A 57,351-nucleotide genomic window follows, 5' to 3' on the forward strand; every position below is an offset into this window, starting at 1 on the left:
CCCGGAGCGTGATCTGGTCCGTGATGGGGATGGAGTTGATTTCCCGCGCGTCGATTTCGCCGAGGTTGTTCACGATGCTCAGCAGGCCCGGATCGGAATCTTCACCAAAGTAGAAGTGCCGCAGCCAGGAAGCGCCCACGGCCTGCCCGTTGGCGATCTTGTCCAGGTCGCCTTCCATGTCCGCGGTGAACTCGTAGTCCACGTAGTCGCTGAAATGCTGCTCCAGCAGGCGGATCACCGAGAAGGCGATCCAGCTGGGCACCAGGGCCGAGCCCTGCTTCCGGACGTAGCCGCGGTCCTGGATGGTGGAGATGGTGGAGGCGTAGGTGGACGGGCGTCCGATGCCCTTCTTCTCCAGCTCCGCGGTCAGCGATGCTTCGGTGTAGCGCGGCGGCGGCGAGGTTTCGTGGCCAACCGCCACGATCTCGGATGCGGCCAGCGAATCACCCTTGGCCACGTTGGGGAGGCGGCGGGCTTCGTCGGAATCGTCGTCGCCGCGGGTCTCGTCCTTGCCTTCCTCATAGGCGGCAAGGAAGCCGGGGAACGTGATCACGGTGCCGGACGCGGAGAACTCAGCGTCACGCCCGTCCGCAGCGACGGCACCCAGGCGGATGGTCGCCGTCGAGCCCTTGGCGTCAGCCATCTGGGAAGCGACGGTGCGCTTCCAGATCAGTTCGTAGAGCCGGAATTCGTCGCCGGAGAGCTGCTTGGCCACCTGGGCCGGGGTGCGGAAGGAGTCGCCGGCGGGACGGATGGCCTCGTGTGCTTCCTGCGCGTTCGCTGCCTTGCCGGTGTACACGCGCGGGGACTGCGGGATGTATTCGGGACCGTACAGCTCCGAAGCCTGGCGGCGGGCGGCCGTGACAGCTTCATCACTCAGGGCCGATGAGTCCGTACGCATATAGGTGATGTAGCCGTTTTCGTACAGCCGCTGGGCCACCTGCATGGTGCTCTTGGAGGAGAAGCGCAGCTTGCGGCCCGCTTCCTGCTGCAGGGTGGAAGTGGTGAACGGCGCGGCGGGACGGCGGGTGTACGGCTTCGTATCAACGGACCGGACGCGGAACTCGGCGTCCTGCAGCCCTGCTGCAAGGGAGGTTGCCAGCTCCTCGTTGAGGTGCGCGACGTTCTTCGAGGTGAGGACGCCGTCGTCGTTGAAGTCCCGCCCGCTGGCCACCTTGGCGCCGTCCACGGCGGCCAGCTTGGCTTTGAAGGACCCGGCGTCTGCGCCGAACTGGCCGGTGAGGTCCCAGTACGAGGCGGCCTTGAACGCCATCCGCTCGCGCTCCCGGTCCACCACCATGCGGGTCACCACGGACTGCACGCGGCCGGCGGACAGGCCGCGGGCCACCTTGCGCCACAGGACCGGGGAAATTTCGTAGCCGTAGAGACGGTCCAGGACGCGGCGGGTCTCCTGGGCATCCACGAGGGCGGAATCGACGTCGCGCAGGTTGCCCATGGCGCGCTGGATGGCTTCCTTGGTGATTTCGCCGAACGTCATCCGGTACACGGGGACCTTGGGCTTGAGCACTTCGAGCAGGTGCCACGCGATGGCTTCGCCCTCGCGGTCCCCATCGGTTGCGAGGTAAAGTTCGTCGGCGTCCTTGAGCGCGGCCTTGAGCTCAGTCACCTTTTTCTTTTTGTCCGGGGACACCACGTAGTACGGCTTGAAGTCGTGGTCAATGTCGACGGCGAACTTGCCTACCGAGGTCTTCTTCAGCTCAGCGGGGAGTTCGGACGGCTGGGGAAGGTCGCGGATGTGACCAATGGAGGCCTCTACGATGAAGCCCTCGCCGAGGTACTTGGCGATGGTCTTGCTCTTGGCCGGAGACTCCACAATCACGAGTTTCTTGCCGGTTTTGGCCTTGCTTGGCACGGTGCTCCTACAGAAAAAGGTTGCTCGGGCAGATGCGCCCATACTGGCCTAGTTCACCATATTTTGCAGAAATGTGCGCATCCATGTTGAAAAGAGGGGGATTGGCCGGACGGCCTTCAGCGCCCGGATCCCCGCCCTATTCCGCTGCCGGGATCAGGAAGCCGTCCCGCACCAGGTTGGCCACCTCGGTGAGCAGCCCGGCCCGGAAGGAGGCGGCGTCGAACCCGTCCCCGCCGCCCAGCAGCGCCTCCAGGGCGCCGGTGATCTGCCCCGCCGTCAGGTCGCCGTCGCAGGCTGAAACAAAGCCGGCGAGCTCAGTGCTGAGCAGGTTGGTCCGGCGCAGCCCTGCGCCCTGGCGCAGCAGGATCACACCGGGGTGTTCGGCGCCCGGCCGCTGGTGGCGCTCCTCCGTGACGTCCTCTGCCACCAGCAGGTGCGCGTCCTCCAGCGCGTGCGCGGCCAGCCAGTCAGCACGTTCGACGGCGGCCCCCAGGTGGGGTCCGATCGGCTGCTCGATGGGGTAAGTGATTTCCTCAAACCGGCTGATGGCGGCCTGCCCGGGTTCAACCGGGCGGCGCAGCCAGACCATGCCGAAGCCGATGCCTTCCACGTTCCTGGACTCGAAGTCTGCAAGATAGGCCGCGTAAGCCTCCCGATAGTGCTGCCGGTCCCGGCCCTCGGAGGCGTCCCGGAGCCATGTTTCCGCGTACTGTTCCGGCCCCACCTGCTCGCGCTGGATGAACCAGGCGTCAATGCCCGGACCGGCCCAGCTTTGCGGCCGTTCCTGCCATGACGTTCCCGCAATGACCTCCCAGTTGCCTAGAAGCTGGGCTGTTCCGGCAGGCGCGAGGACGGACGGCAGTGCCTTGACGAGCGAGGAGACAATCTCATCGCCCGGCAGGCCGCCGTCGCGGTAGGTGAACTGTCCTGCCGCGTCCTCGCCTGCGCTGCGGGGGGTGATCACGAACGGAGGATTGGACACCACCAGCCCGAACTCCTCCCCCGCCACAGGGTCCAGGAGCGATCCGAGGCGTAGGCTCACCCGGTCCCCAAGCCGCGCCGGATCAACAGAAAGCGCCTCGGCATTAAGGAGGATGTTGAAGCGGGTGAAGGCCAGGGCGCGTTCGGAGATGTCCGTTGCGGTGACGTGCCGGCAGTGCTGGAGCAGGTGGAACGCCTGGATGCCGCAGCCCGTGCCGAGGTCCAACGCCCGGTCAGTGCGGCGGCGGACGGTGGTCTGCACCAAGGTGGTGGACGCATGGCCGATGCCCAGGACGTGGTCGTGCCGGAGCACCCCTTCCTGCTGGTGGGCCGCCAGGTCGCTCGCCACCCAGAGTTCCGCGCCCCCGCTGCCGTTCGTGGCGTCCCCCGGGGTGCCGTCCCAGCCGTAGGGCCGCAGGTCCACCTTCGCTGCCAGCAGCCCCGGGCCGGGAACGGGCTCCACCAGCCCCAGCGTGAGCAGGCCTTCAGCACGGATGCCCGGGAGGGCGGGGTCGAGCGTTTCCACCGCCTGCGGCTCGGCGAGGAGCCAGAGGCGGACGACGGCGGCGAGCGCCTTGTTTCCTTCGTCCTGCCGCACGGCCCGGTCGGCGGCGAGCAGGGCGGGGATGGTCTGGTCCCGGTCCAGGGCAGCGGAGGCGGCGGGGCCCAGGAGCCGGGCGACACCGTCGGGCGTGTAGTCCAGCTTGCGCAGGTCTGCGGCGAGGGCCGCGAGGAGCTCCGGCTGGTCGCTGCGGGGCGCGTCCGGTGTGTTGCCGGCGGTGAACTCGTATGGGGATTCAGGCACCGCTCAAGTTTAGTCCGGCGGGCTGCGGGGCCTTGCGGCGGCGTAGACGGGGTAGCGTGGAGCCATGCCTTCCCGTTTTGCCGTCCTTTTGCGCGCCCGGCTGCAGCGTCCGGGGCGCGCCCGCCTTTTCCCGTGGTCCGGAGTAGTGGCAGGCGCGGCCGCCCTTGCCCTGGCCGGCTGCTCCCCGGTGGTGTCGGTCGAGAACGCGGACGTTCCACAGTGGCAGGCAACCGCGCTGCCCTCTGCGCCGGGCGCCGTCGTCGAGGACGCCGGCAAGATCCTCAACCGGAACCGCATTGTTAAGGAAGCCGCGGATGTTCCAGCAGGACGCTACGTCCTGACTGCGACGTGCGATGGCGGCGGAAAGGCGTTCTTCGCCGTGTCGCTTAATGGGGCAATGCTGGCGGACGCGGGAGCCGCGTGCAATGGCAGCCGAGAGACAACCAAAATCGCGCTGCCCCAGGCCGGCAAACTGGAAATCAGCGCTTCGAGCGTGGACGCGCCCCTCATCTACGCGTACCGGCTGGATCCCGCCGGATAACGGTACTTTCGGCTCTGGCCCGCCGGCGGCGGCGGGCATACAGTCTGACTATGCCCAGCGTGCGGATCGCCTCCGCGCCTTGTACCGTGCGGACGCCCCACGTTCGCACACCCCCGGTACCGCCGGCCCGGAAGCCACGCGCCGCCGTCGTCATTGCTGCGCTGGCCGCCTCGATGGTGCTCGGAGGGTGCGAATATACGTACGACGACGGCCGGAACCTGCCCGGGCCCGTCGAGGCAGAGGCAACGCGGCTCCCAGGGCCGGTGTTCACGCGCGACCCGCTGCAGAACGACCCCGTCAGCGAGGCTGAACTTGGTTCGTGGGTGGCCCGGACACTGCCGGACACGGGACAACCGGTGGCCCACGCCAGGTCGGGGCTCATTGCAGCCGGGGAGGTTCGGACCGAGTCGACGCCCGTCCTGGGGACCGGCACGTATGCCCTGGCCCTGGCGTGCCGCAGCCAGCGGCGCGTGACCTTCACTGTCCGCAGCGAGTCACTTACGCTGGTGGACCTGGGGCTTCGGTGCGGGATCAACCGGGAAAACGTCATTTACCTTTCCTCGGAAACAGCCCTCACCATCCGGGTGGAAGCCAGGACGGGCGCGAACTACGCCTACCGGCTGCGGCTTCTCTCAGATCCTGTTCCCTAGGCTGCGCACCCCTCGGGGCAGCGCAGGGTCTCCGGGCTTGACGCGCAGTCGGCACAGTACAGGGTGAGGGTGCGGCAACTCGGGTTTGAGCAGTTCTCGAACTTGCTGGTGGGCGCTGCGCAGCGCGTGCACTTGCCGATGGTCTTGGCTTCTTCGCTGAACTCGAGGTGCATGCGCTTGTCGAAGACGTAGAGCGAGCCTTCCCAGAGTCCTTGGTCCTTGAAGGCCTCGCCGTAGCGGACGATGCCGCCGTCCAGCTGGTAGACCTCCTTGAAGCCCCGGTTCACCATGAGGCTGGAGAGCACCTCGCAGCGGATACCGCCGGTGCAGTAGGTGACTACGGGCTTGTCCTTGAGGTCGTCATACTTGCCGGACTCCAGCTCCGTGATGAAGTCGTGGGTGGTGGCGACGTCGGGGACGATCGCGTCCTTGAAGCGGCCGATCTGGGCTTCGAAGGCATTCCGGCCGTCGAAGAAGACCACGTCCTCCCCGGCCTCCTTCTTGCTGTCCACCAGCTTGTGCAGTTCCTCGGGCTTCAGGTGGATGCCGCCGCCCACCACGCCGTTCCCATCCACCGTGAGTTCCCCGGGCGCGCCGAAGGAGACAATCTCGTCCCGGACCTTGACGCTGAGCCGGGGAAAGTCCTCCGCGCCGCCGTCGGACCATTTCACGTCGATGCCGCGGAAGCCCTTGTACTCCCGGGTGGTCTTCACGTACTGCTTCACGGCGCCGATCTCCCCGCCCACCGTCGCGTTGATGCCGTCCTTGGAGATCAGGATGCGTCCGGTCAGGCCGAGCTTCTCGCACAGCGCGCGCTGCCAGAGGCGTACCGCCTCCGGGTCCGCTATCGGGGTAAAGCCGTAAAAAAGCACGATTCGGTTCAAAGCCACGTATTTAAGGGTACCGGCACGGTCCGCGGGCAGGTGCCTGTGGGTCCGCTCCAGCGTCCGGGACGGTTCCTGGCGGTTTCGGCGCATCACGATTGCATAAGCTCTGTGCCACCCCCTGTTGCTTAAGATCGGGCTGGAATAGTCTCATCCCATGACCCCGGAAACCATGGTTGAAGACATCACTGGCCTTCTTGAGGTGTGGGTGGCAGGCTGGGCAGGTTGCCGCGGCTACAGGACATCCACCGAGGGACGCTTTCCCGCCGTGCTTCGTGCTGACACCAGCGGCGAGTGGGAATTCTTCGCGTCCGAGCCCACGGACGATGAGTTCGCGGCCCTGGCTGCCAGGACCGCGGAAGTTCCGGCCAGGGTCCTCACCATCCTCACCAACGACACAGCCCGCTATTCCGCCCTCGCCGCAAGGCACGGGCTCAATGTCACCTCCGACTCGCAGGCGATGATGATCGTGGACATGGAGACCCAGGACGCCGAGGATCCCTGGCTCTCCGACGACGAACTGACCTGGACCACGTCCGCGCAGAACGGGGTCCACTACGCAGAGGTCCGTTCCGGCGACACCCTGGCCGCCAGCGGACGGGTTTTTGTGGTGGGCGACACTGCAGTGTTCGACAAGATCATCACGGAACCGGCTTTCCAGCGCCGGGGCCTGGGCAGCTTCATCATGCGGGCCCTGGCAGCCAAGGCCTTCGAGCACGACGTGCAGGAAGGGCTTCTGCTGGCCTCCGCGGACGGCCAAAAGCTCTATTCCCACCTCGGCTGGACCACCGTGTCCCGGGTCCTCATGCTGTCCGCTTCCCACGACGGCTCCGACCTCTCCCTGAGCTGAGCCTGTTTACCCCTGTGGCGAACCGGGGCCTTCAAGGCCCCGCCGGGTGAAACAATGTTGGGGTGAACCCCCATGACTCCCTGATTCCTTTGCTGGGCCGCGGCCCGGATCCGGAGCAGCTGCGTCATGTCCGCACTATTCCGGCCCGCGAGGCCGAGCATGAGCCCTGGCCTGCGTGGGTGCATCCGGACCTGGTTGCGGCGTACGGGTCCCTGGGCATCCAGGAGCCCTACCGGCACCAGGTTGAAGCAGCCGGCATTGCCCACGCCGGCGAACACGTTGTGGTGGCCACCGGAACCGCGTCGGGAAAGTCGCTCGCCTATCAGCTCCCGGCCCTGGATGCCATCCACCGTTCCGAACTCCGGGTGCTGGCCGAGCCCGGGAAGATCCACGACGACGGCGCCGTGACGCTCTACCTGTCCCCCACCAAGGCCCTCGCCGCGGACCAGCTCAATGCCATCAGGGCCTTGCAGCTGCCCACCGTGCGGGCGGAAACGTACGACGGCGACACCGACCCCGCGTCGCGCCGCTGGATCAGGGACCACGCCAATTTCATCCTTGCCAACCCGGACATGCTGCACTTCGGGATCCTTCCCAACCACGCCTGGTGGGCCGGATTCTTCCGCCGCCTGCGCTACGTGATCATTGACGAGGCCCACAGCTACCGGGGTGTCTTCGGTTCCCACGTGGCCAACCTGATGCGACGGCTGTGCCGGATCTGCGCGTACTACGGTGCGGGCACGAACTATCCGGAGCCGGTCTTCATCGCGGCCTCTGCCACCGCCTCTGACCCCGAAATCTCCTTCGCCCGGCTGATCGGGGCTCCGGTGAAGGCCGTCTCCAAGGACGGCTCGCCGCACGGCGCCACTACGGTGGCGTTCTGGGAACCCGCCCTGACCGAAGTGCGGGGCGAGAACGGTGCCAAGGAGCGGCGGACGGCGGTGGCTGAAACCGCAGACCTGCTGGCGAACCTGGTGTCGGCCCAAGTGCGCACCATAGCTTTTATCAAATCCCGGCGAGGGGCGGAGACGATCTCCTCCATCACCAAACGCCTCCTGGACGAGGTGGATCCCAGCCTGCCGGAGCGGGTGGCTGCCTACCGTTCCGGGTACCTTCCCGAAGAACGGCGGGCGGTGGAGAAGGCGCTCCGCTCGGGGCGGCTCCTGGGCGTTTCGAGCACTTCCGCTTTGGAACTGGGGATCGACATCTCCGGCCTGGATGCGGTCCTGGTGGCGGGCTGGCCCGGCACCCGCGCGTCCCTGTTCCAGCAGATCGGACGGGCGGGCAGGGCAGGACAGGACGCCATCGCCGCCTTTGTCGCCAGCGATGATCCCCTGGACACCTTCCTGGTGAACCATCCCGAAGCGATTTTCGATGTGTCCGTGGAGGCAACTGTCTTCGACCCCTCGAACCCCTATGTGCTGGGCCCGCACCTGTGCGCCGCGGCGGCGGAACTTCCACTGGGTCCTGCCGAGCTCGGACTCTTCGGCGGCACGGCGGAGTCCCTCCTGGACCGGCTGGTAACCCAAGGGTACCTGCGCCGGAGGCCCGCGGGCTGGTTCTGGACACACTCCCAAAGCGCGGCGGCCATGGTGAACCTGCGGGCCGACGGCGGCGGGCCGGTGAGCATCGTGGATGCCGAGACCGGGTCCCTCCTCGGAACCATGGATTCCCCCCAGACCCACTACCAGGCCCACACCGGTGCGGTTTACATCCACCAGGGTGACAGCTATGTGGTGGAGGACCTGAATGAAGATGACCACTGCGTGATGGTGCGCCGCGCCAATCCCGACTACTACACCACCGCCCGGGACGTCACGCAGATCGAGGTGCTGGAGACGCAGCGCACGGTGCAATGGGGCGACGTTTCCGTGCACTTCGGTGATGTCAAGGTCACTACGCAAGTGGTCTCCTTCCAGCGCAAGGCCCTGATCTCCAATGAGATCCTTGGCGAGGAACCGCTGGAACTGGGTGCCCGCGATCTCTTTACCAAGGCCGTCTGGTTCGTGGTGGACAACCGCTCCCTCACCGGGGCGGGGCTGATCGAGGCGCAGTTTCCCGGCGCTTTGCATGCCGCGGAGCACGCGGCCATTGGCCTGTTGCCCTTGGTAGCGTCCAGCGACCGGTGGGACATCGGCGGCGTGTCCACGGCCCTGCACGCGGACACCGGGGTGCCCACCATTTTTGTGTATGACGGGCATCCCGGCGGCGCGGGCTTCGCCGAACGGGGTTTCGACAAGGCGAAGGTGTGGCTCACGGCCACCCGGGACGCCATCAAGGCCTGCGAGTGCGATTCCGGATGCCCGTCCTGCGTCCAGTCACCGAAATGCGGGAACAAGAACAACCCGCTGGACAAGGCCGCCGCGGTGTCCCTCCTCGACGTCCTGCTCAAAGACGCCACCGAGGCCAGCTCCCTGAGGATGGAAGCCCAGCGCTGATGGGGCATGCTCAGGGCAAGTAACCGAGGGTCAGGGCGGCGGACCCGCACGGGAACGCCCGGTTGCTGTCCCGAACACGGTCCGCTCCACCAATTCCGTCCTGACCTCGACCGTCTGCCCTGCACCCTCGGCGCAGCCAAGGACCGTGGCCCCATGCCGGGCGGCAACCTGGGACGCAACGGTGCAGGGTTCCCCGTCAGTAACGCCCCGGAGGGCATCGGCCGCCGCAAGCGCCGCGAGGTCGGCAGCGGACGCGGCCCTGCTCGCCAGGACGGCCGACTCGGCCAGCAGCAGCATCAGCGCCATGGCCATCATCACCACCAGGGCGAGGCCGGACGCCAAAACTGTCCCGGAACCGCGCTCCCGGCCGCCGGCCTGGGCCCGCCGATGCAAGCCTGAATCCTCCAGCCCCGCCCGACGCGAGTAGAGCAACACCCGGTAGGAGCGGCGACCAGGTGCCCACCCCGACGGCGCAGCACGCATCATCCGGCCGTCTCGGTGCGGGTGGAGGCCCTGGCAGTGAGCAACCAGGGGATGGACGATCCCAGGGGGCCGCCCACGCGGCCGCTGACGGTGACGTTGAGCCACTCCCCGTCGGCCGATACCGCCGCCGACGCGGACCCGCCCGTCAGGGTATGGACGATTTTTTCCACAGTGGCTGAATCATCACCCCGGGCCAGGGCCCGGGCACCGGCGCGTGCTCCCTCCTCCAGCCGCAACTGGGTGACCCCGGCGGAGGCACCTGAGAGCAGCATGGCCAACAGCAGCAGGACCGCAGGCAGCGTGACGGCGAACTCGGCCGTCACGGCACCGCGCGACTCCTCCCGTCCGGGACCGAACGGGAACCTGCGTGATCTTTGGGGCCGCGGGCGGCCCGGCGCGGTGGCGCACGGACCAACAGGCGGGAGTACGGCCGGCACGACGGTCATGGCAGGGCCAGCGCCGTGCGGATCAGGGTCAGCAGGAAGCCGCGGACCTCCTCGCTGCGGAGGATGAAGACCAGCAGCCCCGCAAAGCCCACGGCAGCGAGAGTGGCTATGGCGTATTCGGCCGTTGCCATTCCCGCCTCCGATCCCAGGAGCCGCGTACCCCGATTGGGGCTGGATGGAGCCTTCAGGCCCGGGTACAGTTCCACCAGGTTGGCTGGCAGGGTGCTGGTTCGGTGCTCCCGTGCGGCAGAACGGCCAGCGGCGAGCGCGGCGGACCCGTCGGCGTAGTGGCGGCGGTAATGAGTGGACATGTAGTTTTTCCTTCCGTTGAGCCGGTGGTGTTGCCGGCTGCCTCGACTCTTCCCGGCCTTGCCGGAAGCGGTAAGTGCCGCGGACTCCTAAGTGGAAAAGCCGGTGGTTCAGTGGTGTGGATCCCCGCTGTGGAGGAGAAGAGCCAAGAAAAGGCAAAAGCTGCCTTAGCCCGAAGGCACCAGCGCAAGCAGCACCGGGACTACGCCCAGGCAGATGAAGGCCGGCAGGGAACACAGGCCCAGCGGAACCACCAGCTTCACGCCGAGCGACGCGGCGCGTTTTTCTGCCGCCCGGAACCGCTCGCGGCGGAGCCGGGCAGCTTGGGCGTAAAGGATCGCCGACGACGGCGCACCGGTCAGGGCCGCGAACCCCAGCGCATCCCGCAGTTCCAGGACCTCCGGCAGGCGGACGGCGCTGCTGCGCCAGGCGGTTTCCCAGTCGGCCCCGATCGCCAGGGCCGCCACCACCGGCCTGAGCGCATCGCCGTACCTGGCGGAAGCGGAGGCTGACACCAGGTCCAGTGCACGGCCGATGCCCGATCCAGCATCCAGCATGGCGGCCACGAGTTCCAGCATCATGGCGGTATCCCTCAGGCCCTCCGGTGCCCCGCGCGGCAGCGGTCCTCCGGAGCCGGCCGGCGCGTCCCTCATCGAGGGGTTGCCGGACACCGAACGGAGCCTCTTTCCCGGGCTGCCCCTCCCGGCACACACCAGGGCGGCGGCCGCAGCCAGCATAAGGAAGAGGGCGAGTGCCGAAGGGGCAGGCCAGGTCATGCCAGTCCCGCCCCTGCTGCCGCGGCCACCAGCCTGGCGGACCACAGCCTTCCGGCGACTGTCAGGGCAATTCCGGCGGCGAGCGCTGCGAGTCCCCATGGCGTTCCCAGCAGCATGGCCAGCGGATCCACGCCCAACGCCATTCCCAGGCCCAACCCCAGCAACGGCAGCCAGGTAAGGAGGCTGACCGTGGCTTTGGGTCCTGCCAGGGCGGTCTGCCGGGCGGCGTCGGCGTCGTCCTCCACATCGAGCTGCGCGGCGAACCGGGCGAGCACGTCCGCAAGCGGGCAGCCGCTTGCTTCCGCAATGTCAAAGCAGGCCGCAAGTTCCGACCAAATGCGGGATTCCCGGTCCCGGCGGGGAAAGGCGGAGGGCAGCGACCGGCGGATGGCGTCCGAGACCGGAGTACCGCCGGAGGCCGCAGCGCGTGCCGAGCCGAGCATGGCACTGGAGCCCGCTGAGAGGCCGGCCGCGTGGGAACCGGAGGAGCCGTACACCAACCAGATCTCCTCCCAGAGCCGGGCCGGCGTCCGTCCGCCTTTCAGCAGGGCAGCCAGCTGCTGCACCACGACGGTCATGGGTGCTGCGGACTGCTTGTTTCCCTTCCCCGCACTGCGCCCGGGCGGTAGAAAGAAGCCTGCCCGGACGGCAGCCCGTGCCGGTGCCGGACCGGGGCTTCCTGCACCGCCGGTATTCCCTGCACGTCCGGCGCTCCGTGCACGGCTGGTATTCCCTGCACGGCGCAGCCTGGCAGCAGCGCCACGCGGCGGCCTGACCAGCAGCACCGCGGCCAGCACCAAGACCATAACAAGAAGGAGGATCATTCGACCTCTCCCCGGCCCAGTCCCAGGCGTTCCGCCAGGACCGGCCACGCCGGGCCTTTGCCTGCCGGGCCTTTACCGCTTTCCAGGGCAGGCAGAACCGTCAGGCCGTCAGGCCCGTCTCCCACCACACCCACGCACGCTACTTCCCGGCACCGGGGCGTCCGTTCAACGTGGATCACCACGTCCAGCGCGCTTGCCGCCTGGAGCCGTACGCCGTCGGGGCTCAGTCCCGCCAACGCGCCGAGGGCTGTGAGCCTGGCCGGAACAGCGGTGGCGGTATTGGCATGGATGGTCCCACCCCCGCCGGTGTGGCCGGTGTTCATGGCCGTCAGCAGCTCCCGCACTTCGGCGCCCCGGCATTCACCAACCACCAGCCGGTCCGGACGCATCCGCAAGGCCTGCCGGACAAGATCCCCCAGGTCCACTTCGCCGCCACCCTCCAGGTTTCCGTGGCGGGATTCCAGCGAAACGACGTGCGGGTGGACAGGGTTCAGTTCGGACGCATCCTCGATCAAGACCAACCGCTCTGAGGGAGAGCACAGCCCCAGCAGGGTGGAAAGCAGGGTGGTCTTGCCGGACCCGGTGGCACCGCTGATCAGGAAGCTCAACCTGCGCTCCACCACCCGTTCCAGGACATGCTGCAGTCCGGAACTGAACATCCCGCCCGCCCGGAGCTCATCCATGGTGAACACCCGTTCCCGCCGGATCCTGATGCTCAGCAGCGTTCCCGCCGTAGAGACCGGCGGCAGCACGGCGTGGACCCGGTAACCGCCGGCCAGCCGCACATCAACGCAGGGCGAGCCGTCATCCAGTCTCCTGCCGCCGGCGGCCACCAGCCGGCAGGCCAAGGCCCGCAGCTGGGCTTCATGGTCGAAGGCCAGCGGCACGCGCTCTATCCCGCGACCCCTGTCAACCCAGACAGAGTCCGGGGCGTTCACGAAGATGTCCGTCACCGCGGGGTCGCGGGTGAGGCTTTGGAGAGGGCCCAGCCCGTTCAGCTCGGCGCTGATCCGTTCCACGGCGGCGAGGGATCCCGCGGTGCCCAGCAGTTTGCCGGTGGCCTGCACCGCAGCCGCCACCCGGGAAGGTGTCACGGCTGCCGCGTCAGCCATCATGGACTCGCGCACCGATTCGAGCAGGCCCACGTCCACTCCCTCACGGGTGGCTGCCTCACGGGTGCCTCCCGGCCGGGTGCCTGCCTCACGGATCCCCCCGCGGCGGTCGCGCCGCCGCCACTCGCCCGATCCATAACCCGATCCGGACCCCGATCCGGGACCGGAACCAGAACCGGAACCGGGCTGCTGCCTCACTCGAGGTCCCCGGCGGGCAGGTCGTCTCCCAGCAGATCCAGCACGGAGGCGGCGAAGTGCCTGACGCTCCGCCGTTTGCCCAGCTCAAGGAGGCGGCCTGACTCCATTGCGGCCGGGACACCCCGCAGCTCAGGCACGCGCCCCTGGACGGGAAGGCCGATGGCTTCGGCAATGAGGGCAGCATCCAGTGCCGCCCCGTGCTTGCCACGGACAAGGAGGGAAGCCTCCACCGGTGGAAATTCCTGGAGCAGCCGCACCGCTGCGACAGCAGCCTTCAGCTGCGCCGGAACCACCATGGTGATGCGGTCGCAGTCCCAGGCGAACGTGTTGATCGGCTCCGCTCCCCGGCCGATGTCCACCACCACCAGCTCATAGCCGCGGCGGGCGGCATCAAGGACTCCGGCGGTGGTGGCTGCGGCGACGGGCATCGGCTGCTCACGGCTGGCGGGCCAGGACAGGAACGAGAACCCTCCTGCAACAGGCAGGGAGTCCGCGAGCTGGACGGGATCGATGCTGCCCCTGGCCTCGGAAAGGTCGGGCCAGCGCAGGCCGGGGTCTTCTTCGGCGGCGAGGGCGAGCTCCAGCCCGCCGCCCCAGGGGTCACCGTCCACCAGGAGCACCCGGGCCCCCAGCCCGGCCGCGGCCTGGGCAATCCAGATGGCTGCGGTCGTGGCACCGGCGCCGCCGCAGCCTCCGGTCACGCCGAGGATGAGGCCGCCCGGGCCGGGCGAACGGGACCTGCTGAGATGGTCAGCAAGCCAGGCCGCAGCGTCCGGCAGCACAGCCACGCGTTCGGCTCCAAGGAACGCGGCAAGGTGCCACAGACTGTCCCCTTCACCATCTAGGCCCACCAGAACTGCGGGTCCACGGCGCCGGGGAGGCAGTTCGCGGACGTCGCTTCCCACCAGGACTGCTGCCGCCCCGTCCCAGTACCTGCCTGCCCCAGCGGCGTCGGCAGCAGTGCGCAGCTGTGCTCCCGCCGCTGCAACGATCCGCTCCACCTCCGAACGGAGGACAGCGGACGAGGTCACCAGCAACACCTCATCGCCGCTGTCAGGCAGCCAGGCATCCCGGGCTCCTCCCGCGGCGTTTGCCGGCAGGGCTGGGCGTGTGGGCGGACCGTCCCCTCCTGCAAGGCTAAAGGCAGCGGGAGGGGAAGGTTCAGGGTGGGACGGAATCAGCTGATGCCTGCTCATGGACCCACTCTCCACCGCCGAAAGATGGCCGGTAAGGGCTGCGGCGCCCTATGTGGAAAAGCAGGCCGCGCCACCCGCCCAAAGCGCCGGCTCCAAAGCCGGCATCCCAGAAAACAAGGCAGAATGGGGACCATGTACCTGCTGCTCGCCGCCCACCCCCATGGCGCCGCCCTGCAGGAACTCTCCCAGGCGGGAGACCCCCTGCCGTCCACCCCGGAGCCAAGGCTTATCAGCACAGGCGACCTTGCCGCCGTCGTGCATGACCTGGAACACCGGAGGCCGAACGGGCAGCCGCCCCGCTGGATCTGGCACCGCACCCAGGATTGGTACCCTGCCCTGCTGGCGGCCGGCGTCGAGCTGGAGCGGTGCCACGACCTCAGCCTGTGCGCCAACATCCTGGCCTTTTCCCGCTTCACCGCCCACACGGACTACGCCCGGAACGCGGACAGGGCGGTTGTTGAGGACCCGCTCCTGCCTCCCAAAGCGCTGCAGCCCCCGCCTCCCCCGGCAGACCAGGGCGCCCTGTTCGAGGATCCCTTCACCGACCCCGTCGCCGGCCGTACCCCCGAAGAGCTGCGAGCCGAATACGCTGCCCAGCAGACGGCACTGGCCTCGGTCAGCCAGGCGGAGAACCTGAGGAACCGGCTCCAGCTCCTCCTCGCGGCAGAATCCGCCGGTGCCATGATCGCCGCCGAAATGCAGCATGCCGGTGTGCCGTGGCGGGAAGACCTGCACGAGCAGATCCTCGCCGGGCACCTTGGCCCGCGCCCGGCCGTGGGCCACCGCCCGGCGAAACTTGAGGCGCTGAACCAGGAGCTGCGCGGGCTCCTGAACTCGCCCACCCTCAACCCCGATTCCCCTCAGGACCTGATGCGGGCACTGCACCGCAACGGGATCGAGGTTAAGAGCACCCGCAAATGGGAGCTGCGGGAATCCAGCCATCCCGCCATCGAGCCGCTGCTGGCGTACAAGCAGTTGTCGCGCCTGCACACGGCCAACGGCTGGTCCTGGCTCGACGCCTGGGTGGCCGGCGGCCGGTTCCGGCCCGAATACGTGGTGGGCGGCGTGGTGTCCGGCCGCTGGGCCTCCCGGGGCGGCGGTGCGCTCCAGATTCCGCGCCAGATCCGCGGCGCTGTCCACGCCGATCCGGGCTACAAGCTGATCGTCGCGGATGCCTCACAGCTGGAACCGCGCGTCCTGGCGGCCCTGGCCCGGGACTCCTCCATGGCCGAGGCTGCCCGCGACCAGGACCTCTACGCGGGCATCGCCGCCAAGGGATTCGGCGGGGACCGGGCAAAGGCGAAGATGGCGCTGCTGGGCGCGATGTACGGCGCAACCTCCGGCGAGGCCGGCCGCCTGATGCCGCAGCTGGCGAAGACGTATCCGCGGGCCGTGGACTTTGTGGAGCAGGCCGCGCGTGCGGGCGAGTCCGGCGGGACGGTGACCACAAGGCTGGGCCGGAGCAGCCCTCCGCCGTCCGAGCGGTGGTTCCAGAGCCAGCGCTCGGCCACCGCCGAGGAGCAGCGCCGGGCCGAGTCGATCGCCCGCTCCCGGGGACGCTTCACCCGCAACTTTGTTGTCCAGGGCTCCGCCGCGGACTGGGCGGCGTGCTGGCTGGCGGAATTACGACGCCGGCTGCGCACCCTCCGGAAGGACCGTCGCCTTAACGCTGAGCTTGTCTTCTTCCTGCATGACGAGGTGATGGTCCACGCCCCTGTGGAGGCGGTGGACGCGTGCATGGAAGCCATCGAGGACGCAGCCCGCGCCGCGAAAGAGCTGCTGTTCGGCCGCATCCCCGTTGAGTTCCCGGTCAGCGTTGCGGTGGTTGATTCCTACGACCATGCGAAATAGCCGCCCCTGCCCAGCGGTTGGGGCGTTCCGCGCCGCATCCTGACCTTCGAAGTAACCTACCCGGCGGTAGCTCGACCGGCCCCCGCGACCGGCGTTACTGTTCATAACGGCGACTGAAGCAGATCGGTCACAAGCTGATGCAACGACGCATACAGGGGAGGTCCCGGCACATGGCGGGCAGGTTTGAGATACATCGAGTAGGTGACGAGTCGTACCGGCTGCGGCTGACTGACGCGGAGGGCAACACCGTAGCCGTCTCACCGAACTTCAAGTCCATCAGCACACTGCTTGAGGGCGTCAAGGCGGTCCGGGAGAACGCCGCCACCGCCATCGTGGTGGACCTCCGCCAGCAGCAGGCCTGCAGCTAGGCACCCATGGGATGGAGCCTGCTCCGGTCCCACGGAACAGCCCAGCCGAGCTGTTCAAAAAGCCCGTTCAGGACGATCCCGGTAAACCCCCAGACCACCACCCCGTTCACGGTGAAAGCCGGGCTGTCGAAGCTGCGCCCGGCGCGGTGGACTGTTGCCATCACGCGGTTGTCCGGATCCAGCAGGTCCCGGACGGGGATCCTGAACACCTGCGCTGACTCTGCGTAATCCACCACCCTGACGGGCGACGGCGAACGCCACCAGGCCAGGACCGGGGTCACCAGGAAGTTGCTGTGGGCAAGGCCCAGTTCCTGGAGCGATCCCAGGACCTCCACACCGTCCGCATCAAGCCCCGTTTCCTCTTCGGCTTCGCGCAATGCCGCCTGGACCGGCGTTTCCCTGGCGTCAATGGAGCCGCCGGGGAACGCCACCTGCCCGGGATGGGACCCCAAGGTATGGGCGCGTTCCAGCAGGAGGACGTCCAGATCGGCCGGCGCCAGCGGCTTGCGGGACGCGGCGGGGACGTCGTCAAGTGCCCCGAAGAGCATCAGGACGGCCGCCCTCCGCGCCCGTGACTTGTCCACTGTCAGGGCGGCCCAGAGGGGATCCGGCGCAGCATCGGCACCGGCTTCCGCCCTCTGCACCAGTTTGAGCAGGTCCTCGCGTGCGCTCACGGTGCCCGCTTCTGGGATTCCATCCGGATTTCGGCGGCACGGTGGGTCTCGGCCAACAGCTGCTCCAGCAATGCCTCACTGCCGGGAGCGAGCTCGTACTTCAGCAGCTTCGCCGCCTTCGCGGGATCCGTCTCGCCCAGCCCGTAGCTGGGGCACCACGTGGCCACAGGGCAGGCCCCACACGCCGGCTTCCGGGCGTGGCACACCCGCCGACCGTGGAAGATCACCCGGTGGGACAGCATGGTCCAGTCCTTCCGGTCGAACAGCTCGGCCACATCGTGTTCGATCTGCACGGGGTCGTCGGACTGCGTCCAGCCGAAGCGGTTGGCAAGTCGTGCGAAGTGGGTGTCCACCGAGATTCCGGGGATGCCGAAGCCGTTCCCCAGCACCACGTTTGCCGTTTTGCGACCCACGCCAGGCAGGGTGACCAGGTCCTCCAGCCGCCCCGGCACCACCCCGTTGTATTCGTCCACCAGGCGGGTGCAGAGCGCAATGACGTTCCTGGACTTGGCCCGGAAGAACCCCGTGGGCTTCAGGATCGCCTCAAGGTCCGCAGGATCCGCCTCCGCCATGGCACGCGCATCCGGGTAGCGCGCGAACAGCACCCGCGTGACCTGGTTGACGGTGACGTCCGTGGTCTGGGCGGAAAGGACAGTGGCCACGAGCAGTTCGAACGGGTTGCGGAAATCAAGCTCCGCGTGGGCGTACGGGTACTTCTCGGCCAACGCCCTGTTAATCCGCCGGGCCCGCCGCTTCAGCGCCAGCACGGACTCGGAAGAGACCACCGGCATCCCGGCGGACTGGCGTGCGGTTGCGTTGACGCCGCCGGCCTTCGCGGTTCCGGGCCCGGCCATGGGCGTCAGCCGCGCTCGATGTTGCTGAGGTCCCGCAGGACACCAAGGCGCCCGTCCGTGTGCTGCACCAGGAACTCGTGGCCGCGGTCCTCGAGGGCCAGCACCCAGCCGCCCGGTTCAATCACGAACGCCGGAGCGCCGGTTTGGGGGTCATAGGCAGTACGGTGCTGTGCGACGGCAAACCAGAAGGCCTCGTGGATGGGCTGTTCTTCCGATTCATCGGGACGGCTGGCCGGATCGACCGTGGCCCCGATGGGCTGCTCGATCCGGACCTGCGGGTGCACTGCGGTGGGGTCGTGAACCGGAGCAGGCGCAGCGGAGCTTCCGCCGCCGGCAGCCGGAATTTCGCCCCGCTGGGTTTCCTCAGCGGCAGGGGCGGAAGAAGGACGCACGACGTCGGCGGGCTGGGTTGCCGGGCCCGGGTCGCCTGAGGGAGTCCACTCGGAGACCTCGGGGGCAGTGGAAACGGGCGAAGCTGCGGTAGGGACGGCCGCCGTGGCGGGGGCATGGACTGCAGTGGGCTGCGCGGCGGCACCCGACGGGCGTGCTGACGCTGGCTGCGCGGGTGACCCGTGAGTTTCGGGAGATCCGTGCTGTTCCGGTGAACCGGCTTTGCCGGTTGCACCCGGCCGGACAGCTGACGAACCTGCACCAGCACCGCTGAAGAGCCCGCCGCCCGAGAACACCTTCGCGCCCAGTTTCGACTCTTTCGGCCCGGCTGCGGACTCGTCCTTCGGCTTCTTGGGGGCGCGGGGCTTCTGGACGGGAACAACCGCTTCACGGGCAACCACGTGCGCCGGCACTTCGGCCCTCCCCTGGAAGTCGCCGGAAACATACGGCAGGAAGCGTCCCAGCACCGTGGCGGCGAACAGGACCAGCGAGCCGATCAGGCCCACCAGGAGGCTCGGCACGTAGGCCCCGGCCACAGAGATAAAGAAGAACGCCACGGCAAAGGAGGCAACCACTGACGCGAACTGGTCAATGGACAGGGAACCGATCCGGAGCTTCGTGGCCGGGGCCAGCCTGCGGGCGGCAAAGAGGGCGCTCACGATCAGGGGCAGGACGATGCCCAGCCCCAGGAAGAAAAGGTTGTTGAGGTTCCACAGGTTGTACCGTGCGCCAAAGATCGGCAGCAGGGAGGCGACGAAAAGGATGAGGGTGCCGGCAAACACAGCCAGGTCCCGGATGGTGAACGGACCCAGCACTGCCTCATTGGCGTTTGGAGCCTTGCCTGCCGTGGAGGCCGCGCCCGCGGTGGCCTGGGACCCTGGCCCACCGGCGGTTCCGGCGCCGTGGCCGGAACCTGCCGTGTCGGGGCCGGTCTTCTGGCCGAAGCCTTGCTGGTTCATTCTGCTCTCCTTAGCGTGGCGGCACCGGGGCCTGTATGGTCCCGAAATCGTGCCGTCTTAACAGCGGTTCCGGCGTTGCCAGGCCCTTGCGGTGCCCGGCAACAGCGGCCCAAAGTGAAGTCACAATTCCATCTCAGCCTAGTCAAGAGCCCAGCTGATCACTAGCTGGCCGCCACCCGCGGCGGGCCGGAGGGGGCGCCCCGCAAACCATTCACCGCTTAATAAATGCCGTTCACGGGCTGACGTGTGACACCGCACACATCAGCGGCAGGGCAAGCATTAGGCTTGGTTCCGGAACAGCTCTTTGCGGAATGTCCGCGACCAGCCGGTGCCCGACGTCGTGCAGGCGGCGGAGCCCGGACGGCCGGCGGACATCCCGCCCAGCAAAGATCGATGAATGATGAGGTTCACATGTCCCAGGACACTTCAAGCGCCGTTGCCACCCCTGCCGCAGCTGCAGGGCAGCAGGTGCCCCACGGGAGCGAAGAGCAGGGCGACGCCTTCGAAAACCTGCTGCATGAGACCCGCGCCTTTCCGCCTACGCCGGAGTTTGCCGCGAACGCCGTCGTGACCGCCGCGGAGTATGACGAGGCCGGCGCCGACCGTCCCGCCTTTTGGGCGAAGAAGGCGCGCGAGCTCCTGACCTGGAGCAAGGACTTTGACCAGGCGCTGGACTGGTCCAACCCGCCGTTCGCCAAGTGGTTTGTGGGCGGGGAGGTCAACGCCGCCTACAACGCGCTGGACCGGCACGTTGAGAACGGACTGGGCGACCGGGTGGCCATCTACTTCGAGGGCGAACCCGGAGACACCAGCACCTACACCTACGCGCAGCTCACCGAAGAGGTGAAAAAGGCAGCCAACGCCTTCGAGTCCCTCGGCGTGGGCAAGGGCGACCGGGTGGCCGTCTACCTGCCCATGATCCCCGAAGCCGTCATCACCCTGCTGGCCTGCGCGCGCATCGGTGCCGTGCACTCCGTGGTCTTCGGCGGCTTCTCCGCGGACGCCCTCCGCTCCCGCATCGACGACGCCGAGGCCAAGCTCGTGGTCACGGCGGACGGCACCTACCGCCGCGGCAAGCCCAGCGCGTTGAAGCCTGCGGTGGATGAGGCCCTCGCAAAGGACGGCCACACCGTCCAGAACGTGGTGGTGGTCAAGCGCAACGGCCAGGACGTGGACTGGCACGAGGGCCGGGACCACTGGTGGGCGGACACGGTGGAAGCCGCCTCCAACCAGCACACCGCCGTCGGGCATGACTCCGAGCACCCGCTGTTCATCCTGTACACCTCCGGCACCACCGGGAAGCCTAAGGGCATCCTCCACACCACCGGCGGGTACCTCACCCAGACGGCCTACACGCACAAGGCAGTCTTCGACCTGCACCCGGAGACGGACGTGTACTGGTGCACGGCCGACGTCGGCTGGGTCACCGGCCACTCCTACGTCGCCTACGCACCACTCATCAACGGTGCCACCCAGGTCATGTACGAGGGCACCCCTGATTCTCCGCACCAGGGCCGCTGGTGGGAGATCGTCGAGAAGTACAAGGTCTCCATCCTCTACACCGCCCCCACCGCGATCCGCACGTTCATGAAGTGGGGCCGGGAGATCCCGGACAAGTACGATCTCTCCTCCCTGCGCGTCCTCGGCTCCGTTGGGGAACCCATCAACCCCGAAGCCTGGATGTGGTACCGGAAGGTCATCGGTGGGGACAAGGCCCCCATTGTTGACACCTGGTGGCAGACCGAAACCGGCGCGCAGATGATTGCTCCCCTCCCCGGCGTTACGGCCGCCAAACCGGGCTCCGCGCAGGTGCCGCTGCCCGGGATCGCAGTGGACGTCGTCGACGAGATGGGCGAATCCGTACCCAACGGCCACGGCGGCTTCCTGGTCATCCGCGAACCCTGGCCGGCCATGCTCCGCGGCATCTGGGGCGACCCGGAACGGTTCAAGGACACCTACTGGTCCCGCTTCGAGACCATGTACTTCGCCGGGGACGGCGCCAAGAAGGACGAGGACGGCGACATCTGGCTCCTGGGCCGCGTGGACGACGTCATGAACGTCTCCGGGCACCGGCTCTCCACCACGGAGATCGAGTCCGCACTGGTGTCCCACCCCGCCGTGGCTGAGGCCGCCGTCGTGGGCGCTGCGGACGAGACCACCGGCCAAGCCGTCGTCGCGTTCGTCATCCTCCGCGGCGACGCCATTGACTCCGGCGACGCCATTGTCCAGGAACTCCGGAACCACGTGGGCAAGGAAATCGGGCCCATCGCCAAGCCGAAGGCCATCCTGGTGGTCCCGGAACTGCCCAAGACGCGCTCGGGGAAGATCATGCGGCGCCTGCTCAAGGACGTCGCCGAAGGCCGCGACCCGGGCGACGCCACCACCCTCTCGGACCCCACCATCATGCAGCAGATCGCGGCGTCCCTCAGGAAATAGGTAGAGCATCAACGCACGACGGCGGCGCCTGGCTCACAGCCTGGCGTCGCCGTCGTCGTATGCTGGGACCAGCCCCACCGCCTAGTGAAGGATCTCCTACGATGCTCGCCGTCGCCCGCCACCAGGCTATTTTGGACGCTCTCCAGCGGGAGCGGGTTGTCCGGGTGTCGGACCTGGCCCAGCAGCTGGGTGTGTCCCTGATGACGGTCCGCCGCGACATTGAGGTCCTAGAGGAGGGCGGCCGGCTGGAGCGGATCCACGGCGGCGCCAAAATTCCCGGCGACACCAGCACCCACGAGCCCGGATTCGACCTCAAGTCCACGCAGCTGACCGCGGAGAAGCGTGCCATTGCCGTGGAGGCGGCAACGCTGGTCCAGGAAGGCATGGCGGTGGGGCTCAGCGCCGGAACCACCACCTGGGCCCTGGCCAACGAACTGGTCAACGGGCCACAGATCACGGTTGTCACCAACTCGGTACGCATTGCGGACCTGTTCCATCATGCGGCCACGGCAGGCTCCGCCCGGTACAGCTCCACTGTGATCCTGATAGGCGGCGAGCGCACGCCGTCGGACGCCCTGGTGGGCCCTATTGCCACCGCTGCGCTGAAGCAGCTGCACCTGGACGTACTGTTCCTGGGCGTGCACGGGATGGACGCCGACGCCGGCTTTACCACCCCCAACCTGCTGGAGGCCGAGACCGACCGGGCTTTCGTGGCGGCGGCACGCAAAACCGTGGTGCTGGCGGACCATACCAAGTGGGGGTTGCTGGGCATCAGTTCCATCGCCTCGCTGGACGAGGTGGACGAGGTCATCAGCGATCCGGGGCTGGGCCCCGACGCGCAGCGGCTGATCGGCGAGCACACAAAGCTTCGGGTGGCTCCCGCCTAGCCGCGGCTCAGGCGGATTCGCGCCACATGATCACAGTTTCCAGCACCCGCGGCGGGCTGGGCTGTCCGCTCAGCTGTGCCAGAACAAGTTCGGCGGCCGCGCTTCCCAGAAGGTCCGCCGGCTGTCGCACGGTGGAGAGCTGCGGCCTGCACCGCAGCGCCCAGCTGCTGTCGTCGAAGCCCACAATGCCCACGTCTTCAGGCACGCGGCGGCCCGCTTCCTGAAGCGCCGTCATCGCACCGGCAGCCACCGCATCCGATGCAGCAAATACTCCGTCGATGGCCGGATCGCGGCGCAGCAGCTCCTGCATCCCCTCCAGTCCCGCGGCGTAGGTGTACAGCGGGTATTCCACAAGCATCCGCCGGTCGAAACGCCCGCCCATTGCCGCCCGGAAGCCGGCAAGGCGGTCCCGGCCCGAATCCCGGTCCAAGGCGCTGGCAATCATGCCCACCCTCTGCCGCCCGGTTTCCAACAGCCTGTGTGTGATGCTGCGCGCTGCCGCCACATTGTCGATGGCCGCGTACGGCAGGTCCGGGTTTCCGTCAGGATGCCCCACAAAGGCGGCGGGCAGCCCGATGTCGGCGACGGCTGCCGCGATGGGGTCCGAGGCGCGGGCCGAGATGATGACCGCGCCGTCAACGAGGCCGCCGCGCAGGTAATCCGCCACCCTGCGGCTGTCCCGGTCTGAATCGATAATGAGCGAAACCAGCTGATAGTCCGCTTTGGAAAGAACTTCGTTGGCCCCGAGCAGGATCGAGCCGATATTCGGGTCCTCGAAGAGCAGGGAATGGGGCTCGTGGATGATCAGGCCTATCGCCCGCGACTCCTGCTTGACCAGGTTCCGGGCGGCGCTGTTGCGGACGTAGCCTACGCGGGCAATCGCCTCCTCCACGGCCTGCCTGGCCTCGTCGGAGACGTACTTCTCGCCGTTGACCACCCTGGAAACGGTTCCGCGGGAGAGCCCGGCCGCGTCCGCCACATCGTTGATGGTGGCGCGGCGGGCACGGGTGCGGGTCAGGGACATATCTGTACTGTAGCGGAGCTGACGCCACCGGCATCTTTCCAACACCGTTGACAGCCCTGCAGTGTGGCCGATACTCTGTGAACGTTCCCAGATTGCGCGCATCACAGTCTGCGTGCGCTTCTGGGAACGTTCACAGAAAATCTGACAACAGCGTCCAATCCGCGGGACTCCCCGGGCTTGCGCGTCTGCTGCACGTCAAAGGAGCAGGGTTGAGTCCCACTACAACGCCGGTTAGGGCACTGTCCGGCAACGGAAAGCTTGTCTACGGCTGCGACTACAACCCGGAACAGTGGGACAGCGCCACCTGGCAGGAGGACGTCCGGCTCATGAAGCAGGCCGGGGTAAACCTGGTTGCCGTCAATATCTTCGGCTGGGCGGAACTGGAACCTTCCCCAGGGGAATATTCGTTTGAACGCCTGGACGAGGTCCTGGAGCTCCTCCAAGCAAACAACATCGGGGTCAACCTGGGAACGGGCACCTCGTCCACACCCGCCTGGCTCACTACCCTGTACTCGGAGATCCTGCCCCAGTCGGCGTCCGGGACCCGCGCCTGGCCGGGCGGGCGCCAGGCCTGGTGCCCCAGTTCGCCGCGGTACAGGGAACACGCACTCAGGCTCGTAGGCGAGATCGTCCGCCGCTACGGCTCCCACCCTGCCGTCCGCTTGTGGCATGTCTCCAACGAGCTTGGCTGCCATAACGCGCTCTGCTATTGCGACGTGTCCGCGGCGGCCTTCCGTGTCTGGCTCAAGGCACGGTACGGCACCCTGGAAGCGCTCAACAGGGCGTGGGGCACCACCTTCTGGTCCCAGCGGTACTCGGGCTGGGAGCAGATCCTTCCCCCAAGGACCACCGTCTCCACGAACAACCCCACGCAGGTTCTCGACTTCCATCGCTTCAGCTCCGATGAACTGCTCGGGTACTACCTGGCGGAAGCTGAAGTCCTCCGGCAGCACAGCAGCGTTCCGGTCACCACCAACTTCATGGTCACAGCCCATATCCGCAACCTGGATTACTGGTCCTGGGCCCCGCAGATGGATGTCATCGCCAATGACCACTACCTGGACCACCGGCTTGATGCTCCCGGCACAGAACTCGCCTTTGCTGCCGATGTGACCCGCGGACTCGCCCAGGGCCGGCCTTGGCTGCTGATGGAGCATTCCACGTCGGCAGTGAACTGGCAGCCCCGCAATATCGCCAAGGAACCCGGTGAGATGCTTCGCAACTCGCTGGCCCACCTGGCGCGGGGAGCGGATGGGCTCTGCTTCTTCCAGTGGCGTGCATCCGTCCAGGGCAGTGAAAAATTCCATTCGGCGATGCTGCCCCACGCAGGAACAGACTCCCGGATCTGGCGCGAAGTCCTGGAACTTGGCGGCATCCTCGAAAAACTTGCCGAGGTAGCCGGAACTTCGGTGAAGGCAGAGGCCGCCCTGGTCTTCAGCTGGGAGGCTTGGTGGGCCTACGACCAGGAGTCACACCCCTCCTCGGATGTGCGGTACCTCGACCAGGTCCACGTCATGTACAAGGCACTCTGGGACGCGGGTATCACGGTGGACGTCGTGGCCCCGGGCGCCGACCTGGCCGGCTACAAGCTGGCCGTCGTCCCCGGCCTTTATCTCGTCCGGGAAAGTGAGTCCGCAGTCCTGGCCGATTACGTCAGGAAGGGGGGCACCGCCGTCGTAACGTATTTCAGCGGCATCGTGGACGAGAACGAGACAGTGTTCACCGGAGGTTACCCGGGCGCGTTCCGGGACCTGCTGGGTATCCGTTCCGAGGAGTTCTACCCCCTGCCACCCGGAAAGACCCTGGCCCTGGACAACGGTTCAGCTGCCTCACTCTGGAGTGAGGCAACCCGCCTCGAAGGAGCCGAGGCGATGGTGTCCTTCACCGAAGGGCACCTCGCCGGCACCGCCGCCGTCACTCGCAACCGCCATGGCGCCGGCAATGCCTGGTACATCGGCACGGTCCTTGACCCTTCCTCGCTGCGCGACGTCGTAACGAGGGCGGCAGGTGAGGCGGGGATCGCCATCCTTGCCTCGCCTGCAGGCCTGGAAGTCGTCGTCCGCTCCGGTGGAGACAACAGCTATGTCTTCCTTATCAACCACTCTGAAGAGGACCACAAGTACACCGCCCACGGCCATGAACTGATTGTGGGCGAGGACGTGTCCCACGCCGTCGTTGTTCCCGCGGGCGCCGTCCGCGTCGTCCGAACGTCCAATGCTGTACCCCAAACCGCTGGCCTCAGTGCCGGCCAAAAGGATGATGAAAGTGACTAGACAAAGCACCGCTCCGGTATCGGCCCTGGGGGCGCCGAAGACCCGGAAACCCAAAACCAGCGGCGCCCAGCGGCGTGCGGTCTTCCTGTTCGTTGCGCCGTTCGGCGTCCTTTTTCTTGCTTTTTATGCCGTGCCCATCATTTTCGCGGTGGTGCAGTCCCTGCTGACGGTGGAGCGTAAGGGCACGTTCGGCCGGCCGCAACAGGTCTTTGGGGGGTTTGTGCAGTACCAACAGGTTTTCCAGAACAGCGAATTCTGGGAATCGGTGGGGCGGGTGCTCTTGTTTGGAGTGGTCCAGGTGCCCATCATGCTTGGCCTTGCCCTCCTCTTCGCCCTGCTGCTCGATTCACCTCTTCTCAAGGGCAAGAAGTTCTTCCGGCTCGCGTTCTTCGCCCCCTATGCGGTTCCCGGCGTCGTCGCCGCCATCATGTGGGGATTCCTGTACTCCCCCTCGCTCTCCCCCTTCGACGCCATCACCTCGCAGGTGAATTTCCTCTCGGCAGAGCTGGTGCTGTGGGCGGTCGCGAACATCGTGACCTGGGTCTACGTGGGCTACAACATGCTGATCATTTACTCGTCCCTGCTGGCCATCCCCACGGAGATCTATGAGGCGGCCCGCCTGGACGGCGCCAGCAACCTCCAGATCGCCTGGCGGATCAAAATCCCGCTGGTGGTCCCGGCCATCATCCTCACCGGAGTGTTCTCCATCATCGGCACGCTCCAACTGCTCGCCGAGCCCCAGACGCTGCGCAGCTTCAGCTCGGCCATCAGCAGCACCTTCACACCAAACCTCGCTGTGTACACAACAGCATCGGTCCCGAACTACAACCTGGCCGCGGCATTCTCGGTGGTACTGGCGCTGGCAACATTCGTTCTTTCCTTCGTCTTCCTCAAGGCAACCCAGCGGAAGGTTTCCCAGTGAGTACAGCAACGGCCAGGGCAGCAGAAAACACGTCCGCACCCCATGCGGCGAATGCCCGCGGGCCCCGTCACAGCGTCATGTCCCGCGGAGCAGCGATGCTCATCATGGGCGTCTTCACGCTCTACTTCCTGACCCCAATCTGGTGGCTGCTGGTGTCTTCGTCCAAGACGGGTGGAGAGATCACCAGCACCGCACCGCTGTGGTTCACTATGGATTCTTTTCCCACATTCATGGACAACCTCGGGGATCTCTTCACTTACAGTGACGGGGTTTTCGGGCGCTGGCTCGCCAACAGCGCCCTTTACGCGGGGGTAGGCGCCCTCCTGGGCACCGTCATCGCGGCCATGTGCGGCTATGCCCTGGCCAAATACGAGTTCCGTGGCCGGGAAGCCCTCTTCAACATCGTGCTCAGCGGGGTCCTGGTCCCGGCGACAGCCCTGGCGCTCCCGCTGTTCCTGATCTTCAGCGAAGTGAAGCTGACCAACACCCTGTGGGCCGTCTTCCTTCCGAGCCTGGTCAGCCCCTTCGGCGTGTACCTTGCCCGCATCTATGCCGCGGCCAGCGTCCCCACCGAGCTCCTGGAAGCTGCGCGGCTCGACGGGTCCTCCGAAGCCAGGACGTTCTTCACGGTCTCAACGCGCCTCATGGCCCCGGCGCTGGTGACCATCTTCCTGTTCCAGTTCGTCGCAATCTGGAACAACTTCTTCCTGCCCCTGATTATGCTCCGCGACCAGGTCCTATTTCCGGTCACGCTCGGCCTCTACGCATGGAACAGCCAAATCAGCCAGATTCCCGAGCTCCGCGTCCTGGTGATCGTCGGCGCACTTGTCTCAATCCTCCCGCTTATCGGAACGTTCCTTGCGCTTCAGCGCTTCTGGAGCAGCGGACTTGGCGCCGGAAGCGTCAAATAGCCCGCTCCCCTTCCCACCCAACGCGTCCCGCGGCTCCCGCCCGGTACACCCCCACTGACCCGGTACACCCCCATTGATAGGAATAGAAATGCGCGCGCATTACGGAAAAGCCACTGCCGCCTTTGCCATTGTTTCAGCGCTGGCCCTCGCCGGCTGCTCAGGCGGCGGAGGCACCACGGAAACCAAGGCCGCCGGATCCTGCGAACCCTCATCCGGTCCGGTCGAGCTGACCTTTACCACCTGGGTCCCCGGCATGGAAAAGGTGGTGGATCTGTGGAACAAGGAAAACGAAAATATCCAGGTCAAGGTACAGACCGGCCCCAACGGCAACTCCGGCACGTACCAGAACTTCTTCAACCAGCTGCAGGCCGGCAACGCCCCGGACCTCGGCCAGATCGAATACGACGCCCTGCCCAACTTCCGCGTCCAGGACGGCCTTGAGAACATCGCCGCCTGCGAAGGAGTGTCCGACGCCCGGGACAAGTTCGTTGACTGGACGTGGGGCCAGGTCAGCTTCGGCGAGGAAGGCTCCGTCTATGCCATCCCGCAGGACAGCGGACCGATGGCGATGTTCTACCGGGCGGATCTCTTCAAGGAGGCAGGCATCAAGGTTCCCACCACCTGGGACGAATACGCCGCGGCTGCCGAGCAGATTAGAGCCCGCGGTTCGTACATCACCAATTTCCCCCGCAGCGATGTCAACTGGTTCGCCGGCAACGTATGGCAGGCAGGCGGGCAGTGGTTTTCAAGCGCCAACGACCAGTGGGAGGTCAACCTGACCGGCGCCGAATCCGAGAAGGTGGCGAACTACTGGCAGGACCTGCTGGACAAGAACCAGGTATCCACGCTGCCGTCCTTCTCCGATGAGTGGAATGCCTCGTTCAATACCGGTCAGCAGTGGACCTGGGTCTCCGCGGTCTGGGGCGCCTCAACGCTGGCCAGCGGTGCCCCAGATACCGCCGGCAAGTGGGCTGTCGCCCCGATGCCTCAGTGGGAAGACGGTGGAAAGCCCGCCGGCAACTGGGGCGGTTCCTCCACCGCAGTCCTGAAGGGCTCCAAGCACCCCTACGAGGCATCAAAATTCGCTCTGTGGTTGAACACGGATCCTGAAGCCCTGGCACTGGCCAATGAACTCGGCGGGCTCTACCCGGCTGCGAAGTCGGCCAAGGACCTCGCTGCGTTCACCGGCGGCGTGGACTACTTCGGCGGCCAGAAGATCTACGAAGTTTTCGCCGAGGCATCATCAAACGTCGATCCCAACTTCACCTGGGGCCCCACCATGACCCAGACCTACACCGACGTCTCTGATGGTTTCGGCAAGGCCGTAGGAGGCAACGGCACCCTTCTGGATGCGCTCAAGAACGGCGAAAAGAAGACCATCGATTCCCTCAAGTCCCAGTCGATCCCCGTCAAGGAATAGCCCCAGCGTCAAAACATGGCTTCCTGAAACAACTGGGCCATCACTTCCGCTGCCGGCGGAGGTGATGGCCCAGGCCATTTAAGGATTTACGTGTCCCGGGGAACCACCCTCGGATGGCGTCCAAGGGCAGCCGCAGGACTGCCTGATCTGAAGTTTCGTGGGGAAAATCCGGTGCCGTGGCGTCTCCCCGCGGGTTGCCCCCACCAGAGCGGCAACCGCCGCTTCGGCCATGGCGGCTACGGGCTGCTCCACGGTGGTGAGCGGCGGCCACGAGTACTCGGCTTCGATGGAACCGTCGAAGGACACTACGGCTATCTCACCTGGAACATCCAAGCCCGCCTCATGCACCGCCCGCAACAGGCCCACTGCCTGTGTGTCCGAGGTGGCAAAGATGGCAGTCGGCCGGTTCACCGAGGCAATCAGGCGCTGGCCCGCGAGGTAACCCCCGGGCCACGTGAATCCGCTGTAGACGATGGGCCCCTCCGGCAGACCGGCAGCCTGCAAAGCCTGGCGCCAGCCCACCTCGCGGCCATCGAGGCTGCCGGATACGTTGGTGCCCATGGCCAGCCCGATGTTGGTATGGCCATGGCCGATGAGGTGTTCCACGGCCATCCGCGCCCCCTCGGCCAGGTCCACGCCAATACTGTTGAACCCCGGGGCGTCCCGCTCCTGGTTCAGAAGGACCGCCGGGATGTCTGCCGTTTCCAGTACCTCAAGGTCCGGTTCAAAAAGGACGCTGGCCAGCAGGACGCCGTCCACCTGGCGGGCAGCCAGGTTGCGCACGTTTCGGCGCTCCTTGGCGAGGTTCCCGTCGGAATTGCTGAGCACCAGTGCGTAGCCGCGCTCCGCGGCGGCGTCCTCAACAGCGTGGGCGAACTGCGAGAAGAACGGGTTGCTGTTGTCCGGGATAACCAGTCCGAGTGTCTCGCTGGAGCCCAGCTTGAGCGCGCGGGCCGCCGCGTTGGGGCGGTAGCCCAGGACACGGATGGCATCCTGGACCTTCGCTTCGGTGGCCGGGGCCACTTTCTTGGGTCCGCCGTTGACCACATAGCTGACGACGGCGGTGCTTACGCCGGCATAGCGCGCAACATCCTTGCGGGTCACGGGGCCGCCTCGCGCGGCCTGTACTGCCGGAGTAGTCATGCTGTCCATATTAGGTACCCGTACCCGGCGCATCGCCAAAGTCACGGATGGGGAGCCGTTCGCCGTTGTTGAGGGCGGACTGGTGGGCAACGATCCCGGGAAGGGTGAAGCGGGCGGCCACCCAGGCGTTCACCGGAGGCAGGGTGCCGTTGTTGACCGCAGTCACGAAGTCGTCCACCAGGAAATGGTGGCTGCCCTCGTGGCCGTTGGGCGCGCCCAGGAACTCCTCCGGAAGCCGCCCGGGATCATGGACCGGGGCCAGGCCGGAGACGAAGGCGTCCCTCAGTTCTGGTGCAACGTTCGCCAGCGAGGGGTCATCGAGGGGGATGCTGGGCCGCGTCTCCATCTGTTCGGAGATGTCGTGGACGTTCTGCTTGTCCTGCCAGACGGACACCTTGGCGAGCTGCTCGAAGCTGGCCTCCGTTCCGAAGAACCGGAACCGTGACTCGCGGATGTGGGAGGGGTAGCCCACCCGGCGCATCTCGTTGGTGCGCATTACCCCGCCGTCGTTCAGCTCAAACAGCGCGGTGGCGTTGGAGAAGTCGTTGCCGAACATGCTGACGTCCTTGTCAAAAACACCGTCGTTGCGGTCATCCCTGACGCCCACACAGCTGACGCTGACTGCGTGCGCCGGGACTGCTCCCAGCACGCCGCCCACAGCGTGGGTGGGGTACAGCATGGGCGGGTAGCTGGCGGTTTCCTTCCAGCGGTCGCCGCCGCTGTACTGGTACGCCTCGTAGAAGCCCAGATCCATGTCGTGGACGTAGTCCCCTTCGGAATAGAAGATCCGGCCGAACTTGCCGGCAGCATGTTGGTTCCGCGCGTACACCGTGGCCGGGTTGTAGTAGCTGGTCTCACCCATCATGTACACCAGGCCGGTTTCCCGGACGGCCTCGATGATCCGCGCTATTTCCTCTTCCGAAATGGCCATGGGAACAGCCGAATAGACGTGCTTGCCCGCCCGGAGCGCCTGCTCCACGAGCGGACCATGGGTCCAGCGCTGCGTGAAGACCGCCACGGCGTCGACGTCGGAGGCCAGGAGGTCCTCGAAAGTCGCCATCGTGCTGGCCAAGCGGTATCGCTCCACGGCCTCGGCGGCGCGGCGGGGAACGTCGTCGACGGCGAAGACGCTGCTGACGCCCGGGTGGAGGTTGAACAGGTGTGCGAACTGTGCGCCGAACTGGCCTACTCCCACCACGCCAATTGAAAACGTCATCGTCTGCCTTTCAAGGAGTCTTGGGAGTGGCGCGGCAAGCGCTCTCCGTGCGGCTTCCCAGTGTTTCATCGCTTTCTACTCGAGTCAACAACCCAGCGAATGGACTAAAACCCATTCGGGAGAACAAAAAATTGGCTCTTGCCGTCAGCTGATCTACTCGTGTAGATTGCTTCTCGAGTTGTTATCCACATCACAGTCAGGAAAGGGTCGACGATGACCACCCTTGCCAAGCACGCGAGACCAACACCATCCACGTCGGGCGGCCCACGCCCATCCGGCGGAAACCGCCGGCTGGGTGATCTGAAGATCGCCCTGCTCTTCATTGCTCCGGCGATGATCGGGTTCATCGTCTTCTACGTTGTCCCGACGATTCGCGGCGTGTACCTCAGCTTCACCGAATACAACATCCTCGGAGACCCGGAATGGGTGGGGATGGGGAATTACACCGCCATCGCCAAGGATCCCCTCTTCTGGAACTCCCTGGCTGTCACCGGACAGTACGTTTTCCTGAACATCGTCCTCCAAACGGCCCTCGCCCTGGGCCTGGCACTCCTGATGCACCAGGTGGCCAAGTCCACCATCATCCGTGGAGCCCTGCTGCTGCCGTACCTGATGTCCAACGTCATAGCGGCACTGCTGTGGTTCTGGATGCTCGATTACCAGATCGGCGTGGTCAACCAGTTCATCGAGTGGGCCGGGCTGTCCCGCGTGGCCTTCTTTGGCAGTGAAGAATGGGCCATCCCCACCCAGGCGCTGATCAACACATGGCGGCACATGGGTTACACCGCGCTGCTGATCTTTGCCGGCCTGCAGGCTATCCCCGGCCACGTGTATGAGGTGGCGAAGCTGGACGGCGCGACCCCGTTCCAGACCTTTACCAAAATCACCATTCCGCTGCTGCGGCCTGTGCTGGTCCTCGTCCTGGTTGTCACGGTGGTTGGTTCCTTCCAGGTATTCGACACCGTTGCCGTCACCACAGCCGGCGGGCCGGTGAACGCCACCCGCGTGATCCAGTACTACATCTACCAGCGGGCCTTCACCGAGTCGGACTTCGGCTACGGATCCGCCATCGCCGTCATTCTCTTCCTCATCCTCGCCCTGGTGGCCTTCATCCAGATGAAGTTCCTCAAGGGCAACGAGTCGGACCTGGACTAAGGAGTCCTCCATGACTACCACCACAAACCGTGCGCCGCTGCCAGCCGCAACCCGCCGCCGTCGGCCCTTCAACGTCCGCCGCGCAGGCGCCTGGGTCCTCCTGGTCCTCGCCATCGCAGTCTCAGTCCTTCCTTTCCTCTGGGTCCTGCGCACGGCGCTGTCCACCAACAACGCCCTGGCCACCAACGCCACCAGCCTCTTGCCGGCAGAATTCACCTTCGGGGCCTTCAAACGGGTTTTTGGCCTGCAGTCACCGGCTGAGGCGGTGGCGGAAGGCGGCTCCGGCGCAGCCATCGACTTCTGGCTCTACCTGCGCAACTCCATCGTCTTCTCCTCGATCACCACAGCAGGCGCAGTGTTCTTCAGTGCGATGGCCGCCTATGCCTTTGCCCGGCTGCGTTGGAAGGGCCGGAACGCCGTCTTCAGCCTCTTCCTTGGCACCATGCTGGTCCCGCCGATCTTCACCGCCCTGCCCAACTTCCTGCTGATCAAGAACCTGGACCTGCTCAACACCATGCTGGGAATGGTCCTGCCGTACGTCTTCATGACGCCGTTTGCCATCTTCTTCCTCCGCCAGTTCTTCCTGAACATGTCCAGGGAGGTGGAAGAGGCGGCCATGCTCGACGGCGCCAAGCACCTGCGCATTTTCTTCCAGATTGTGCTTCCCAACGCCGCCGCCCCGATTGCCACACTGGCGCTCCTTACATTCATCGGCCAGTGGAACGAATACTTCTGGCCGCTCCTGGTCGGTTCCCAGGACGACGTCCGCGTGCTGCAGGTTGGCCTCGGCGTCTTCAAGTCGCAGTCCCCGCAGGGCGCGCCGGACTGGTCCGGCCTGATGGCGGCGACCCTCATTTCGGCCCTCCCCGTCCTGATCCTCTTCGCCGCCTTCGGCAAGAAAATCGTCAACTCCATCGGCTTCTCCGGCATCAAATAAGAACCCCATTCCCCGCCTCCCCTCCCATCCCCAAAAGGAAAGTAGAACCATGAAGAAATCCCTCGGCGCCGTTGCCGTTGCCGCAGCTGTGGCACTCTCCCTGTCCGCCTGCAGCGGATCCTCCTCCTCGGCAGAATCAGCCAAGGGCGAGATCAGCTACTGGCTCTGGGACGCCAACCAGCTCCCCGCCTACCAGCAGTGCGCCGACGACTTCACCAAGGCCAACCCGGACATCAAGGTCAAGATCACCCAGCGCGGCTGGGACGACTACTGGAGCACCCTCACCAACGGCTTTGTTGGCGGCACCGCACCGGACGTGTTCACCAACCACCTGGGACGCTACGGCGAACTGGCAGAAAACAAGCAGCTGCTGGCCATCGACGACGCCGTGCAGAAGGACAACATCGAGCTGACCGCCTACAACGAAGGCCTCGCCGACCTCTGGGTGGGCCAGGACGGCAAGCGCTACGGCCTGCCGAAGGACTGGGACACCATCGGCCTCTTCTATAACAAGGCCATGCTCGCCGGCGCCGGGGTCAGCGAGGACCAGATGAAGGACCTCACCTGGAACCCGGAGGACGGCGGCAGCTACGAGAAGGTCATCGCACACCTCACCGTGGACAAGAGCGGCAAGCGCGGCGACGAGCCCGGCTTCGACAAGAACAACGTGGAGGTCTACGGGCTGGGCCTGAACGGCGGGGGCGACTCCTCGGGCCAGACCGAGTGGAGCTACCTCACCAACACCACCGGCTGGTCCCACACGGACAAGAACCCGTGGGGCACCCACTACAACTATGACGACCCCAAGTTCCAGGCAAGCATGGAGTGGTTCGCCGGGCTGGCCGACAAGGGCTACATGCCCAAGCTGGAGACCACCGTCGGTGCGGCCATGGCCGACACCTTTGCTGCCGGCAAGTCCGCCATCAACGCCCACGGCTCGTGGATGATCGGGCAGTACACCGGCTACAAGGGCATCGAGGTGGGCATCGCGCCCACCCCTATTGGCCCCGAAGGCGAGCGCGCCTCCATGTTCAACGGCCTGGCTGATTCCATCTGGGCGGGCACCAAGAAGAAGGACGCGTCCATCAAGTGGGTGGAGTACCTTGCCTCTGCTGACTGCCAGGACGTCGTCGCCTCCAAGGCGGTCGTCTTCCCGGCTTTGAAGGCCTCGTCGGAGAAGGCCGAAGAAGCCTTCAAGGCCAAGGGCGTGGACGTCACCGCCTTCACCGAGCACGTCAAGAACAAGACCACCTTCCTGTACCCGATCACGGACAACACCGCCAAGGTCAAGGGCATCATGGAGCCGGCCATGGACGCCGTGGTTTCCGGCAAGGCGCCGGCGAGCTCCCTCACCCAGGCCAACGAACAGGTCAACGCCCTCTTCAAGTAGGCCCCGAATCCGTGGCTGCCTATATGGTCGCAGCCACCACCCGGCTGGATGCCGCCGCCCCTCCTCGCGGCGGCGGCATCCACCACCCACTGGACTGATGACCCACGCTTCCGGGTCTACACGCACGAATCAACACTGAAAGAGATCTTATGGACCCCCTCCACCTCCGTTCCGCCGGCACCAGCCTGGTGATCAGCTTCGACAGCGGAGAGGCCGAGGTCATCCATTGGGGTGCGGACCTGGGCACCACCTTGCCGGACCTGGCCATCCTCACCGCCCCGGTCCCCCACTCCGCCATCGACGCGCGCGTTCCGGCGGGCCTCCTCCCCCAGGCTTCGTCGTCGTGGCGCGGCAGGGCCGCCCTGCGCGGTTCCAGGACGGCCGACGGCGTCTCCGGACTTGATTTCTCGCCCCGACTCCGCGTTGTCACGGCCAGCGTCGCCGGCGGGTCTGCCACCATCGTCCAGTCGGATCCTGATGCCGGGCTCACGGTGGAATCCGCCCTTTCCCTGCACGACGGCGGCCTGCTGGAGCTGCGGCACACCGTCACCAACGACGGCACCACCCCTTACCAGCTCGACGAACTGGCGACCGTCCTCCCGGTGGCGCCTGACGCCGTCGAACTCCTCGACCTCACCGGCCGCTGGTGCCGCGAACGCCACCCGCAGCGCCGGGCCATCCAGCAGGGGACGTGGGTCAGGACCGGCCGGCACGGCCGCACCGGGCACGACTCCTCCCTGCTGTTCGCCGCCGGCACGGCCGGCTTTGGAAACCGGCATGGCAAAGTCTGGGCAACGCACCTGGCATGGAGCGGCAACCACGAGCAGTTTGCCGACACCATCGGTGATGGCCGAACCATGATTGGCGGTTCAGAGCTTTTGGGCCCTGCCGAGGTCATCCTTCAGGCAGGCGGCAGCTACACAACGCCCGCCCTGTTCGCCGCCTACTCTGACAAGGGACTGGACGGGGTCACCGAAGCCTTCTACAGCTGGTTCCGGTCCCGGCCGCACCACGTGCTCCCCGCCGCTTCCACGGGCCAACCCGCCGGAAAGCCGCGCCCGGTGGTGCTCAACACCTGGGAGGCCGTCTACTTTGACCACAACCTGGACACGCTGATTGAGCTGGCCGAGTCCGCCGCCGATCTTGGCGTGGAGCGCTTCGTACTCGACGACGGCTGGTTCCGCGGCCGCCGCGACGACCACGCCGGCCTCGGCGACTGGTACGTGGATGAAAGCCTGTGGCCCAAGGGGCTGACGCCGCTCATCGAGGCCGTCACCTCGCGCGGCATGGAGTTCGGGCTCTGGGTGGAGCCGGAAATGGTCAACCTGGATTCGGACATTGCCCGGGCACATCCGGACTGGATTGTTGGCCCGTCAGCCGTCCACCACAAGGACGGCGGGCGCCTTCCCCTGGAATGGCGCAACCAGCACATCATCGACCTGGTAAACCCCGAAGCGTGGCAGTACATCTTCAGCCGTATCGATGCGCTCCTCAGCGAAAACAACATCAGCTACCTGAAGTGGGACCAGAACCGGGACCTCATCGAGCATGGCCATGCCGGCCGCTCCTCGGTCCATGAGCAGACCCTGGCCGCCTACCGGCTGTTCGACGAGCTCCGCAAAGCACATCCCGGCGTCGAAATCGAATCCTGCTCCTCCGGTGGGGCACGCGTGGACCTGGGGATCCTGGAGCGGACGGACCGGATCTGGGGCTCCGACTGCAACGATGCGCTGGAGCGGCAGAGCATCCAGCGCTGGACCGGCGCGGTGGTCCCGCCGGAACTGGTGGGCAGCCACATCGGCCCCACCACCTCGCACACCACCGCCCGCACGCACGATCTCTCCTTCCGCGCCATTTCCGCGCTGTTCGGCCATTTCGGCATGGAATGGGATGTCCGGCAGGTCACCGGTGCTGAGCGTGAAGAACTCAAGCGCTTCATCGCCCTGTTCAAGGAACACCGCGGACTGATCCACAGCGGCCGCCGCGTCCACGCGGACGTTGCCGGCGACGCCCTGCTGCTGCACGGCGTCGTCACGGAGGCGCCTGCGGTCGAAGGCACGACGGCGGGCCTGTTCGCCCTGGTGAGCACCCGCACCTCCGCTGCCGAGGTGCCGGGCCGGCTGGGCATCCCCGGGCTGGACCCAGACCGGAGCTACAGCGCAGAAGCAATCTTCCCCACCCCGGACGACGCCGATTACGGCCACACGTACATCCAGGTGCAGCCGCCGGCCTGGCTGGCGGACGGAGCGGTGGCAACCGGACGCTTCTTCGCCGAGGTGGGCCTGCCCATGCCCAACCTGAACCCCGAGCACGCGCTGCTGGTGAAGTTCACCGCGCTTTAGGAACCATCGATTGCTCCGCAGGTGTCGTTTTCACGCTTCATACGCGCAGGCCCACGCCGGCAGGGTTCCCTGGCCGTGGAGCCGCCCCGGCGAGGGCCCCGGCCCGAGCTTGCTAGGGCAGGGTTCCCTGGCGGAGCTTGCGAGGCTAGGGGGCCGGTGGGGACCAATCGATGGGGAGCGGACGTAAGAATGCGCGGCGCCCAAAGCCAGCCGATAGATTGTCATCCATGAATGAAGCCTCCACCGACCCTGCCGCCCGCCGCACCATCCTGGTGATCAATGGACCCAACCTGAACCTGTTGGGCACCCGCGAGCCGGAAAAGTACGGCACCTCCACGCTGGCGGATGTGGAGCAGTTGGCGGCGGCAGCCGCCGAGGCCCACGGCTTTACGGCCGAATGCGTCCAGTCCAACCATGAAGGCGTCCTGCTCGACGTTATTCACGCCGCCCGGAGCAACGCCGCGGGCATCGTCATCAACGCGGGGGCCTTCACCCACACCTCAGTAGCCCTGCGCGACGCCCTCGCTGCCGTGCAGCTCCCCGCCGTCGAAGTCCACATCACCAATGTGCACCAGCGGGAAGAATTCCGGCACCACTCGTTCCTGTCCCCGGTCTGCTCCGCGGTCATCGTGGGCGCCGGGGTGACCGGCTACAGGCTGGCCATCGACTACCTGGCCGAAGTCCTCTAGCCGCTACTTCTGGATGCACTGCCCGGCAGACACGGGGGCACTCAACGACGCCGCCTGTGTGGCCACGGGGTTCAGGTCATCCATGGTGATGGCAAATCCCATGTCCGTGTCCGAGGTGGCCTTGGCGAAGATCACCCCTGCCACTTGCCCCCCGGTGGTCAGCAGCGGGCCGCCCGAGTTCCCGGGCTGCACGTCCCCGGCCAGGCGGTAGATCTCCTCCGGGGACGCGTTGTTGCCGTAGATGTCAGGCACCATCACCGTGGTGATGTCCTGGACCGTGGCGGGCTTGGACTGGAAAGGGCCGCCGTGGGGGTAGCCGGCAAAGGCGGCGGGGCTGCCGTTGGGCAGGTCCGCGCTCAGTGCCAGCGGATCCGCGGGGAGGTTGTCCACGGCGAGCACCGCGAGGTCATGCTTGGTGTCGAAGTAGACGACGCGCCCGGGCATCGCCCCGCCGTCGGGCAGTTCCACCACCGGCTCCGACACGCCCGCCACAACATGCGCGTTGGTGACCACCCGGTCCGTGGAAACCACAAACCCGGTGCCTGTCTGGTTCTGGCCGCACTGGTAGGCGGTCCCCGCGATCCTGAGCACGGAACCGGCGGCGCGGTTGAGGGCGGGTGTGTCGGTGCTGGCGTTCGGCACCGGCACGGCCGGCCCCTGTTCCAGGCCCTCAAGAAGTGTGGGAATGCCGTTGCCGATCACTGTGGAGCGAAGCTGCGCCATAGTGGCCTTGACGGGGTCCGGCGTCAAGCCGTCGATAAAGCGGATGACCTTTGATTCAGCCAACTGCTGGGACACAAGCGGCACGCCCAGGGAGCTGATGCTGAAGGCCAGCATGGACATCACCAGCGCGGAAACCACCACGTTGACGGCCCCGCCGATCAGGCGGTCCACCGCGCGCAGGGGCCGGATCCGCACCGCGCCACGGATATGCCGGCCCGCCATTGTTCCCAGGCCATGTCCCAGGACCACCAGTACGACGGCGGCTGCCACAATGGCGGTCAGCCTCCATCCGGAGTCCTGGACAAAGCCGCTCACCAGGGGAACTGCAAAAAAGGCTGCCACTGCTCCGGCAGCAAAGCCCGCAATACCGCCGACTGTCACCAGGAAACCGTTGCGCAGGCCGTAAACCAGATAGGACAGCAACGCCAGGATCAGGACCAGGTCCAGGACAGTCAAGCCGACCACTGAGGCTCCTTATTAAGCAGTTGAAACCCCATTCTAATGTTGGACGCTGACAATATTCTGGACAGCTCCCCGCCCTGCTGGCCCTCGGCAGTCCCCTAGCCCGCCGCCTTCCATGCCATCCGCGATTGGTCCGGGCCGGCCGTTCCGGCCCTGCATCAGGGCGTTTTGACTGCCAAGTTCGTCACAGAACCTTGAAAATTCTGAAACAATGGCACAAGCGCCACAGCCGACACTTTTATTCAGGAGATTTCATGGACATCGAGGTACTGCGCCGAGCACCCCTTTTCGCCACGCTCGACGACGACGCATTCCGTCTGCTGACGGACGAGCTCACCGAGGTGGACCTGTCCCGCGGCGCTTCGGTGTTCCGTGAGGGCGACCAGGGCGACCAGCTTTACTTCATCGTCTCCGGCAAGGTGAAGCTCGGCCGCACCTCACCCGATGGCCGCGAATCGCTCCTGGCAATCCTGGGCCCGGGTGAACTCTTCGGCGAGATGGCCCTCTTCGATCCAAGCCCGCGCACCGCAACTGCAACCGCCGTCTCGGAGACCCGCCTTGCGGGCCTCCGGAATGAGAGCCTGAACACACTGCTCCGCACCCGACCCGAGGTCTCCGCGCAGTTGCTGCAAGCCTTGGCCCGCCGCCTGCGCCGCACTAACGATTCGCTGTCCGACCTCGTATTCTCCGATGTTCCCGGCCGCGTTGCCAAGGCCCTGCTTGACTTGGCAGACCGCTTCGGCCGCCCGGCAACGGACGGTGTCCTGGTGGCCCACGAGCTCACCCAGGAAGAACTCGCCCAGCTGGTCGGTGCGTCCCGCGAAACCGTCAACAAGGCCCTCGCCGAATTCGTCCAGCGCGGCTGGCTCCGGCTCGAAGCCCGCGCCGTTGTCATCCTGGACATGCAGCGCCTCCGCCAGCGCTCCCGCTAGCACCCCACCGCCCCAGCCAAACGCTCTCTCACTTGATGCGCTAAAACCACCGACGCTCTCTCACTCGATGCGCTAAAACCACCGACGCTCTCTCACTTTCCTCAGGAAAGCGAGAGAGCGTCCGTGGAAAACCAGCGTTAAGTGAGAGAGCGTCCGTGTAAAACCAGCGTTAAGTGAGAGAGCGTCGCGAGTGGGCCCGGCTTCGAGCGGGGCTGGCCCACCCGCGGAACTACCGTTCGCGCTGGGGGTCGTCCGGGGTTGTCTTGGCGGCCTCGACTTCGAGCATGAGCTTGCCATCCTCTTCAACCAGGACCGGCTGGTAGACGTGGGCCTTGCGCTTGTAGCTCAGGTAGGCGATGCAGCCGTTGGCCATGGCCATCTTTTCGAGCATGATTTCGGAGCCCGGGACCAGGAGCTCGCCCAAGGTCCGGCCCACCGTGTTTTCCTGGCCCACCTCATCGCCCAGGGCGGTGGTATCACGTTCAGCGATCAGGTCGGCAGCATTGACCCAGCGCCCCCAGACGCCCTTGCCGTCCAGCAGGGTGGGCTGTTGGTTCAGGGGCACTGTGGCCGCGAAGTAGCGGGTGTCGAACCGGCGGTGCGCGAAATCCGGGCTGCGCCAGTTGACCAGGGACTTCAGCAGGTCCGTCCGGACGGACAGTCCCCGCTTTGCCAGGACTTCCGGAAACGTCTTTTCCTGCTCCGCAACGGCAACGCGGGCACGCATCCACTCGGGGGTTGACGTCGCTTCAACCGTACTGGCCATGTCCGGGCCGGCCAGCAACACACCCGTTTCCTCGAAGAGTTCGCGGATGGCGCCCAGCACGTGTCGCCGCGCCAGTCCGACGTCGTCCGTTCCCATCTGCTCAGCCCAATGCTGGGGCGAGGGACCCAACCAACCGACCGGATCGTCGTCGGCCGCGTCCAGCGACCCGCCGGGGAAGGCGAGGACGCCCAGCGGCGAGGACCCCGGCCGGTAGGCCAGCCAGGTTTCCAGGCCCGTGGGGGAATCGCGCAGGAGGACCACCGAGGAGGCAAGGCGGGCCGCGCGGGGCGTCCGCTCGCCGTGTTCGAGCCAGCTCTGGGCGGCCCCTTCAAGGTCCTGGGGAAGAGCAAAAAGCCGTCGAGCTAGCTGAGGCAAGAGAAACGACCGGTCCTAGCTGAATTCCGCTATGAGTTCGACCTCAACGGGAGAATCGAGCGGCAGCACGGAGACGCCGACGGCGGAACGGGCGTGCTGCCCCGCGTCACCGAGCACGCGCCCCAGCAATTCCGAGGCGCCGTTGATGACGCCCGGCTGTCCTGTGAAGGACGGATCGGACGAGACGAAACCCACAACTTTGACAATGCGCGTGATCCGGTCAAGGTCCCCAATGACGCTTTTGACAGCTGCCAGGGCGTTGACGGCGCAGATCGCCGCGAACCGCTGGGCGTCTTCGGGGGAAACCGTGGGCTCGTCGGCGAAGCCTTCGGTTCCTGCCGACACTTTGCCGGTTGCCGGGAGTTTGCCGTTAATGAAGGGCAGCTGTCCCGAGGTGTATACGTGGTTGCCGGAGATCACGGCAGGGACGTAGGCGGCCACCGGCGCGGCGACCTCGGGCAGGGCGAGCCCCAGGTCTGCCAGCCGCTGCTCAACAGCCGAAACAGGCGCCGTTGCCGCGCCGGGAGCAGCCTCTGCGGAGGTGCCCATGCTACTGCTTCTCCCTCTTGAGGTAGGCGACCAGGCCGTTGCCGTCCGGTCCGGGGACCACTTGGACAAGCTCCCAGCCGTCGTCTCCCCACTGGTCCAGGATCTGCTTTGTGGCGTGAATAATGAGCGGAATCGTCGCGTACTCCCATTTGGTCATGAGAGAAAGACTAGTCCTTGCCGGTAAAGTGGAAAACATGGCGACTCGTACGAACCCATTATTCGACACTGCCACCACCCTTGGTAAGATCCTCGTTTTCCTTGGCGTGAGTGCTATTTGCGGTGTCCTGGTAGCAGGCCTGCTGGTTCCCGCGGCGGCCGTTTCAGGCAGCGCAGCGAGCGGTTCCATCGAGTTCTTCGACACCCTTCCGGCTGAGCTGAAGGTTGACCCGCCCAACCAGACCACCAGGATCCTGGCCGCGGACGGCAGCGAGATCGCCAGCGTCTACACCGAGAACCGCACCAAGGTCGCCCTGGACCAGATCTCGCCCTTCGTTAAGGAAGCTGTCATCGCCGTCGAGGACAGCCGTTTTTATGATCACGGGGGCGTGGACACGACCGGTATCCTCCGCGCGCTGGTCAGCACCGCCCGCGGCAACAAGCAGGGCGCATCCACCATCACACAGCAGTACGTGAACAACGTCCTCAACGCCAACCTCGCAGCCGAGGGCAACGAGGACCAGATCAAGCTCAACGGTGTGAACAAGGGCGTGGGCGACAAGCTCCGCGAGATGAAGCTGGCCATCGCCCTGGAAAAGGAGTTCAGCAAGGAGCAGATCCTTGAGGGCTACCTGAACATCGTCTTCTTCAACCGCGACGCCTACGGCATCGAGGCCGCGTCCCGCTTCTTCTTCAGCACCAGCGCCAAGGACCTCACGCTCCCGCAGGCGGCACTGCTGGCCGGACTCGTCAACAGCCCGTCCGCATTCGACCCCATCAACAATCCGGAGAACGCCAAGCAGCGCCGCGACCTGGTGCTGGGCCTGATGCTGGGCCAGCGAAAGATCACCCAGGCCGAGCATGATGCCGCCGTGGCCACCCCCGTGGAGACCAAGGTGACACAGCCCAAGCAGGGCTGCGCCTACGCGTCCACCGCACCCTACTTCTGCGACTACGTGCTGCACCTGCTGGAGAACAACCCGGCGTACGGCGCGGACCGTGAAGAGCGCCTCCGCCTCATCTACGGCGGCGGCCTGACCATCACCACCACGCTGGACCCGAACGCCCAGGCCGTGGCGCAGGAGCAGGTCAACGCCTCAGCCGGCGCCAACCCGGACAAGTGGGGTGCCGCCATGGTCTCCGTGCAGCCCAACACCGGCAAGATCGTCTCGATGGCCCAGAACACCTCCTTCCTGCCCGCCGAAGGCGCCTTCGATTCCCAGGTGAACTTCAACGTGGACAAGCTGGACAAGGACGGCAACGACCTCAACGGCCTCGGCGGCGCCCAGCCCGGCTCTACCATGAAGCCGTTCACCTTCGCTGAATGGCTCAACGAGGGCAAGTCCATGAATACCGTGGTCAACGCGGCCCAGCGCCGCTACCCGCTGAACTTCCCGTGGCGCAACAGCTGCGGCCAGGTCACGGGCGCCTACAACACGGCGCAGAAGTCGCTCGGCGCCGCCGACGATCTTCAGAACGCCGAACCACAGTGGTACCGCCCGCTGTCGGTCCTGGAGGGCCTGTACAACTCCATCAACACCGTGACTTTCGCTTCGGCGGCGCAGCTGGACTTCTGCGGAATCCAGAAGATCGTGGACGCCACCGGCCTTCATGGCGGCCTTCCCGCTGATGGTGACCCGAACCCGAAGATCAACATGTCCACGCTGGGCAACCTGCTGGGTTCCACGCAGACGGCCCCGCTGACCATGGCCAGCGCCTTCGCCACGTTCGCGAACGACGGCAAGTACTGCGAACCCATCGCCATCACTGCTGTGACCGACCAGACCGGGGCAACCCTGCCGGCACAATCCAGCAGCTGCCGGGACGCGGTCAAGCCTGAGGTTGCCCGCGGCGTGAACTACGCACTCCAGGAAGTCCTGAACCGCGGCTCCGGTTCACTGATCCAGCCCCGGATTTCCACCCGCACCAGCTTCCCGATCGGCGCCAAGACCGGTACGTCCAACAACAACGGGTCCACCTGGGTTGTAGGACACACCACGGGCCTGGCCACGGCTGCCTGGTTTGGCGACGCACTCGGCGCCCAGGACCGGTCCGGCCAGAACATCACGGTCAACGGGAAGTTCTACCCCGGCATCGACGGTTACATGATCGCCGGCCCGATGTTCTCGAACTTCATGTCCCGGATCGCGCCGGCCTACGGCACCAACCCGTTCCCGGCCCCGCCCAGCAACCTCCTGAACGGCGGCACCGGCAGCCGCACGCCCGCCACGACGGCACCGCAGGCAACCCAGGCACCGGCTCCGGCACCCGCCACCCAGCCCGCCCCCGCGCCCGCGCCGGGCAACCGCGACAAGAACAAGAACTAGCCGCCGATGATTTCAACCAGCGAGTTGGCCAGCCGCGCCCGGACCATCGGGCGCGGCTTTGCCGTCACCGCAGGGACCGGGGCCGCCGCGGGAATGGCCGCTTTCGGGTACGGCCTGTGGGAGAAAAACCAGTTTGTGCTCCGCGAAGAGACCCTGGCCATCCTGCCGCCGGGGAAGAACCCGTTCCGGATCCTGCACCTGAGTGACATCCACTTTGTTCCCGGCCAGAAGAAGAAGGCTGCATGGCTGCAGTCCCTGGCCGAGCTCCAGCCGGACCTGGTGGTGAACACGGGCGACAATCTCAGCCATGCCAAGGCGGTGGATCCCCTCCTGGCCGCGCTCCGCCCGCTGCTGGAGTTCCCCGGTGTCTTTGTCCCCGGCTCCAATGATTACTTCGCCCCCAGCCTCAAGAATCCCGCCTCGTACCTGCTGGGGCCGTCCAAGGCCAAGCCCAAGCCGACGGCGCTGGACTGGCCGCGGCTGCGGTCAGGGTTCGGGATGGGCGGCTGGGTGGACCTGACCAACCGCCACCAGTCCCTGGTCCTGAACGGCATGCGCTTTGACTTCTCCGGAGTGGACGATCCCCACCTGCAGCGCGAGCGGTACGCAGGGTGGCCGCGCGGGACCGTGAACCAGGACGCCGCGGACCACCTCAAGGTGGCCGTGATCCATGCGCCGTACCAGCGGGTGCTGGACCATTTCACCGAGGACGGCGCTGACCTCCTGCTCGCCGGCCACACCCACGGCGGGCAGCTGTGCATCCCTGGTTATGGCGCACTGGTGGCCAATTGCGACCTCCCCACATGGCGGGCGAAGGGCCTGCATGACTGGAGCAGCAATGGACGCACGACGCCGGTCAACGTCTCGGGCGGCATCGGCACCTCGCGCTTCGCCCCGGTGAGGATCGCCTGCCGGCCGGAGGCCGTCCTGCTGACCCTGACCTCACCCGCCTGACTCCGTCGCCCTGTCCCTGACAGCTCCCCACGGGCATGTTTGGGGACCAGGAGTGATGGGGCGTCAGGCAGTTGAAGTGTCTGTGAATCGCCTCACGCCATGGCATAGGGTAGTTGCTACGGGAAACTACATTCGTTTTAGAGCTTGAGAAGCGGTCATGGCCAGGCAAACTCCATTTTTTCGATCGATCAGTCGTCTCTACCCCCATGTCCGGCCCATCATTCCCCGGCTCGTGCTGGGACTCCTTTGCGCGTTGCTTGCCAGCGTGGTGGCCCTGGCAATTCCCCAGGTCCTGAGGGTCCTGGTCAACGAATCGCTGCAGCCGGGCGGCGCCACCGGGGCGGTCTGGCTGTCGGCCGGGATCATCCTGGTCCTGGGCATCGCAGAAGCGGGACTGGTGGCACTCCGCCGGCAGTTCGTCATCAATCCGGCCACCACAGTGGAAACCCGGATGCGCGTCTCCCTCTATGACCATCTCCAGGAACTGACGGTCTCCTTCCACGACCGCTGGGGTTCCGGCCAGCTCCTGTCCCGCGCCATGACGGACCTGAATTTCCTGCGCCGCTGGATGGCGTTCGGGGCCATCATGCTGGTGGTCACCACGCTCACCGTGATCATCGGCATAACCGTCATGTTCACCATGAGCTGGCAGCTGGCCCTGATCTTCCTGGCCGCGGCCGTGCCCATCATGGCGTACAGCTTCCGGTTCCGGACCCGCTTCAGCAAAGTGGCGCGCCGCAGCCAGGACCAAGCGGGGGACCTTGCAACCACGGTGGAGGAATCCGTCCACGGCATCCGCGTGCTCAAGGCCTTCGGCCGCAGCCGCGAAGCCCTCGAAAACTTCGAAGGACAAGCCGAAGAGCTCCGCCAGACTGAGATCGACAAGGCGCGCCACCAGGCCATGTTCACCATGGTGGTCACGCTGCTGCCGGAGCTCGCCCTCGGAGCAGGGCTGGTGGTGGGGATCATGTTGTGCTCCAGCGGGCAGCTCAGCATCGGCGCCCTGGTGGCCTTCTTTGCCACGGCGGCAGTCATGGCATCACCCGTTGAATTCTCCGGAATGCTGCTGGCCATGGCACTCACGGCCAAGTCCGCCGTCGACCGCCACTACGAAGTGATGGATACTGTCAACACCATCACCAGTCCCCCGGAACCGCGGCGGCCGCGGCAGCTGGCCGGTGCGCTTCGTTTCAACAAGGCCAGCTTCGCCTTCGAGGATGCCCCGGACAAGCCCATCCTGAAGGACATCAACCTGGAGCTGCGCCCCGGTGAGACCATGGCCCTGGTGGGGATCACGGGCAGCGGCAAGAGCGCCCTGATCCAGTTGGTGCCGCGCCTGTATGACGTCACCGACGGCTCCATCAGCATTGACGGCGTGGACCTGAGGGACTTCGAGGTGGAGGAACTCCGCCGCATCGTGGGCGTGGCTTTCGAGGACACCACGCTGTTCTCCAACTCCGTGCGGGACAATGTGCTCCTCGGGGCACCGGAGCGCACCGAGGCCGCGCTGGATGAGGCGCTGGACGTGGCGCAGGCGCACTTCGCGTATTCCCTCCCGGAGGGCGTGGACACTCTGATCGGCGAGGAGGGCCTCAGCCTGTCCGGCGGCCAGCGCCAGCGGATTGCGCTGGCCCGCGCCATTGCCGCCCGCCCGCGGGTGCTGGTGCTGGATGACCCGCTGTCAGCCCTGGACGTCCACACGGAGGAGCTGGTGGAGACCCGGCTCCGGACTGTCCTGAAGGACACCACCACGCTGATCGTCGCGCACCGGCCGTCCACTGTGGCCCTCGCGGACCGGGTGGCGCTCCTTGAGCAAGGCAGGATCGCCGCCGTCGGAACCCACACAGAGCTGCTGGCGGGCAACGACCACTACCGTTACGTCATCGCCAGCCTGGACCAGGAACCCCGGGACCTGGACTCGGAACTGTCAGACCTTGAGGAAGAGGCCGACATCCACGAAGCGGAGGCCACCCGATGAGCGCCGCGGCATTCGGCACCGCCAACGAAGACAACGCCCACCTCAGCAAGAGCGACAGCAGGGCTGTACGACGGCGGTCGCTGGCCCTGCTGCGCTCGCTGATCCGGCCGGTCCGGCTGCGCTTCTGGGTGACCATCGCCATGGTGGTCCTGTCCCAGGCGGCACGCGTGGCCGGCCCGGCGCTGATCGCCTTCGGCATCGACCGCGCACTCCCCGCCCTGCAGGCCGGGGACAACACGCCCCTGGTGCTCACCGGCGTCGCCTACCTGCTCGCAGCCATAGCGACGGCGGGGCTCACGGCCTTGTACGTCACGTCCACCGCAAAGCTGAGCCAGGCTATGCTGCTGGACCTGCGCCTCCGGGTCTTCCGCCATACCCAGCGGCTCAGCCTCGAGTTCCACGAAAAGTACACCTCCGGCCGGATCATTGCCCGGCAGACCTCGGACCTGGAGGCCCTCCGGGAGCTCCTGGACTCCGGCGTCAGCTCGCTGGCCTCCGGCATGCTGTTCATGGTCTTCACCGCCATCACCGTGTTCGCCCTGGACTGGCGCAGCGGGCTCCTGGTGCTGGCCGCCGGCGTTCCCATGTTCTTCCTGGCCCGCTGGTACCAGAAACACTCCCAGATCGCCTTCCGGGAATCGCGCGTGGTCTCCGCCCGGCTGATTGTGCACTTTGTGGAAACCATGACAGGCATCCGCGCCGTCAAGGCCTTCCGCAAGGAGCAGGAAAACTCCGGGCGCTACGGCCAGCTCGCAGAGGACTACCGGCGGGTCACCGTCCGGTCCATCAACCTCAACGGCATCTTCCAGCCGGGGCTGGTGCTGGTGGGCAACGTGTGTGTGGCGGTGGTCCTCCTGTTCGGCGGCTTCCGCGTCCTTGGCGGGGAGCTGGAGGTCGGGGTGCTCCTGGCACTCATCCTGTCCACCAAGCGGTTCTTCCAGCCCGTGGACCAGATGGCCATGTTCTACAACTCATTCCAGAGTGCACAGGCCGCGCTCGAGAAGGTTTCCGGGCTCCTTGAGGAGGTGCCCACGGTCCGGCCGCCAAAAAGTCCCGTCGCCCTCAAGGATGCCAAGGGTGCCATCGACTTCAATGGCGTCGAATTCCGTTATGGTGATGGTCCTGTCATCGTGCCCACCCTGAACCTGCACATCCCGGCGGGGCAGACGGTTGCCCTGGTGGGCCAGACGGGAGCCGGGAAATCCACCCTGGCCAAGCTGATAGCCCGGTTCTACGACGTCACTTCGGGCTCGATCACGCTCGACGGCATCGACCTCCGGAACCTGGGCACCACCGACCTGCGCCGCAACATTGTTATGGTCACCCAGGAAGCGTTCCTGTTCAGCGGCTCGGTGGCGGACAACATCGCCTTGGGCCGGCCGGAAGCGTCGCGGGCGGAGATCGAGGAAGCCGCCAAAGCAGTGGGCGCCCACCACTTCATCATGGCGCTCCCCGAAGGTTATGACACTGACGTCAACAAGCGCGGCGGTCGCGTGTCATCCGGCCAGCGGCAGCTCATCAGCTTTGCCAGGGCCTTCCTGGCCCGTCCCGCCGTGCTCATCCTGGACGAGGCCACATCCTCTCTGGACATCCCTTCCGAAAGGCTGGTGCAGCAGGGCCTGGCCCGGCTCCTCTCGGGCACGGAGGCGGCCCGCAGGACTGCCCTGATCATCGCCCACCGCCTGTCCACCGTGGAAACCGCGGACCGGGTGCTGGTGGTGCACGACGGCCGCATCGTTGAGGACGGCAGCCCGGCCCAGCTCATCGGTGGTGGCGGACGCTTTGCCGACCTGCATGGAGCATGGAAGGACTCGCTGGTGTGATCCCAGTCCTTAAACTCACCGGCAGCCCTGGCGGCGGCTGAGGATTTCGCATCGGACCCCGGCATCGGCTATCCTTGTAAAGTTGCTTTTGCAGCGGATCGGGATGTAGCGCAGCTTGGTAGCGCGCTTCGTTCGGGACGAAGAGGTCGCAGGTTCAAATCCTGTCATCCCGACCAATACAAAAGAGGGTCTCCTTGCGGAGGCCCTCTTTTGTATTAACCGGAGTTCCGCAAAATCGGTAACTTTTTGGTAAAGGAAAAGCCCCGGAGCAGGTGCTCCGGGGCTTCCCTCGCCTCCTGTGGTGAGGAAGCTGTTTACACAGGGTCGGGCCAGTTGCCCGTGTAGGTGGTGTAGCTGGTTTCGGTGGTACCGGCTTTCTTGCCCTTCGTCTCCTTGGAGACAGGATCAGGCCAGTTTCCGGTTCCGGCTACAGCCACTCGTTCCGTGTCAGCGATGGAACCTGCAGACAAGACAGCCGGAGCCGCCGCAGAAAACGCCAACGCCCCAGCCAGGACGGCTGCCGCTGCAATCTTCTTCAACATATAAGTTCCTCAATACGAGTCGGATTCGTTACAAAGCCAGCACTGTCCTTGTTGACATACATTGTAAAATGTTTTCCACAGCGGCTGTCAAGCGCTAACAGGAAACCTGTGGAGAAAGGAGGAGTCCCGTGGGCAACGGATTCGGGGAGAAGCTCCGGGCAGAGAGGCTCGATAGGGGGCTGACACAGGCGGAACTGGGCAAGGACCTGTACTCCCCCAGCTACATTTCCCTACTTGAAACAGGCCGCAGGGAACCAACTGCGGAAGTGATCGAGGAACTCGCACGCAGGCTGGAGCTTGCGCCGAAGGCCTTGGAAGCATGGAGCCAGCCCATCACGGTCAGCGACGCCGAGTATGTCCTGGCAGGACTGTACGCCCGCCAGGCGTGGGACCTGAGGGATTACCCGCTCGCCGCAAGCCATGCCGCAGCAGCGGCCCAGATTGCACTTGACGGAAGAAACACCAGCGCCTGGTGGAACATGAGTTACATGCAGGCCGAGTGCTTGCTGAAGCATGGCGACCTGCAGGAGTGCAGGGAGGTCGTGGAACGCCTGCTGGAGCACCCGATGGCAAGGGAATCTGTGGGGCTCGGCGCCCGGGCCCGTCAAATGCTCGCTGTTATATGCCAGCGTGAGGGCCAGCTGACGGCCGCCGTGGAGCACGCAACCGAGGCCTTGGCAATCGCCGAGCAGCTGCCGAGGGGCTCGATCATTACCATCGGCGCCCTGCGGGCCCTGATCGGCGCCTTGGCCGAAAGCGGCCGTCTTAATGAAGCGTGGAAGTACTGCCAGGAGTTGCTCACCCAGGTGGACGAGCACGCGATGTCCCAACTTGCCGGCGAGGTGGCCTGGGTCATCGGCAACGTGGCGTTTATGCGCCACGATTATGTGGAGGGCGTCAAACACCACGAACGCGCAGCGAAACTGCTGTCACCGGCAAATGATATTGAGCTGTGGGCACGTTTTAATAAGGCGTCCGCCGCGGTACGGCTGTCATCTGGAATTGTGGAGCCTGAAACCCTTTCATCCATTGAACGGGCTGAGCTTGCCTTTTCAATCGTCAGCGGAACCAAGAGCGATGAGCTGGAAGTCGCTTTCATCCGCGCCCGGTGGCTGTACCTGACCGGGGACATTGTTGCCGCCGTCGAGAAGCTCAGGGAGATCCACGCGGAGCGGGACAGCCTGGCAAAGCACACCGCCGGGGAAGTGTCACTGCTGCTGGGCAAGTCCCTCAAGGCCGCGGGGGAATCAGAGGAAGCGCTGGTCCACCTCGAAGAGGCGCAGAAAGCCTTCAGCGCGGCGGGAGCCGCTGACCGCGTCCAGCAGGCACTGGACGCGGTCCTGGAAATAAAGCTGGCCCAGCGGCGCGCCGCTGCCGCTGTGAAAGCCAGCTAGCAACACGCCGTTCGCCGGGAGCAGCTGGGGCTCCGTCAGGCGAAGGTTTTTCCGGTCAGTTTCTCGTAGGCCTCGACGTAGCGGCTGCGGGTACGGTCGATGACCTCGGCGGGCAGCGCCGGCGGAGGCGTATCCGAGGACCTGTTCCAGCCCGACTCGGCCGATGTGAGCCAGTCCCTGACGTACTGCTTGTCATAGGAGGGCTGAGCGCGGCCCGGCTGGTATGTGGCGGCATCCCAGAACCGTGAGGAATCCGGTGTGAGGACCTCGTCGCCAAGCGTAATGGACCCCGAAACGGGGTCGTAGCCAAATTCCACCTTGGTGTCCGCCAGGATGATGCCACGCTCCCGGGCGATCTTCTCGGCCACGGTGTAGATCTTCAAGGTGAGCTCGCTCAGGCGCCCTGCGATGTCGTCGCCCACCATGGCCACCACGGCGTCGTAGGTGATGTTCTCGTCATGCTCCCCCACCTCGGCCTTGGCCGAGGGCGTGAAGATGGCGTGGTCAAGCCGCGAGCCGTCCACCAGGCCCTCCGGCAGCGGAATGCTGCACACAGTCCCCGATGCCTTGTACTCCTGGAGGCCGGAACCGGTGAGGTAGCCGCGGGCAATGCATTCCACCGGGAACATGTCCAGCTTCTTGCAGATCATGGCACGGCCCTCAACGGCGGCGGGGACGCCGTCCTCCACCGTGGATCCCAGCACGTGGTGTTCCACGTCCAGCTGGTCGAACCACCACAGGCTCAACTGGGTGAGGATCCGCCCCTTGTCCGGAATCTCGCTGGACAGGACATGGTCAAACGCGCTGATCCGGTCGCTGGCCACCACCAGTACACAGTCCTGCCCGACGCGCTGCAGGATGGATTCGTCCGCCGGCTCGTACAGGTCCCTGACCTTCCCCGAGTAGACATGGGTCCAACCGGGCAGTTCGGGGGCCTCGGTGCTGAAGCCGCGGGATGCTGGAACGTTGCTCATGCTAGGCCTTCGTCTTGGTCCCGTGGAGGGATGCGCTGGCATTGAAGGGGACCTTCACTTCCCCGCGGGCGGCCTTGCCGCCGATGTCCGTGCGGAACTGCGAGCCCTCAAGCTGAACCAGCTCCACGCCGTCGTACGCTCTTTCACGCGCCTCCACCAGGTCGCTGCCCAGCGCGACGACGGCAAGCACGCGTCCGCCGGCGGACACCACTTTACCCTCCTCGTCGAAGGAGGTGCCGGCGTGGATGACGTGCACGCCTTCCAGTTCCTCCACCTTCTTGAGCCCGCGGATGCGGTCCCCGGTGCGCGGAGTGTCCGGGTAGTTTTCGGATGCTATGACGACGGCGACGGCAGTTTCCTTCGCCCAGCGCAGCTCTTCCGCCTTGTCCAGTTCGCCCTTGGCGGCTGCCAGCAGCAGGGCACCAAGGGGCGTCTTGAGCCGGGCCAGGACGGCCTGGGTTTCCGGGTCGCCGAAGCGGACGTTGAACTCGATCACGCGGGTGCCCCGCGAGGTGAGGGCCAGCCCCACGAACAGCACGCCGACAAACGGGGTCCCGCGGCTGGCCATTTCGTTGACGGTGGGCTGGGCCACGCGGTCAATGACCTCCTGGGCCAGGCCTTCCGGCGCCCACTCCAGCGGAGTGTAGGCGCCCATGCCGCCGGTGTTGGGGCCTTCGTCGTTGTCGAAGATCCGTTTGAAGTCCTGTGCCGGTGAAAGCGCCACCGTGTTGTGCCCGTCGCACAGGACAAACAGGGAGACTTCGGGCCCGTCCAGGAACTCCTCGATGACCACGGTGCCGCCGGCGTCGAAGCAGGACTGCGCGTGGGCCAGGGCTTCCTCGCGGTTCTTGGTGACCACCACGCCCTTGCCTGCGGCCAGGCCGTCGTCCTTCACCACGTAGGGGGCACCGAAGGTGTCCAGGGCAGAGGCGGCTTCCTCGGCGTTGGTGGCCACCATGGCCATGGCCGTGGGCACCCCGGCTTCCGCCATGATTTCCTTGGCGAATGCCTTGGAGGCCTCGAGCTGGGCGGCGGCCTTGCTGGGGCCGAACACGGGGATCCCTGCCTCGCGGACAGCATCGGACACGCCTGCTGCGAGCGGCGCCTCCGGCCCCACCACCACCAGGTCCACGGCGAGCTTGGTGGCCAGGGCGGCAACGGCATCGGGATCGTTGGCGTTGATCTTGTGGGTGGGGACCAGCTTGCTGATGCCGGCGTTGCCGGGAGCTGAGTGGACCTCGGACACGTTGGGGTCGGCGAGCAGGGAGCGGACAATGGCGTGTTCGCGGCCTCCGGGGCCGATGACGAGTACCTTCACAGTCTCCAAGGGTACTTTGTGCACCCTGCCCGGTCCTAAGCTGTGTCGGCACGCACAACAATTGGGCGGGAGATCCGGCGTTGCAATCCGGGGCTGCCTCCGCTCCGAATCCCCATCATGAAGAAGCTGAGGAATTCACCCAAGGGACCCACTGCCATGGCCGCGCTGGCAGGCGCGGTGGCGGCCGCCGTCGTCCTTGCCGTGGCTGAACTGCTCGGGGCCTTCTTCACCGCCCGCGCCACACCGCTGATCGCCCTGGGATCCACCTTCATCGACTTCACACCGTCCTGGCTGAAGGACTTCGCCATCGCCACTTTCGGCACCAATGACAAAGCAGCACTCTTTGCGGGCATGGGCCTGACCATTGCCGTGCTGGCGTGCTTACTGGGCGTGGTGGCTTACCGGCGCTGGGCATTGGGCGTGCTTGGGGTGCTGGCTATGGGCGCGGTCATCGTAGCGAGCGTGGTGACCCGTGCAGGCGTGGGGCCGGCTGATGCCCTTCCCTCGGTGGCGGGCACCTTTGCCGGCCTGGCCGCCCTGCGGCTGCTGATGAAGCGCCTGCCGCGGCAGTCAGTGTGGCCGGAAGCTCCTGCGAGCGCCGCAGCCGACCCTGCCGGACGCCCGGGCACCAGCCGCCGCCGCTTCTTCGCGGCAGCGGGGATCACCGCGGCCGCTGCCGGGGTGGCGGCCACGGGAGGCAGGCTGTTGGGCGCGGCCCGCAGCAACATCCTCCAGGCGCGGGATGCCCTGCAGCTGCCCGTCCCGGCCAAGGCGGCACCGGCCGTTCCCGCCGGCGTCCAGTCACCGGTGCCGGGAGTCACTCCCTGGCTTACGCCCAACGGTGAGTTCTACCGCATTGATACCGCGCTCAGCATCCCGGAAATCGACGTGGACAGCTGGGAACTCCGGGTCCACGGCCTGGTGGAGGAGGAGGTCCGCCTCACCTTCCAGGACCTGCTCGACGCCGACCTGATCGAGTCCCATGTCACCCTCACCTGCGTGTCCAATCCCGTGGGCGGAAACCTGGCCGGCAACGCCAAGTGGCTGGGCCTGCCGCTGCGTGAGGTGCTGAGGCGGGCAAAGCCGAAGGAGGGCGCGGACATGGTGCTGTCCACGTCCATCGACGGCTTCAGCGCCTCCACGCCGCTGGAGGTTCTGCAGGATGACCGGGACGCGATGCTTGCCATCGGCATGAATGGCGAGCCCCTGCCGCTGGAGCACGGTTACCCGGTGCGGATGGTGGTTCCGGGCCTGTACGGTTTTGTCTCCGCCACCAAATGGGTGGTGGACCTGGAGGTGACCCGCTTCGCCGACAATAAGGCCTACTGGACGGAGCGCGGCTGGTCCGAACGCGGCCCCATCAAGACCATGGCGCGCGTGGACGTCCCCAGGTCCTTCGCCAAGGTCCCGGCGGGAAAGGTGGCCGTGGGCGGCACGGCCTGGGCACAGACGCGGGGCATCAGCAAGGTAGAGGTCCAGGTGGACGACGGCGACTGGGTGGCGGCAGATCTTTCCACGGAAGCGTCCCTGGTCACCTGGCGCCAGTGGTCCTACCAGTGGGATGCGGCTCCCGGCCAGCACTACATCAAAGTCCGGGCAACGGACGGAACGGGTGTTGTGCAGACAGACCAGCGCGCGGACCCGGTTCCGGACGGCGCCTCCGGCTGGCAGTCCGTGATGGTCACGGTCCAGTAGGGCCGCCTTCCGCCCCATTCCGTCAGGCGGCCCCTAGACTGGCACCATGCCGCACAACCCGCATGCCACCTTTACCGTGGACTCCGCAGTGGAACTGGCCGTGATCGAACGGAGCGGTTTTGTGGAGTCGCGGCACATCGGTTCTGCCGTCCTCCTGGCCGCGGACGGTTCTGTGGTCACTGAGCTGGGCGACATCAATACCCCCATTTTCGCCAGGTCCACCTTGAAGCCGTTCCAGGCCCTGGCAGCCATGCAGTCCGGCGTCCCGCTGCGAGGCGCGCAGGTGGCGGTGGCCTGCGGCAGCCATACCGGATCCCTGGACCACATGGATGTGGTGGAAGGAATGCTCAAGGCAGCCGGAGTCCGCGAGGACCAGCTCCAATGCCCGGAGGCCTGGCCCCAGGATGAAACGGCCCGCAACTGGCTGGTGCGGTCGGAACGGGGAAAGTCCAGGCTCGCCTACAACTGTTCCGGCAAGCATGCTGCCTTCCTCTGGGCCTGCACCGAAAACGGCTGGGATACGCACAGCTACCTTGAGCCCAACCACCCGCTGCAGCAGCGCGTCCGCACCGTCATCGAGGAATACACGGGTGAGAAGATCGCGCACCTGGGGATCGATGGCTGCGGGGCGCCGGTGGCGGCGGTGTCCCTCAAGGGGCTGGCGAGGGGGTACTCGCAGCTTGCCAAAGCCCCGGGCGACCAGAGCTTCAGTGCCCGGGCTGCCACCATCGCCACGTCCATGCTGGACTATCCCTGGGCGGTGCAGGGCCGCGGCGAGGCCAACACGCTGGTCATGGACGAGCTGGAGATTATTGCCAAGATCGGCGCGGAAGGCGTCCTGGCCATGGCCACGCCGCAGGGCGTTTCCGTGGCCGTGAAGATCCTCGACGGGAACGTCCGCGCCACCTCACTGGTGGCGCTGACCCTCCTGGCCGCGGCCGGCGCGGTGGAAATCCCCGGCGTTGCCAGCGTCCTGGAAAAAGTGGTGGACCCGGTGCTGGGCGGCGGAAGGCCTGTTGGAAAAATTCGGCTGGGGCCCGCAGTTTCGGCGCTGCTGGACTAGGTTGCCGGACCTGGCTGTGGCTGGCCGCGTGGGATCTGGGTCCAGGCCCGCCGGGCTCCTTCCCCCGCCGGGGTCCGCGGTACTCTGGTTGTCTTTGCCGTTGCACGCCACGAAAGGGGCCCGAAACATGGCTGTAGCCCGTCGCAGGATCGACCCAAAGGAGGGCGCCGCAGCTGTGGAGGCCTGGCGAAAAGCCGCCGGACCGTCCCCGGACGTTCCTGTCCCGCGAAGCATCCTGGCCACTGCGGTGCGCTACACGCTTGAGGAGGTCACCGCGCGGGCACCGGGCAATTCCGTGGAGGTGCGGGTGCCGCCGTTCGGCGTCACCCAGTGCGTGGAAGGTCCGCGGCACACGCGCGGCACGCCGCCCAACGTCATTGAGTGCGACGCCGCCACCTGGCTCGCTATGGTTACAGGCCAGTTGGGCTGGGCGGACGCGGTGGCCGAGCACAAGGTTGCTGCCTCGGGCCTCCGGGCAGACCTCTCGGCATTGCTCCCGCTGTAGACGGGCTCAGCCGCGGCCGATGAATGGCATGCCGGCGGCGGTCACCACCACGGACCCCACGCTGGCTGTCGGCGGCATGTTGGCCATCATCAGGACGGCCCGGGCGGCATCCTCAACGGGGAAGGTGGGTTCAACCCGGCGGCTGCCGTCGGCCTGGAGCGCCCCGGCACCCACACCGATGGTGTCCATGATCTCCGTGGCCGTGTTCCCAATGTCGATCTGCCCGCACGTGATCCCGAAGCCCCGCCCGTCCAGCTCGATGCTTTTTGTCAGCCCTGTCATGGCGTGCTTCGTGACGGCGTAGGCCACAGTCCTGGGGCGTGGCGAATGCGCGGAGATGGAGCCGTTGTTGATAATCCGCCCGCCCTGCGGATCCTGCGCCTTCATGGCCCTGACGGCCGCTGCGGCGCACAGCATGGAGCCAGTGAGGTTCACTGCCAGGGTGGCGTTCCAGTCCTCCAGCGAGATCTCGTCCACGCTGGCGGCCGGGCCGAAAACCCCGGCGTTGTTGAACAAGACGTCCACCCGGCCCCACCGCTGCCGCACGGCGTCGAAAAGGCGCTCGACGTCGTCGGGCCGGGTGACGTCGCAGGTGACCGGAAGCGCCT

The 57,351-nt window shown here is 66.3% G+C and carries 50 protein-coding genes and 1 tRNA gene (2 of these 51 cut by a window edge); 27 read left to right on the forward strand and 24 right to left on the reverse strand.

The window, feature by feature from the left end; all coding sequences use genetic code 11:
• Positions 1–1,873, reverse strand: the 5' portion of a protein-coding gene (gene topA / locus FHJ30_RS16355) for a type I DNA topoisomerase (RefSeq protein WP_139030322.1). It extends 854 nt beyond the left edge of the window; the window shows 1,873 of its 2,727 coding nt (coding positions 1–1,873); the start codon lies at positions 1,871–1,873; its stop codon lies off the left edge, out of view.
• A gap of 136 nt (positions 1,874–2,009) precedes the next feature.
• Positions 2,010–3,659 (reverse strand): methyltransferase, encoded by a 1,650-nt coding sequence (locus FHJ30_RS16360; RefSeq protein ID WP_139030323.1) that lies wholly within the window; start codon positions 3,657–3,659, stop codon positions 2,010–2,012.
• Between the two features lie 64 nt (positions 3,660–3,723).
• Here FHJ30_RS16360 and FHJ30_RS16365 point away from each other — a divergent pair, with 64 nt between their 5' ends.
• Both FHJ30_RS16365 and FHJ30_RS16370 read left to right on the forward strand, forming a co-directional pair.
• Entirely contained in the window at positions 3,724–4,200 is a 477-nt protein-coding gene (locus tag FHJ30_RS16365) for a hypothetical protein (protein ID WP_139030324.1), read from the forward strand.
• 50 nt (positions 4,201–4,250) lie between these two features.
• Positions 4,251–4,850, forward strand: a complete 600-nt coding sequence (locus FHJ30_RS16370; protein WP_240793739.1) for a hypothetical protein — start codon at positions 4,251–4,253, stop codon at positions 4,848–4,850.
• Here the strand turns inward: FHJ30_RS16370 and FHJ30_RS16375 are convergent.
• On the reverse strand, positions 4,847–5,740 hold the full coding sequence (locus FHJ30_RS16375; protein WP_139030325.1) for a rhodanese-related sulfurtransferase: 894 nt from the start codon (positions 5,738–5,740) through the stop codon (positions 4,847–4,849). The two genes, FHJ30_RS16370 and FHJ30_RS16375, sit on opposite strands and share 4 nt — an antisense overlap.
• A gap of 151 nt (positions 5,741–5,891) precedes the next feature.
• Between FHJ30_RS16375 and FHJ30_RS16380 the strand changes: the two genes are divergently transcribed.
• Positions 5,892–6,584, forward strand: coding sequence for a GNAT family N-acetyltransferase (locus FHJ30_RS16380; RefSeq protein ID WP_139030326.1), 693 nt, complete (start codon positions 5,892–5,894; stop codon positions 6,582–6,584).
• 62 nt (positions 6,585–6,646) lie between these two features.
• Positions 6,647–9,022: a DEAD/DEAH box helicase gene (locus FHJ30_RS16385; protein ID WP_139030327.1), complete on the forward strand. Its 2,376-nt coding sequence runs from the start codon at positions 6,647–6,649 to the stop codon at positions 9,020–9,022.
• 30 nt (positions 9,023–9,052) lie between these two features.
• Here FHJ30_RS16385 and FHJ30_RS16390 read toward each other — a convergent pair whose 3' ends face one another.
• From FHJ30_RS16390 to ssd, 7 genes are all read right to left on the reverse strand, one after another.
• Complete coding sequence (locus FHJ30_RS16390) at positions 9,053–9,415, reverse strand: Rv3654c family TadE-like protein (protein ID WP_240793740.1); 363 nt, start codon at positions 9,413–9,415, stop codon at positions 9,053–9,055.
• 89 nt (positions 9,416–9,504) lie between these two features.
• Positions 9,505–9,828 (reverse strand): TadE family type IV pilus minor pilin, encoded by a 324-nt coding sequence (locus FHJ30_RS16395; RefSeq protein WP_228404297.1) that lies wholly within the window; start codon positions 9,826–9,828, stop codon positions 9,505–9,507.
• A gap of 119 nt (positions 9,829–9,947) precedes the next feature.
• Positions 9,948–10,262 (reverse strand): DUF4244 domain-containing protein, encoded by a 315-nt coding sequence (locus FHJ30_RS16400; protein ID WP_139030329.1) that lies wholly within the window; start codon positions 10,260–10,262, stop codon positions 9,948–9,950.
• A gap of 165 nt (positions 10,263–10,427) precedes the next feature.
• Positions 10,428–11,036, reverse strand: coding sequence for a type II secretion system F family protein (locus tag FHJ30_RS16405; RefSeq protein WP_139030330.1), 609 nt, complete (start codon positions 11,034–11,036; stop codon positions 10,428–10,430).
• Positions 11,033–11,860 carry a hypothetical protein gene (locus FHJ30_RS16410; protein ID WP_139030331.1) on the reverse strand — a complete coding sequence of 276 codons (828 nt, stop codon included), beginning with the start codon at positions 11,858–11,860 and terminating at the stop codon, positions 11,033–11,035. Before FHJ30_RS16410 ends, FHJ30_RS16405 begins: the two co-directional genes overlap by 4 nt.
• The gene (locus tag FHJ30_RS16415) at positions 11,857–13,068 is read right to left on the reverse strand and encodes a TadA family conjugal transfer-associated ATPase (protein WP_139030383.1); all 1,212 of its coding nucleotides are present in this window, start codon (positions 13,066–13,068) and stop codon (positions 11,857–11,859) included. Before FHJ30_RS16415 ends, FHJ30_RS16410 begins: the two co-directional genes overlap by 4 nt.
• Positions 13,069–13,166: 98 nt before the next feature.
• The gene (gene ssd, locus FHJ30_RS16420) at positions 13,167–14,231 is read right to left on the reverse strand and encodes a septum site-determining protein Ssd (RefSeq protein ID WP_240793744.1); all 1,065 of its coding nucleotides are present in this window, start codon (positions 14,229–14,231) and stop codon (positions 13,167–13,169) included.
• A 267-nt stretch (positions 14,232–14,498) separates the two neighbouring features.
• Between ssd and FHJ30_RS16425 the strand changes: the two genes are divergently transcribed.
• On the forward strand, positions 14,499–16,217 hold the full coding sequence (locus FHJ30_RS16425) for a bifunctional 3'-5' exonuclease/DNA polymerase (RefSeq protein ID WP_139030384.1): 1,719 nt from the start codon (positions 14,499–14,501) through the stop codon (positions 16,215–16,217).
• A 170-nt stretch (positions 16,218–16,387) separates the two neighbouring features.
• On the forward strand, positions 16,388–16,585 hold the full coding sequence (locus FHJ30_RS16430) for a DUF1508 domain-containing protein (RefSeq protein ID WP_139030333.1): 198 nt from the start codon (positions 16,388–16,390) through the stop codon (positions 16,583–16,585).
• Here FHJ30_RS16430 and FHJ30_RS16435 read toward each other — a convergent pair.
• From FHJ30_RS16435 to FHJ30_RS16445, 3 genes are all read right to left on the reverse strand, one after another.
• The gene (locus FHJ30_RS16435; RefSeq protein ID WP_139030334.1) at positions 16,582–17,259 is read right to left on the reverse strand and encodes a CoA pyrophosphatase; all 678 of its coding nucleotides are present in this window, start codon (positions 17,257–17,259) and stop codon (positions 16,582–16,584) included. The two genes, FHJ30_RS16430 and FHJ30_RS16435, sit on opposite strands and share 4 nt — an antisense overlap.
• Positions 17,256–18,050 (reverse strand): endonuclease III, encoded by a 795-nt coding sequence (nth, locus tag FHJ30_RS16440; RefSeq protein WP_139030385.1) that lies wholly within the window; start codon positions 18,048–18,050, stop codon positions 17,256–17,258. The genes FHJ30_RS16435 and nth overlap by 4 nt, the downstream gene beginning before the upstream one ends.
• Positions 18,051–18,118: 68 nt before the next feature.
• Positions 18,119–19,462: a hypothetical protein gene (locus FHJ30_RS16445; RefSeq protein ID WP_139030335.1), complete on the reverse strand. Its 1,344-nt coding sequence runs from the start codon at positions 19,460–19,462 to the stop codon at positions 18,119–18,121.
• Between the two features lie 411 nt (positions 19,463–19,873).
• Here FHJ30_RS16445 and acs point away from each other — a divergent pair, with 411 nt between their 5' ends.
• Entirely contained in the window at positions 19,874–21,898 is a 2,025-nt protein-coding gene (acs, locus tag FHJ30_RS16450) for an acetate--CoA ligase (protein ID WP_139030336.1), read from the forward strand.
• Positions 21,899–21,999: 101 nt separating this feature from the next.
• Positions 22,000–22,785 (forward strand): DeoR/GlpR family DNA-binding transcription regulator, encoded by a 786-nt coding sequence (locus FHJ30_RS16455; RefSeq protein ID WP_139030337.1) that lies wholly within the window; start codon positions 22,000–22,002, stop codon positions 22,783–22,785.
• Between the two features lie 7 nt (positions 22,786–22,792).
• Here FHJ30_RS16455 and FHJ30_RS16460 read toward each other — a convergent pair whose 3' ends face one another.
• Positions 22,793–23,809 (reverse strand): LacI family DNA-binding transcriptional regulator, encoded by a 1,017-nt coding sequence (locus tag FHJ30_RS16460; protein ID WP_139030338.1) that lies wholly within the window; start codon positions 23,807–23,809, stop codon positions 22,793–22,795.
• 209 nt (positions 23,810–24,018) lie between these two features.
• Between FHJ30_RS16460 and FHJ30_RS16465 the strand changes: the two genes are divergently transcribed.
• The 4 genes from FHJ30_RS16465 (at position 24,019) to FHJ30_RS16480 (ending at position 29,335) form a co-directional block, all read left to right on the forward strand.
• Positions 24,019–26,082, forward strand: a complete 2,064-nt coding sequence (locus FHJ30_RS16465; protein WP_139030339.1) for a beta-galactosidase — start codon at positions 24,019–24,021, stop codon at positions 26,080–26,082.
• Positions 26,069–27,004, forward strand: a complete 936-nt coding sequence (locus FHJ30_RS16470) for a carbohydrate ABC transporter permease (RefSeq protein WP_139030340.1) — start codon at positions 26,069–26,071, stop codon at positions 27,002–27,004. The genes FHJ30_RS16465 and FHJ30_RS16470 overlap by 14 nt, the downstream gene beginning before the upstream one ends.
• Before the next feature lie 77 nt (positions 27,005–27,081).
• Complete coding sequence (locus FHJ30_RS16475) at positions 27,082–27,915, forward strand: carbohydrate ABC transporter permease (protein WP_139030386.1); 834 nt, start codon at positions 27,082–27,084, stop codon at positions 27,913–27,915.
• 88 nt (positions 27,916–28,003) lie between these two features.
• Entirely contained in the window at positions 28,004–29,335 is a 1,332-nt protein-coding gene (locus FHJ30_RS16480; protein ID WP_139030341.1) for an ABC transporter substrate-binding protein, read from the forward strand.
• A gap of 78 nt (positions 29,336–29,413) precedes the next feature.
• On the opposite strand, the gene FHJ30_RS16485 is transcribed toward FHJ30_RS16480, so the two are convergent.
• Together FHJ30_RS16485 and FHJ30_RS16490 are read right to left on the reverse strand one after the other, a co-directional pair.
• The gene (locus tag FHJ30_RS16485; RefSeq protein WP_139030342.1) at positions 29,414–30,478 is read right to left on the reverse strand and encodes a LacI family DNA-binding transcriptional regulator; all 1,065 of its coding nucleotides are present in this window, start codon (positions 30,476–30,478) and stop codon (positions 29,414–29,416) included.
• 10 nt (positions 30,479–30,488) lie between these two features.
• The gene (locus tag FHJ30_RS16490) at positions 30,489–31,694 is read right to left on the reverse strand and encodes a Gfo/Idh/MocA family protein (protein ID WP_139030343.1); all 1,206 of its coding nucleotides are present in this window, start codon (positions 31,692–31,694) and stop codon (positions 30,489–30,491) included.
• 213 nt (positions 31,695–31,907) lie between these two features.
• Here FHJ30_RS16490 and FHJ30_RS16495 point away from each other — a divergent pair, with 213 nt between their 5' ends.
• The 5 genes from FHJ30_RS16495 to aroQ all read left to right on the forward strand — a co-directional run bounded on the left by FHJ30_RS16495 (position 31,908) and on the right by aroQ (position 38,207).
• Positions 31,908–32,849, forward strand: a complete 942-nt coding sequence (locus tag FHJ30_RS16495) for a carbohydrate ABC transporter permease (RefSeq protein ID WP_139030344.1) — start codon at positions 31,908–31,910, stop codon at positions 32,847–32,849.
• A gap of 10 nt (positions 32,850–32,859) precedes the next feature.
• Positions 32,860–33,786: a carbohydrate ABC transporter permease gene (locus tag FHJ30_RS16500; protein WP_139030345.1), complete on the forward strand. Its 927-nt coding sequence runs from the start codon at positions 32,860–32,862 to the stop codon at positions 33,784–33,786.
• Between the two features lie 49 nt (positions 33,787–33,835).
• Complete coding sequence (locus FHJ30_RS16505) at positions 33,836–35,176, forward strand: sugar ABC transporter substrate-binding protein (protein ID WP_139030346.1); 1,341 nt, start codon at positions 33,836–33,838, stop codon at positions 35,174–35,176.
• Between the two features lie 149 nt (positions 35,177–35,325).
• Positions 35,326–37,518, forward strand: coding sequence for an alpha-galactosidase (locus FHJ30_RS16510; protein WP_139030347.1), 2,193 nt, complete (start codon positions 35,326–35,328; stop codon positions 37,516–37,518).
• A 227-nt stretch (positions 37,519–37,745) separates the two neighbouring features.
• Entirely contained in the window at positions 37,746–38,207 is a 462-nt protein-coding gene (gene aroQ, locus FHJ30_RS16515) for a type II 3-dehydroquinate dehydratase (RefSeq protein ID WP_139030348.1), read from the forward strand.
• A gap of 3 nt (positions 38,208–38,210) precedes the next feature.
• Here the strand turns inward: aroQ and FHJ30_RS16520 are convergent, their stop codons facing one another.
• Positions 38,211–39,395 carry a MarP family serine protease gene (locus FHJ30_RS16520; RefSeq protein ID WP_139030349.1) on the reverse strand — a complete coding sequence of 395 codons (1,185 nt, stop codon included), beginning with the start codon at positions 39,393–39,395 and terminating at the stop codon, positions 38,211–38,213.
• A gap of 251 nt (positions 39,396–39,646) precedes the next feature.
• On the opposite strand from FHJ30_RS16520, the gene FHJ30_RS16525 reads away from it, so the two are divergent.
• A complete protein-coding gene (locus tag FHJ30_RS16525; RefSeq protein ID WP_050684013.1) occupies positions 39,647–40,324 on the forward strand; it encodes a Crp/Fnr family transcriptional regulator in 678 nt (225 codons plus the stop codon).
• 229 nt (positions 40,325–40,553) lie between these two features.
• Here the strand turns inward: FHJ30_RS16525 and FHJ30_RS16530 are convergent, their stop codons facing one another.
• From FHJ30_RS16530 to FHJ30_RS16540, 3 genes are read right to left on the reverse strand one after another with little or no spacing between them, the layout of a single operon-like run.
• The gene (locus FHJ30_RS16530; RefSeq protein ID WP_139030350.1) at positions 40,554–41,465 is read right to left on the reverse strand and encodes an NUDIX hydrolase; all 912 of its coding nucleotides are present in this window, start codon (positions 41,463–41,465) and stop codon (positions 40,554–40,556) included.
• Between the two features lie 15 nt (positions 41,466–41,480).
• Positions 41,481–42,014, reverse strand: a complete 534-nt coding sequence (locus FHJ30_RS16535; protein WP_139030351.1) for a RidA family protein — start codon at positions 42,012–42,014, stop codon at positions 41,481–41,483.
• Position 42,015: 1 nt separating this feature from the next.
• On the reverse strand, positions 42,016–42,171 hold the full coding sequence (locus tag FHJ30_RS16540; protein ID WP_003797879.1) for a DUF4177 domain-containing protein: 156 nt from the start codon (positions 42,169–42,171) through the stop codon (positions 42,016–42,018).
• 37 nt (positions 42,172–42,208) lie between these two features.
• Here FHJ30_RS16540 and FHJ30_RS16545 point away from each other — a divergent pair, with 37 nt between their 5' ends.
• The 5 genes from FHJ30_RS16545 (at position 42,209) to FHJ30_RS16565 (ending at position 49,428) form a co-directional block, all read left to right on the forward strand.
• Positions 42,209–44,497, forward strand: coding sequence for a transglycosylase domain-containing protein (locus tag FHJ30_RS16545; RefSeq protein WP_139030352.1), 2,289 nt, complete (start codon positions 42,209–42,211; stop codon positions 44,495–44,497).
• Between the two features lie 6 nt (positions 44,498–44,503).
• Positions 44,504–45,451 carry a metallophosphoesterase gene (locus FHJ30_RS16550; protein ID WP_139030353.1) on the forward strand — a complete coding sequence of 316 codons (948 nt, stop codon included), beginning with the start codon at positions 44,504–44,506 and terminating at the stop codon, positions 45,449–45,451.
• A gap of 157 nt (positions 45,452–45,608) precedes the next feature.
• Positions 45,609–47,429, forward strand: coding sequence for an ABC transporter ATP-binding protein (locus tag FHJ30_RS16555; RefSeq protein ID WP_139030354.1), 1,821 nt, complete (start codon positions 45,609–45,611; stop codon positions 47,427–47,429).
• Positions 47,426–49,252 (forward strand): ABC transporter ATP-binding protein, encoded by a 1,827-nt coding sequence (locus FHJ30_RS16560; protein WP_139030355.1) that lies wholly within the window; start codon positions 47,426–47,428, stop codon positions 49,250–49,252. The genes FHJ30_RS16555 and FHJ30_RS16560 overlap by 4 nt, the downstream gene beginning before the upstream one ends.
• A gap of 99 nt (positions 49,253–49,351) precedes the next feature.
• Positions 49,352–49,428, forward strand: a tRNA-Pro gene (locus tag FHJ30_RS16565).
• A 138-nt stretch (positions 49,429–49,566) separates the two neighbouring features.
• Here the strand turns inward: FHJ30_RS16565 and FHJ30_RS16570 are convergent.
• Positions 49,567–49,794 (reverse strand): hypothetical protein, encoded by a 228-nt coding sequence (locus tag FHJ30_RS16570; protein WP_139030356.1) that lies wholly within the window; start codon positions 49,792–49,794, stop codon positions 49,567–49,569.
• Between the two features lie 128 nt (positions 49,795–49,922).
• On the opposite strand from FHJ30_RS16570, the gene FHJ30_RS16575 reads away from it, so the two are divergent.
• A complete protein-coding gene (locus FHJ30_RS16575; RefSeq protein ID WP_139030357.1) occupies positions 49,923–51,188 on the forward strand; it encodes a helix-turn-helix transcriptional regulator in 1,266 nt (421 codons plus the stop codon).
• 35 nt (positions 51,189–51,223) lie between these two features.
• Here FHJ30_RS16575 and FHJ30_RS16580 read toward each other — a convergent pair whose 3' ends face one another.
• Together FHJ30_RS16580 and purD are read right to left on the reverse strand one after the other, a co-directional pair.
• Positions 51,224–52,162, reverse strand: a complete 939-nt coding sequence (locus FHJ30_RS16580; RefSeq protein WP_139030358.1) for a phosphoribosylaminoimidazolesuccinocarboxamide synthase — start codon at positions 52,160–52,162, stop codon at positions 51,224–51,226.
• A gap of 1 nt (position 52,163) precedes the next feature.
• Positions 52,164–53,480 (reverse strand): phosphoribosylamine--glycine ligase, encoded by a 1,317-nt coding sequence (gene purD, locus FHJ30_RS16585; protein WP_139030387.1) that lies wholly within the window; start codon positions 53,478–53,480, stop codon positions 52,164–52,166.
• Positions 53,481–53,597: 117 nt separating this feature from the next.
• Here purD and FHJ30_RS16590 point away from each other — a divergent pair, with 117 nt between their 5' ends.
• The 3 genes from FHJ30_RS16590 to FHJ30_RS16600 all read left to right on the forward strand — a co-directional run bounded on the left by FHJ30_RS16590 (position 53,598) and on the right by FHJ30_RS16600 (position 56,743).
• Entirely contained in the window at positions 53,598–55,175 is a 1,578-nt protein-coding gene (locus FHJ30_RS16590) for a molybdopterin-dependent oxidoreductase (protein ID WP_139030359.1), read from the forward strand.
• Between the two features lie 46 nt (positions 55,176–55,221).
• A complete protein-coding gene (locus FHJ30_RS16595) occupies positions 55,222–56,238 on the forward strand; it encodes an asparaginase (RefSeq protein ID WP_139030360.1) in 1,017 nt (338 codons plus the stop codon).
• Between the two features lie 127 nt (positions 56,239–56,365).
• Positions 56,366–56,743, forward strand: a complete 378-nt coding sequence (locus FHJ30_RS16600; protein WP_139030361.1) for a sterol carrier family protein — start codon at positions 56,366–56,368, stop codon at positions 56,741–56,743.
• A gap of 6 nt (positions 56,744–56,749) precedes the next feature.
• Here the strand turns inward: FHJ30_RS16600 and FHJ30_RS16605 are convergent, their stop codons facing one another.
• A protein-coding gene (locus FHJ30_RS16605; RefSeq protein WP_139030362.1) for an SDR family oxidoreductase crosses the window boundary here: on the reverse strand, positions 56,750–57,351 show its 3' portion. It continues 160 nt past the right edge of the window; 602 of the gene's 762 nt are visible here — the last part of the coding sequence; its start codon lies off the right edge, out of view — the gene reads right to left on this strand; the stop codon is at positions 56,750–56,752.

This window comes from Arthrobacter sp. BB-1, from assembly GCF_006151685.1.
GTDB lineage: Bacteria > Actinomycetota > Actinomycetes > Actinomycetales > Micrococcaceae > Arthrobacter.

Bases quoted from the DNA above. Each gene is read 5' to 3' on its own strand.
- FHJ30_RS16525 (WP_050684013.1), top strand. From the start codon at position 39,647: ATGGACATCGAGGTACTGCGCCGAGCACCCCTTTTCGCCACGCTCGAC.
- nth (WP_139030385.1), bottom strand. From the start codon at position 18,050: ATGCCGGTGGTCTCTTCCGAGTCCGTGCTGGCGCTGAAGCGGCGGGCC.
- FHJ30_RS16495 (WP_139030344.1), top strand. From the start codon at position 31,908: ATGACCACCCTTGCCAAGCACGCGAGACCAACACCATCCACGTCGGGC.
- FHJ30_RS16580 (WP_139030358.1), bottom strand. From the start codon at position 52,162: ATGAGCAACGTTCCAGCATCCCGCGGCTTCAGCACCGAGGCCCCCGAA.
- FHJ30_RS16365 (WP_139030324.1), top strand. From the start codon at position 3,724: ATGCCTTCCCGTTTTGCCGTCCTTTTGCGCGCCCGGCTGCAGCGTCCG.
- FHJ30_RS16370 (WP_240793739.1), top strand. From the start codon at position 4,251: ATGCCCAGCGTGCGGATCGCCTCCGCGCCTTGTACCGTGCGGACGCCC.
- aroQ (WP_139030348.1), top strand. From the start codon at position 37,746: ATGAATGAAGCCTCCACCGACCCTGCCGCCCGCCGCACCATCCTGGTG.
- FHJ30_RS16475 (WP_139030386.1), top strand. From the start codon at position 27,082: ATGTCCCGCGGAGCAGCGATGCTCATCATGGGCGTCTTCACGCTCTAC.
- FHJ30_RS16460 (WP_139030338.1), bottom strand. From the start codon at position 23,809: ATGTCCCTGACCCGCACCCGTGCCCGCCGCGCCACCATCAACGATGTG.
- FHJ30_RS16555 (WP_139030354.1), top strand. From the start codon at position 45,609: ATGGCCAGGCAAACTCCATTTTTTCGATCGATCAGTCGTCTCTACCCC.
- FHJ30_RS16430 (WP_139030333.1), top strand. From the start codon at position 16,388: ATGGCGGGCAGGTTTGAGATACATCGAGTAGGTGACGAGTCGTACCGG.
- FHJ30_RS16595 (WP_139030360.1), top strand. From the start codon at position 55,222: ATGCCGCACAACCCGCATGCCACCTTTACCGTGGACTCCGCAGTGGAA.
- FHJ30_RS16470 (WP_139030340.1), top strand. From the start codon at position 26,069: ATGAAAGTGACTAGACAAAGCACCGCTCCGGTATCGGCCCTGGGGGCG.
- FHJ30_RS16505 (WP_139030346.1), top strand. From the start codon at position 33,836: ATGAAGAAATCCCTCGGCGCCGTTGCCGTTGCCGCAGCTGTGGCACTC.
- acs (WP_139030336.1), top strand. From the start codon at position 19,874: ATGTCCCAGGACACTTCAAGCGCCGTTGCCACCCCTGCCGCAGCTGCA.
- FHJ30_RS16405 (WP_139030330.1), bottom strand. From the start codon at position 11,036: ATGACCTGGCCTGCCCCTTCGGCACTCGCCCTCTTCCTTATGCTGGCT.
- FHJ30_RS16535 (WP_139030351.1), bottom strand. From the start codon at position 42,014: ATGGGCACCTCCGCAGAGGCTGCTCCCGGCGCGGCAACGGCGCCTGTT.
- FHJ30_RS16400 (WP_139030329.1), bottom strand. From the start codon at position 10,262: ATGTCCACTCATTACCGCCGCCACTACGCCGACGGGTCCGCCGCGCTC.
- FHJ30_RS16455 (WP_139030337.1), top strand. From the start codon at position 22,000: ATGCTCGCCGTCGCCCGCCACCAGGCTATTTTGGACGCTCTCCAGCGG.
- FHJ30_RS16540 (WP_003797879.1), bottom strand. From the start codon at position 42,171: ATGACCAAATGGGAGTACGCGACGATTCCGCTCATTATTCACGCCACA.
- FHJ30_RS16500 (WP_139030345.1), top strand. From the start codon at position 32,860: ATGACTACCACCACAAACCGTGCGCCGCTGCCAGCCGCAACCCGCCGC.
- FHJ30_RS16485 (WP_139030342.1), bottom strand. From the start codon at position 30,478: ATGACTACTCCGGCAGTACAGGCCGCGCGAGGCGGCCCCGTGACCCGC.
- FHJ30_RS16510 (WP_139030347.1), top strand. From the start codon at position 35,326: ATGGACCCCCTCCACCTCCGTTCCGCCGGCACCAGCCTGGTGATCAGC.
- FHJ30_RS16490 (WP_139030343.1), bottom strand. From the start codon at position 31,694: ATGACGTTTTCAATTGGCGTGGTGGGAGTAGGCCAGTTCGGCGCACAG.
- FHJ30_RS16380 (WP_139030326.1), top strand. From the start codon at position 5,892: ATGACCCCGGAAACCATGGTTGAAGACATCACTGGCCTTCTTGAGGTG.
- FHJ30_RS16410 (WP_139030331.1), bottom strand. From the start codon at position 11,860: ATGATCCTCCTTCTTGTTATGGTCTTGGTGCTGGCCGCGGTGCTGCTG.
- FHJ30_RS16480 (WP_139030341.1), top strand. From the start codon at position 28,004: ATGCGCGCGCATTACGGAAAAGCCACTGCCGCCTTTGCCATTGTTTCA.
- FHJ30_RS16550 (WP_139030353.1), top strand. From the start codon at position 44,504: ATGATTTCAACCAGCGAGTTGGCCAGCCGCGCCCGGACCATCGGGCGC.
- FHJ30_RS16425 (WP_139030384.1), top strand. From the start codon at position 14,499: ATGTACCTGCTGCTCGCCGCCCACCCCCATGGCGCCGCCCTGCAGGAA.
- FHJ30_RS16590 (WP_139030359.1), top strand. From the start codon at position 53,598: ATGAAGAAGCTGAGGAATTCACCCAAGGGACCCACTGCCATGGCCGCG.
- FHJ30_RS16445 (WP_139030335.1), bottom strand. From the start codon at position 19,462: ATGAACCAGCAAGGCTTCGGCCAGAAGACCGGCCCCGACACGGCAGGT.
- FHJ30_RS16570 (WP_139030356.1), bottom strand. From the start codon at position 49,794: ATGTTGAAGAAGATTGCAGCGGCAGCCGTCCTGGCTGGGGCGTTGGCG.
- FHJ30_RS16600 (WP_139030361.1), top strand. From the start codon at position 56,366: ATGGCTGTAGCCCGTCGCAGGATCGACCCAAAGGAGGGCGCCGCAGCT.
- FHJ30_RS16545 (WP_139030352.1), top strand. From the start codon at position 42,209: ATGGCGACTCGTACGAACCCATTATTCGACACTGCCACCACCCTTGGT.
- FHJ30_RS16560 (WP_139030355.1), top strand. From the start codon at position 47,426: ATGAGCGCCGCGGCATTCGGCACCGCCAACGAAGACAACGCCCACCTC.